We start from the raw sequence: 57,671 nt of genomic DNA on the forward strand, positions 1-57,671 counted from the left end.
CGTTGCGGAAGAAATTGAAGATATCGTCGGCATTGACGCCGCCGATGCGGTGCGCTGCTCGGCGAAGACCGGCGTAGGCGTTCCGGACGTGCTGGAGCGACTGGTGCGCGACATTCCGCCGCCGGAAGGCGATCCGGACGCCCCGCTGCAGGCGCTGATCATCGACTCCTGGTTCGATAACTATCTCGGCGTTGTCTCGCTGGTGCGTATTAAAAACGGCACCATGCGCAAGGGCGACAAGATTAAGGTCATCAGTACCGGACAGGTTTATAACGCCGATCGCCTCGGTATCTTTACGCCGAAGCAGGTCGACCGTACCGAGCTGAAGTGCGGTGAAGTTGGCTGGCTGGTGTGTGCGATTAAAGACATCCTCGGCGCGCCGGTGGGCGATACCCTGACCACTTCCCGTAACCCGGCTGACAAAGCGCTGCCTGGTTTCAAAAAGGTCAAACCGCAGGTGTACGCCGGCCTGTTCCCGGTGAGCTCTGACGATTACGAAAGCTTCCGCGATGCGCTGGGCAAACTGAGCCTCAACGACGCCTCTCTGTTCTATGAACCAGAAAGCTCGACGGCGCTGGGCTTTGGCTTCCGCTGCGGCTTCCTTGGCCTGCTGCACATGGAGATCATCCAGGAGCGTCTTGAGCGCGAATACGATCTGGATCTGATTACCACGGCGCCAACGGTAGTTTATGAAGTTGAGACGACGTCGAAAGAGGTTATCTACGTCGATAGCCCGTCCAAGCTGCCGCCGCTGAATAACATTTACGAGCTGCGCGAGCCTATTGCCGAGTGCCATATGCTGCTGCCGCAGGAGTTCCTCGGCAACGTCATCACCCTTTGCATCGAGAAGCGTGGCGTGCAGACCAACATGGTTTACCACGGTAAACAGGTTGCGTTGACCTATGAGATCCCGATGGCAGAAGTGGTCCTCGACTTCTTCGATCGCCTGAAGTCAACCTCTCGCGGCTACGCGTCGCTGGACTATAACTTCAAGCGCTTCCAGGCCTCCAACATGGTGCGCGTCGATGTGCTGATCAACAGCGAGCGCGTTGATGCGCTGGCGCTGATTACCCACAACGATAACGCTCCGTACCGCGGCCGCGAGCTGGTAGAGAAGATGAAAGAGCTGATCCCGCGTCAGCAGTTCGATATCGCGATTCAGGCGGCAATCGGCAACCACATCATCGCCCGTGCTACCGTTAAGCAGCTGCGTAAAAACGTCCTCGCGAAATGCTATGGCGGCGACGTGAGCCGTAAGAAGAAGCTGCTGCAGAAGCAGAAAGACGGTAAGAAGCGCATGAAGCAAGTAGGTAACGTTGAGCTGCCGCAGGAAGCGTTCCTCGCCATTCTGCACGTGGGTAAAGACGGAAAATAACCATTAAGGAGTTGGCATGGCGAACATGTTTGCCCTGATCCTGGTGATCGCAACCCTGGTAACGGGGCTTTTATGGTGTCTGGATAAGTTTATCTTCGCACCGAAGCGTCGCGCAGGTCAGGCCGCAGCCCAGGAAGCGACCGGTGAAGGTCTGGATAAAACAACGCTGAAGAAGGTCGGCCCGAAACCGGGCTGGCTGGAAACGGGGGCCTCGGTGTTCCCGGTGCTGGCGATCGTGCTGGTGGTGCGTTCATTTATTTACGAACCCTTCCAGATCCCGTCAGGCTCAATGATGCCGACGCTGCTGATTGGCGATTTTATTCTGGTAGAGAAGTTTGCTTACGGGATTAAAGATCCTATCTATCAGAAAACGCTGATCGAAACCGGGCATCCGAAGCGCGGCGATATCGTGGTGTTTAAATACCCGGAAGATCCGCGCCTCGACTACATCAAGCGCGCGGTGGGTTTACCGGGTGATAAAGTCACCTACGATCCGTTGGCCAAGCAGGTCACTATCCAGCCGGGATGCAGTTCCGGACAGGCGTGCGGCAACGCGCTGCCGGTCACTTACTCTAACGTTGAGCCGAGCGATTTCGTCCAGACCTTCTCTCGCAGCAACGGCGGCGAAGCGACCAGCGGATTCTGGCAGCTGCCGAAGGGCGAGAGCAAGGCGGACGGTATCCGTCTGACCGAGCGCAAAGAGACGCTGGGTGACGTTACCCACCGTATTCTGACCGTGCCGATTGCCCAGGATCAGGTGGGGATGTACTACCATCAGTCCGGTCTGCCGCTGGCGACCTGGATTGTGCCGCCGGGCCACTATTTCATGATGGGCGACAACCGCGATAATAGCGCGGATAGCCGCTACTGGGGCTTTGTGCCGGAAGCCAACCTGGTGGGTAAAGCCACGGCTATCTGGATGAGCTTCGAAAAACAGGAAGGCGAGTGGCCAACCGGCGTGCGTTTATCGCGCATCGGCAGCATCCACTAATTTCCCTGTTCGATTCACGCTGCCGCTGCAATATCGGCAGCGTGAATTATTTAATATTTAAATCCATCCAAACTAACGACATCCCTTGTCGTTGCGTATAGAATATCCCCCCGAAGTTTTGGTTGTCTCTCGTAAGAGTGACACTGCACACGAAACCGCGTTGGTTGTTTATTCTCTCAATAATTTGGGTTGCAGAAAGGCGACAAGCAAGCGCGCATGCAACGTGAAGTTGGCGAGAATGCTCAGGTCGGTTTCGTGTGCTGCATTTTTGACGCATTCATCTATTGGTAACGCATGAACCCCATCGTAATTAATCGGCTTCAACGGAAGCTGGGCTACACTTTTAATCATCAGGAGCTGTTGCAACAGGCATTAACTCACCGCAGTGCCAGCAGCAAACACAATGAGCGCCTGGAATTCTTAGGCGACTCTATTTTGAGTTTTGTGATCGCGAATGCGCTCTACCATCGTTTCCCTCGGGTTGACGAAGGCGATATGAGCCGCATGCGCGCGACGCTGGTACGAGGCAACACGCTGGCGGAAATCGCTCGCGAGTTCGAGCTGGGTGAATGTCTGCGTCTGGGGCCGGGTGAATTGAAAAGCGGTGGCTTCCGTCGTGAATCGATTCTGGCAGATACCGTCGAAGCGTTAATTGGCGGAGTCTTCCTCGACAGCGATATTCAGAATATCGAACGTCTGATCCTCTCCTGGTACCAAACTCGTCTGGACGAAATTAGCCCGGGCGATAAGCAAAAAGATCCGAAGACCCGACTGCAGGAGTATCTGCAGGGTCGCCATCTGCCGCTGCCATCTTATTTGGTAGTTCAGGTGCGCGGGGAAGCACACGATCAGGAATTTACTATCCACTGCCAGGTTAGCGGCCTGAGTGAACCGGTGGTCGGCACGGGTTCCAGCCGTCGCAAGGCGGAGCAGGCTGCCGCCGAACAGGCGCTGAAAAAGCTGGAGCTGGAATGAGCGAAGAAAAAAATTATTGCGGGTTTGTTGCCATCGTTGGCCGCCCGAACGTGGGTAAATCCACGCTGTTGAACAAGCTGCTTGGGCAGAAGATTTCGATTACTTCTCGTAAAGCGCAGACCACCCGTCACCGCATCGTCGGCATCCATACCGAAGGGCCGTATCAGGCAATCTACGTTGATACCCCGGGCCTGCATATGGAAGAGAAGCGGGCGATCAACCGCCTGATGAACAAAGCGGCGAGCAGCTCGATTGGCGACGTTGAGCTGGTGATCTTCGTTGTTGAAGGCACCCGCTGGACCGCGGACGACGAAATGGTGCTGGGCAAGCTGCGCGACGCCAGGGCGCCGGTTATTCTGGCGGTGAACAAAGTCGATAACGTGCAGGAGAAGGCCGATCTGCTGCCGCACCTGCAGTTCCTGGCAAGCCAGATGAACTTCCTCGATATCGTGCCGATTTCCGCGGAAACCGGGACTAACGTCGATACCATCGCCGGGATTGTGCGTAAACATCTGCCGGAAGCGATTCATCACTTCCCGGAAGATTACATTACCGATCGCTCCCAGCGCTTTATGGCTTCTGAAATCATCCGTGAGAAGCTGATGCGCTTCCTCGGGGCCGAGCTGCCGTACTCCGTAACGGTAGAGATCGAGCGTTTCCAGACCAACGAACGCGGCGGTTATGATATTAACGGCCTGATCCTGGTTGAGCGCGAAGGTCAGAAGAAGATGGTTATTGGCAACAAAGGCGCCAAAATCAAAACCATCGGTATTGAAGCGCGTAAAGACATGCAGGATATGTTCGAAGCACCGGTTCACCTCGAACTGTGGGTGAAGGTCAAATCCGGCTGGGCCGACGACGAGCGCGCGTTGCGCAGCCTCGGTTACGTTGACGATCTCTGAGTTTGCTACTCCATGGCTTTCGAGGTGCAGGCAGGCGGCAAGACCGCGAGTCTCCGGGAGCTTACTGTCGTAAGCGACCGGGGTGACTGTACGCAGCCGGCGCGCCTGCAACCTGAAAGACGACGAGTATGATGGAAGGCTGGCAGCGCGCTTTCGTCCTGCATAGCCGCCCGTGGAGCGAAACCAGCCTGATGCTGGACGTCTTCACGGAAGAGTCGGGCCGCGTGCGTCTTGTTGCCAAAGGCGCGCGTTCCAAACGCTCCAGTCTGAAAGGCGCTCTCCAGCCATTTACCCCCTTACTGCTCCGCTTTGGCGGCCGTGGCGAAGTCAAAACGCTGCGCAGCGCCGAGGCCGTTTCGCTGGCGCTACCGCTCAGCGGGATTACGCTCTATAGCGGCCTCTACGTCAATGAGCTGCTCTCCCGGGTGCTCGAACACGAAACCCGCTTCTCTGAACTCTTTTTCGACTACCTGCACTGCCTTCAGGCGCTCGCCGGCGCGAGCGGTACGCCGGAGCCGGCTTTACGCCGCTTCGAGCTGGCCCTGCTCGGGCATCTGGGCTACGGCGTCGATTTCCTGCACTGCGCCGGCAGCGGCGAAGCGGTCTCCGATACCATGACCTATCGCTACCGTGAAGAAAAAGGCTTTATCGCCAGCCTGGTTATTGATAACAACAGCTTTACCGGGCACCATTTGAAGGCGCTGGCTAACCGTGAGTTCCCGGATAGCGATGCCTTACGTGCTGCCAAACGCTTTACCCGTATCGCCCTGAAGCCGTATCTTGGCGGCAAGCCGCTAAAGAGCCGGGAGCTGTTTCGCCAGTTTATTCCCGCCAGAGCGGCGCGAGCAGATAAAACAAATAATGAACAATGAGGATTGTCATGGCTGAATTACTGTTAGGGGTCAACATTGACCATATCGCTACGCTACGTAACGCTCGCGGCACCGCATACCCGGACCCGGTACAGGCAGCATTTATCGCCGAGCAGGCCGGCGCCGACGGTATCACCGTGCATCTGCGTGAAGACCGCCGCCATATCACCGACCGCGACGTGCGCGTCCTGCGCCAGACGCTGGATACCCGCATGAACCTCGAAATGGCGGTGACCGAAGAGATGCTGGCGATCGCCTGCGAAACCAAACCGCATTTCTGCTGCCTGGTGCCGGAGAAGCGCCAGGAAGTGACCACCGAAGGCGGCCTGGACGTGGCCGGCCAGCGCGAAAAAATGCGCGACGCCTGCCAGCGTCTTGCCGATGCCGGCATTCTGGTTTCGCTGTTCATTGATGCCGATTTTGCGCAAATTAAGGCGGCGGCGGAAGTGGGCGCGCCCTATATCGAAATTCATACCGGCTGCTACGCGGATGCCGAAAGCGACGCGCAGCAGGCCAAAGAGCTCGAGCGCATTGCCAAAGCGGCCACCTACGCCGCCAGCCTTGGCCTGAAGGTCAATGCCGGACACGGTCTGACCTACCACAACGTCAAGGCCATCGCCCGACTGCCGGAAATGCATGAGCTGAATATTGGCCACGCGATTATCGGTCGCGCGGTGATGAGCGGCCTGAAGGAAGCGGTTGCTGAAATGAAGCGCCTGATGCAAGAAGCCCGTCCTTAATGGCTATTCTCGGGCTGGGCACGGATATCGTTGAAATTGCCCGCATTGAAGCGGTGATCGCCCGTAGCGGCGATCGCCTTGCCCGACGCGTATTAAGCGATAGCGAGTGGGCAATCTGGGAGCAGCACCAGCAGCCGGTGCGCTTTCTGGCCAAGCGCTTCGCGGTGAAAGAGGCGGCGGCAAAAGCGCTGGGTACCGGCATTCGTAACGGTTTGGCTTTTAATCAGTTTGAGGTTTATAACGACGAGCTGGGTAAACCGAAGCTGCGCCTGTGGGGCGAGGCCAGGAATCTGGCGGAGCGCCTGGGAGTCAGCGCCGTTCACGTCACGCTGGCCGATGAGCGCCACTACGCCTGCGCAACGGTCATTATCGAAAGCTAGATTTTATCCGCGTGGTGCATCAGCACAAACTTATCCCACAGCTGCTCTTCGTTCTCGGGGTGCGCCGGATCTTTAAGGATCGTATTGGGGATCGGGCACACTTTTTGACAGGTGGGCGTTTCGTAATGACCCACGCATTCCGTGCAGCGATCGCTGTTAATTTCATAAATGCTATCACCCATCGAAATGGCCTCGTTCGGACATTCCGGTTCGCACATATCGCAGTTGATGCATTTTTTGGTAATTAACAGCGCCATCAGGTAATTCTCAGAAACAACACAAACAGGGCGGGCATTATACGCCCATTTTCTGCTCACACCAGCTTTTTCACCAGCGCCTCGCTGTGGCGAATACGCTCCGGCGCATGCTCAAGATCCTGCTGTACCAGCGCCATAAACAGCAGATCCGTCAGCATCATCTGCGCGCTGGTTGAGGAGATTGCCGCGCTGCGCGTCGCCTGCTCTTCGGCAATGGTGTACAGGCACTGGGAGGCCTGCTGCTGCAGCGCGTTGGGGCTGAAGCCGGTGATCGCGAGGATCCGGCAGCCAACGCGCAGGGCTTCCGCCGCCGCCATGTTGATTTCCCGGCGTTCGCCGGAGTAGGAGATGGCGAACAGCAGATCGTCTGGCGACATCGCCTGGACGGTGGCCAGCAGGGCGTGCATATCCTGCTCGGCGACGGCGTTGACGCCAATTTTCATCAGCTTCCAGCTGAAGTTGCGCGCCACCAGGCCCGAGGCGCCGATGCCGGTAATAATGACCCGGCGAGCGGTACGCAGCAGCGCAACGGCCTCCAGCAGCTTCTCTTCGCTGTTAACGTCCAGCGAGGCGTGCATCGCCGCCACGTTATCCTTAATCAGCTTTTCGCCCACCAGACGCAGCGGATCGTCGCCGAGGATCTGGTTATGCACCGGGACCGACTGCGGGTCGGGGGCGCTGGCCAGCGCTTCGCTCAGCGCCAGCTTCAGGGCCGGGAAACCTTTGAAGCCCATCTTCTGGGCGAATTTCACCACGCTCGACTGGCTGACGCCCGCTTCACCCGCCAGCTGCTGCGAGCTGAGGTGCCGGGTCTGGTCCGGCTGGGCGAGGATAAAATCAGCCAGCTTTTTATCGCTTGCCGCCAGCGACGGGTAGCGCTGGCGAATGCGGATTAAACAGTTCATAGGTTTTCCTGAGGACAGCCTTCACCCTCTGCTGAAAGAATTTTGTATTCGATTATAAGAGGATTATGGCGAATTAAAAATTCTGGCGCTGAGATTTATTAATCAACGACCTTAACCTAAATTCAACGCTCGCAGATGTTTTTAATATTAAGGGTGCAAGGCTGGTAAGCTAACGGGCAGCCGGAATGACCAAAAGAAGAGGTTGAGTTTGAATAGCGCTATGCGTCGGGTGGTCTTTTTTGATCTTGATGGAACCCTGCACCAGCAGGATATGTTTGGCAGCTTCATACGCTACGTCCTGCGTCATCAGCCCCTGAATCTGCTGCCGGTACTGCTTTTGCTGCCGGTTATCCTCGGCGGGCTGCTGGTCAACGGCAGGGCGGCGCGCTGGCCGATGAGCCTGCTGCTGTGGGCCTCCACCTGCGGGCGCTGCGAGGCGAAGCTCAAGCGTCTTGAGGCGAACTTTGTCCGCTGGTTTCGCCAGCACGTGACGGCGTTCCCGGTGGTGCATGCCCGGCTAACGGGCTATTTGACCAGCACCGATGCCGACGTCTGGCTGATCACCGGTTCACCGCAGTCGCTGGTGGAGCAGGTCTATTTTGATACGCCCTGGCTACCGAGAGTGAACCTCATCGCCAGCAGAATGGCGCGTCGCTACGGCGGCTGGGTCCTGACTCTGCGCTGCCTGGGGCATGAAAAAGTGGTGCAGCTGGAGCAAAAAATTGGCGCGCCGCTGCGGCTGTATAGCGGCTACAGCGACAGCGAGCAGGATAATCCGCTGCTCTGCTTTTGCCAGCATCGCTGGCGGGTGACGCCGCAGGGCGATCTGCATCAGCTAGAGTGATAGTGTCTAATGCGCGGCCGCCATGTATAATGCGCCCCGCTTTTGCACAGGAGTCCCGCTTTGTCTGACCATGAACGCAATGATGAATACTGGATGCGTCACGCTTTGACGCTGGCTAAACGCGCCTGGGAAGAGGGCGAGGTGCCGGTGGGTGCCGTGCTGGTACACAATAACCAGGTCATCGGCGAGGGCTGGAATCGGCCGATCGGCCGCCACGATCCGACCGCGCACGCCGAGATCATGGCCATACGCCAGGGTGGGCTGGTGCTGCAAAACTACCGCCTGATTGACGCCACGCTGTACGTGACCCTCGAGCCGTGCGTGATGTGCGCCGGGGCGATGGTGCATAGCCGCATCTCGCGGCTGGTATTTGGCGCCCGGGATGCGAAAACCGGCGCCGCCGGATCGCTTATCGACGTGCTGCACCATCCGGGGATGAACCATCGGGTTGAGATCGCTGAAGGCGTTCTCGCCGAGTCGTGTTCGGCCATGCTGAGCGATTTTTTCCGCTGGCGGCGGGAAGAGAAAAAGGCGCTGAAAAAGGCGCGCCAGGCGGACGAGAGCTAGTGGTTCAGCCCGGGGATTTTGAACCTGGCGTTATCGACCAGCGCTTCGGTGCGGAATTTGAAAAACGGTAGCGTCTGCTCTTCCTTTTTATCTACCTCATCCGGCATAACCGCCGGATAGTCACCGGCCATCGCCAGCGCCTGCTGGTCCTTCCTCTCCTTCTCGGACAGATAGCCGACCAGGCTAATGTGGTATTTGCGAATGTTCTCGACGTAAGCGTACGCTTCATGGCCCCGCGCGTAGCCGTATTTCAGCCTGCTGTAGTAGGATTTTTGGCTGAGAAGCGGCAGGCGCTGCTTCACGTCCGCCCAGCTGTTGGGATTCCCTTGCTGTTTTTTCGTCAGGGCGATGGCGTCGAGAATATGCGCGTAGCCCATATTGTACGCCGCCAGCGCAAACCAGATCCGCTCATCTTTGGGGACCGAATCCGGAACCTTGTTCATCATATCCTGCAGATAGCGCATGCCGCCGTTGACGCTCTGCTCGGCATCGGTGCGGTCGGTTAATCCCAGGCTCTGAGCGGTGTTTCTGGTGAGCATCATCATCCCGCGAACCCCGGTCGGTGAGGTCGCCTGCGGATCCCAGTGCGACTCCTGCCAGGCAATCGCCGCCAGCAGGCGCCAGTCGATCTGACGGGCGTACTTTTCAAACATCGGCTGCAGGTCCGGCAGGACATTCTCTACCGCCCGCAGGAAGGTGCGCGTATCGACATAATCGAAATCGTTGCCGTGCCCGAGATACTTCTCTTCCAGCCGCGCCAGGGTGCCGTCTTCATTAATGTTGTTGAAGAAATCGAGCATCGCCGCCGAGAGCGAGTTGTCTTCGCCCTTGATGCTAAACCAGGTCACCGGCTGCTCATCGCTGATATCCAGCGCGACCGCCAGCTCAGGATGCACGCGCTGAAACAGGCTGACCGCCACGGAATCGGCGATGGTGTAGCTCAGATCGCCATCGATCACCGCCTGCATTAGCGCCGTGGTGCCGCGCTTTTCATCGACGCGCCAGCTGAGATCGGGGTATTTGCTCTCCTTCAGGCTCTGCAGGTCGTTAATGGCGACGTGGCCCGGCGCGATAGCCAGCTGGTCGGCATTGAGGCCAGCAAGGGTGCGCGGGCGGGGGCTGCCGACCCGGTAGACCAGCTGCTGCGATACGGAGTAGTAGCTCGGTCCCGGCTGATAGTTCTTCACCCGCTCGGAGTTATAGACCAGCCCGGCGCCGAGCATGTCGGCCTTCCCGTTGTCCAGATCGTCAAACAGCTGGCTGATATTCTGCCGAACGGTGATCTTCAGCTTTACGCCGAGGTAGTCGGCGAACTGCTGCGCCAGCTCGTAATCAAGACCGTAGGTTTTGTCATTGATGGTCGCAAAGGTCATCGGCGAATTGATGGTGCTGATGCGCAGCTCCCCGCGCGACATAATTCCCGCCACGCGGTTCTCTGGTTTGCCCGACCACGGGATCGACGGCCACAGGGCAGCCGCCAGCAATAAGGTAACAATGCCGATGAGCAGATAATTAATCTTTAGTTTTTTCAGATAGTTAATCTTCTGCAGCTCTATGTTCCTCAGCAGACTATGACCGGAAAAAGTAAAAGGTTGTCGTTGAATGAGCGGCATTTTGCTTAAGAATGCGCCAGTTGGCAACTTATTCGCGATAGAGGTCACATTTAATGATAAACGCGACGAATGATTTTATTTCCACGCAAACGGTTTCGTCAGGGCGCAGGATTCACTATAATAGCGCCCGTTTCCCCCCTGGCTCATATTGAAAGCTTCGAAGACGAGAGACTTATGATGGAAATTTTGCGTGGTTCACCTGCACTGTCGGCATTTCGTATCAATAAACTGCTGGCACGTTTCCAGGCGGCCAACATACCGGTAAGCACAATATATGCAGAGTATGTTCATTTTGCCGACCTGAACGCCCCGCTCGGCGGTGAGGATCGCGAGAGGCTGGCACGACTGCTCAAGTATGGCCCAAGCTTAAGTAGCCATACCCCAACCGGTAAATTACTGCTCGTCACCCCCCGCCCTGGCACCATCTCCCCCTGGTCTTCTAAAGCTACCGATATCGCCCATAACTGCGGCCTGGCACAGGTTGTGCGCCTTGAGCGCGGCGTAGCGTACTACGTTGAAGCCAGCACGCTGAGCGCAGAGCAGTGGGCCGTTGTTGCAGATGAGCTGCACGACCGAATGATGGAAAGCGTATTCGACGCGCTGGAAGAGGGCGCGAAGCTGTTCGCTCAGCATCAGCCTAAGCCTGTCACCAGCGTCGATCTGCTGGGCCAGGGCCGTCAGGCGCTAATTGACGCTAACCTCCGTCTGGGGCTGGCGCTGGCGGATGACGAAATCGACTACCTGCAGGATGCTTTCAAAACGCTGGGCCGTAACCCGAACGATATCGAACTGTATATGTTCGCGCAGGCCAACTCCGAGCACTGCCGCCACAAGATTTTTAACGCCGATTGGGTCATCGACGGCGAACAGCAGCCGAAGTCGCTGTTTAAGATGATCAAAAATACCTTTGAGAAGACCCCGGACTACGTTCTGTCCGCTTACAAAGACAACGCCGCGGTCATGGAAGGTTCTGAGGTCGGGCGCTTCTTCGCCAGCCATCAGGACGGGATTTATGACTACCATCAGGAAGCGGCGCATATCCTGATGAAGGTAGAAACGCACAACCACCCGACGGCGATTTCTCCGTGGCCGGGCGCAGCGACCGGTTCCGGCGGTGAAATCCGCGATGAAGGCGCAACCGGACGCGGGGCGAAACCCAAAGCGGGCCTGGTCGGGTTCTCGGTCTCTAACCTGCGCATCCCGGGCTTTGAACAGCCGTGGGAAGAAGACTTTGGCAAACCGGACCGCATCGTGACCGCGCTGGATATCATGACCGACGGTCCGCTGGGCGGCGCGGCGTTTAACAACGAATTTGGTCGTCCGGCGCTGAACGGCTACTTCCGCACCTATGAAGAAAAGGTGACCAGCCACAACGGTGAAGAGCTGCGCGGCTACCACAAGCCGATCATGCTGGCTGGCGGCATCGGCAACATCCGCGCCGATCATGTCCAGAAAGGCGAAATTATCGTTGGGGCGAAGCTTATCGTGCTCGGCGGCCCGGCGATGAACATTGGCCTCGGCGGCGGTGCGGCCTCGTCTATGGCATCCGGTCAGTCTGATGCGGACCTCGATTTCGCCTCCGTCCAGCGCGACAACCCGGAAATGGAACGTCGCTGCCAGGAGGTCATTGACCGCTGCTGGCAGCTGGGCGACGCCAACCCGATTCTGTTTATCCACGACGTCGGCGCGGGCGGCCTTTCGAACGCCATGCCGGAGCTGGTGAGCGACGGCGGCCGCGGCGGTAAATTCCAGCTGCGCGATATCCTCAGCGACGAGCCGGGCATGAGCCCGCTGGAAATCTGGTGTAACGAATCCCAGGAGCGCTACGTATTAGCAGTGGCGCCGGACCAGCTGCCGCTGTTTGACGAGCTGTGCCGCCGCGAGCGCGCGCCTTACGCCGTGATTGGCGACGCTACCGAAGAGCTGCATCTGAATATGAGCGACAGCCATTTCAACGACCAGCCGATCGATCTGCCGCTGGACGTGCTGTTGGGCAAAACGCCGAAAATGACCCGCGACGTGCAGACCCTGAAGGCCAAAGGCGAAGCGCTGAATCGCCAGGGAATGACCGTTGCCGACGCGGTAAATCGCGTTCTGCACCTGCCGGCGGTGGCGGAGAAAACCTTCCTCGTCACCATCGGCGACCGCACCGTTACCGGTATGGTGGCGCGCGACCAGATGGTTGGCCCGTGGCAGATCCCGGTGGCGAACTGCGCGGTTACCACCGCCAGCCTCGATAGCTACTACGGCGAAGCGATGGCCCTTGGCGAACGTTCGCCGGTGGCATTACTCGATTTCGCCGCCTCCGCCCGCCTGGCGGTCGGAGAAGCGCTGACCAACGTGGCGGCAACGCAAATTGGCGCGCTGAATCGCGTGAAGCTTTCGGCAAACTGGATGGCAGCGGCCGGACACCCGGGCGAAGATGCCGGTCTGTACGAAGCGGTGAAAGCGGTTGGCGAAGAGCTGTGCCCGGCTCTGGGCCTGACTATCCCGGTCGGCAAAGATTCTATGTCGATGAAAACCCGCTGGCAGGAAGGCAGCGAGCAGCGCGAGATGACCTCTCCGCTGTCGCTGGTGATCACCGCCTTTGCCCGCGTGGAAGACGTGCGTCGCACCGTGACGCCGCAGCTCTTGACCGAAGACAACGCCCTGCTGCTGATTGATTTAGGCAACGGCCACAACGCGCTGGGCGCGACCGCGCTGGCGCAGGTTTATCGCCAGCTGGGCGATACCCCGGCAGACGTTCGCGACGTCGCGCAGCTGAAAGGCTACTGGGACGCAATGCAGGCGCTGGTGGCTGAACGCAAGCTGCTGGCATACCACGACCGTTCCGACGGCGGCCTGCTGGTGACGCTGGCCGAAATGGCCTTCACCGGCCATTGTGGCGTGGATGTGGATATCGCTGCGCTGGGCGACGATAGCCTGGCGGCGCTGTTCAACGAAGAGCTCGGGGCGGTTATTCAGGTTCGCGCTGCGGATCGCGAGGCGGTTGAAGCGCTGCTGGCCTCCCACGGTCTGGCGGAGTGCACCCACTACCTGGGTCAGGCAACGGCGAGCGATCGCTTCGTCATCACCGCCAACGGCAGCCCGGTATTCAGCGAAAGCCGCTCTACGCTGCGTATGTGGTGGGCAGAAACCACCTGGCAGATGCAGCGTCTGCGCGATAACCCCGAGTGTGCCGATAGCGAGCACGCCGCGAAAAGCAACGACAGCGATCCTGGCCTCAACGTTAAGCTCTCTTTCGATATCAACGAAGATATTGCCGCGCCGTACATTGCGACCGGCGCGCGTCCGAAGGTGGCGGTACTGCGCGAGCAGGGCGTTAACTCGCACGTTGAGATGGCCGCGGCCTTCCATCGCGCGGGCTTTGATGCCGTTGACGTGCACATGAGCGACCTGCTTGCGGGCCGTACCGGCCTTGCCGACTTCCAGGCGCTGGTGGCCTGCGGCGGCTTCTCTTACGGCGACGTGCTGGGCGCGGGCGAAGGCTGGGCGAAATCGATTCTGTTCAACGACCGCGTGCGCGATGAGTTTGCGACCTTCTTCCATCGTCCGCAGACCCTGGCGCTGGGCGTGTGTAACGGCTGTCAGATGATGTCCAACCTGCGGGAGCTGATCCCGGGAAGCGACCTGTGGCCGCGCTTCGTACGTAACTACTCTGACCGCTTTGAGGCGCGCTTCAGCCTGGTTGAAGTGACGCAAAGCCCGTCTCTGCTGCTGCAGGGGATGGTCGGCTCAATGATGCCTATCGCCGTGTCTCACGGTGAAGGGCAGGTGGAGGTTCGCGACGGCGCGCATCTGGCGCAGCTTGAGAGCAAAGGCCTGGTCGCGCTGCGTTTCGTCGATAACTTCGGTAAAGTGACCGAAAGCTACCCGGCGAACCCGAACGGCTCGCCGAACGGGATTACCGCCGTTACCAGCGAAAGCGGTCGCGCCACCATTATGATGCCGCACCCTGAGCGCGTCTTCCGCAGCGTGGCCAACTCCTGGCACCCGGAAAACTGGGGCGAAGACAGCCCGTGGATGCGTATTTTCCGCAACGCGCGTAAGCAGCTGGGCTAAACCGAACCCTGGCTGATGCTCTAAAAGGCCTCCCGCGAAAGCGGGGGGCCTTTTTGTTTGTGATGGCTATCGCTGCAGGGTGTCGGGATTTACCGACAAACGCCGGGGAGGAGTGTCTCTAAAAGGAGACATTTAACCCATTGATTTTAAACAGGGTTGCTAAGTCAGCGTTTAAGTGTCGCTAAATGGCGACGGAGTGGCTAAAAAACAGACATCGCCGTCAAGGGTGTAAAATATAGAAAACCATTTACATTTCATTGTGTTAATAAAATGTTTTGTAATGTGGCATAGAACATGCATAATAATAGGCAGTGGCTCATTCACCTTCTTATGTCAGCCCCTTCGGGACGCGCTACATAAACTTCGAATGACGCACAACAAGGTGCCTGCCGTCCAACTCCTGATAATAGCTCTGCTTTATCAGCCATCGGGCGAAACGTCGAGTTAGGCACCGCCTTATTTCTTAATAAAGCCAGGCAAATGCCTGGCTTTATTATGTCCGCCGTATGGCAAGCCGTCGGCGCGCGGGGATGATGACCCGCGCCGTTGACGTGAAATGCCCCGACCCGTCTCCCTTCCTGCGACAGAACTGCGGATTGCACCTGTTACTCTGCGGCGTCCTCGGTTAGCATCGTCTTAAGCGAATGTTTGAGGCTATATACTTGAAGCGACTCTCCCTTTTCCCCCGCTCGTTGCGCCAGCTGGTGACGCTCTCTTTTGTGCTGATCCTGCTACCGCTGCTGGTTCTGGCCTGGCAGGCGTGGCAGAGCCTGAACGCTCTCAGCGCCCAGGCCGCGCACATCAACCGCACCACCCTGGTTGACGCCCGGCGCAGCGAGGCGATGGTTAACGCTTCGCTGGAAATGGAGCGCAGCTACCGCCAGTACTGCGTGCTGGACGATCCGACGCTGGCGAAGGTTTATCAAAATCAGCGCAAGCGCTACAGCGAAATGCTGGACGCCCACGCCGGCGTGCTGCCGGATGAGAAAATTTGGCAGGCCCTGAGCCAGGATTTGAGCGACCTGGCGCAGCTGAGGTGCAAAAACAGCAGCCCCGACGCGAAGTCAGCAGAGAGTCTGGAAGCCTTCGCCACGGCCAACAGCGTCATGGTGCAGGCCACCCGAACGGTCGTCTATTCGCGCGGCCAGCAGCTGCAGCAGGAGATCGCCGAACGCGGGCAGTTCTTCGGCTGGCAGGCGCTGGTGCTGTTCCTGCTGAGCCTGGCGCTGGTGCTGCTGTTTACCCGGATGATCATCGGCCCGGTAAAGGGGATTGAGAAGATGATTAACCGGCTGGGAGAAGGGAAGTCGCTGGATAACGCGGCGCTGTTCACCGGGCCGCGCGAGCTACGCTCGGTCGGCGAACGCATTATCTGGCTGAGCGAGCGCCTGGCCTGGCTGGAGTCGCAGCGGCATCAGTTTTTGCGCCATCTCTCCCATGAGCTGAAAACGCCCTTAGCCAGCATGCGCGAAGGTACGGAGCTGCTTGCCGACCGCGTTGCCGGACCTTTGACCGCCGAGCAGCAGGAGATTGTTGAGATCCTCGACGCCAGCAGCCGCAACCTGCAAAAGCTGATTGAACAGCTGCTTGATTACAACCGTAAACAGGCCGACGGCCCGGTGTCGCGCGAAACGGTTAACCTTGCGGAACTGGTCGAAAGCGTGGTCTCTGCCCACAGCCTGCCGGCAAGAGCTAAACTGATGCGCACGGAACTCAGCCTGGAGGCCCGGTTCTGCCAGGCGGAGCCGGCTTTGCTGGCGAGCGTGCTGGACAATCTCTACTCCAATGCGGTGCACTATGGTGCTGAATCCGGTAACATTCATATTCATAGCTACCGGCACGGCGAGCAGGTGCGCATCGACGTAAGCAACAGCGGCGAGCCGATACCGCCAGTGGAAAGAAAAATGATATTTGAGCCCTTTTATCAGGGAAGTCACCAGCGTAAAGGGGCGGTAAAAGGCAGCGGCCTCGGGCTAAGCATTGCGCGGGACTGCGTTCGACAAATGCAGGGCGAGCTAAGCCTGGTCGACGATCTACCCGGGCTTATCTGTTTTCGCATCACGCTACCCGCCGCCGAGCCGGGAAAAATCAACACATGAATCAACAATGGGTGACTATGTCCCACTTTTTCGCATGGGTTCGTCCCGTCAAGGTCTGGCTGCTGACCGGCGTTTCCTGCCTGGCGCTGGCCGGATGTTCCACGGCTTTATCACCGCACACGGCAAGCGACAAAGCGCAGCCCGAGCTGCCGCAGCATCAGGTGGCGGATTTCCTCTCGGTTGAGTGCGCGGATATCTGGTCCCTGAACGGGGATATCAGCGACAAAAATCCGCTCTACTGGCTACGCGGAATTGACTGCGCCGATCGCCTTTCTCCGGTGCAGGCGCGGGCGGAAGCCCGGCTGCACGGTGACGACCGCTGGCAGGATGCGTTTAAGCGCGGCATTTTGCTGGCGGACGCCAAAATTACCCCCGACGAGCGGCGCGAGCTGGTTTCTCGCCTGGACACCTTCAGCTCGCAAATAGCCGTGCAGGTGCGCCCGCTTTACCAGCTCTGGCGCGACGGCCAGAGCCGACAGCTGCAGCTGGTGGACGAGCGCTCCCGCTACGCGAAGCTACAGCAGACCAGCGATGCCGAGCTCGACGCGCTGCGCCAGCAGGAGCAGCAGCTGCGCGGCGAGCTGGAACTCACCACGCGTAAGCTGGAAAACCTCACCGATATCGAGCGTCAGCTCTCCACCCGCAAGCCGGGCGGAAATTTTAATTCTGACGTCGGGCACGGCGGCGAAAAAATCCCGGAGGCCACGCATGACGAGCCGTAAACCCGCGCGCCTGCTGCTGGTGGACGATGACCCAGGGCTGCTGAAGCTGCTGGGGATGCGTCTTGTCAGCGAAGGCTACAGCGTGACCACTGCCGAAAGCGGGCCCGAAGCGCTGCGCGTGCTGGGGCGCGATAAGGTCGACCTGGTGGTCAGCGATTTGCGTATGGATGAAATGGACGGCCTGCAGCTATTTGCCGAAATCCAGAAGGTGCAGCCGGGAATGCCGGTGATTATTCTCACCGCCCACGGCTCGATTCCTGATGCGGTGGCGGCGACCCAGCAGGGCGTGTTCAGCTTCCTGACCAAGCCGGTAGACAAGGACGCGCTGTACAAAGCCATTGATGACGCGCTGGAGCACAGCGCGCCGACGACGGATGAGCGCTGGCGTCAGGCGATTGTGACCCGTAGCCCGCTGATGCAGCGCCTGCTGGAGCAGGCGGGCATGGTGGCGCAGTCGGACGTCAGCGTGCTGATTAACGGCCAGAGCGGCACCGGCAAAGAGATCGTCGCCCAGGCGATCCATAACGCCAGCCCGCGCCACGCCAAGCCCTTTGTCGCCATTAACTGCGGCGCCCTGCCGGAGCAGCTGCTGGAGTCGGAGCTGTTTGGCCACGCTCGCGGCGCCTTTACCGGCGCGGTCAGCAATCGGGAAGGGCTGTTTCAGGCCGCCGAAGGGGGCACGCTGTTTCTCGATGAGATCGGCGATATGCCGGTGGCTCTGCAGGTCAAACTGCTGCGCGTTCTGCAGGAGCGCAAGGTTCGCCCGTTGGGCAGCAACCGCGACATCGACATCGACGTGCGCATCGTCTCCGCCACCCACCGCGACCTGCCTAAGGCGATGGCGCGCGGCGAGTTCCGCGAAGATCTGTTTTATCGCCTGAACGTGGTGAACCTCAAGATCCCGCCTCTCGCCGATCGCACCGAGGATATTCCGCTTCTTGCCAACCATCTGCTGCGCCAGTCGGCCGACCGGCATAAGCCGTTTGTTCGCGCCTTCTCGACCGACGCGATGAAGCGGCTGATGGCCGCCAAATGGCCGGGCAACGTGCGCCAGCTGGTGAACGTGATTGAGCAGTGCGTGGCGCTGACCTCCTCGCCGGTGATCAGCGATGCGCTGGTGGAGCAGGCGCTGGAAGGCGAAAATACCGCGCTGCCGACCTTCGTTGAGGCGCGTAATCAGTTTGAGCTGAACTACCTGCGCAAGCTGCTGCAAATTACCAAAGGTAACGTGACGCACGCGGCCAGAATGGCCGGGCGCAATCGCACCGAATTTTATAAACTGCTGTCGCGCCACGAGCTCGACGCCAACGACTTTAAAGAGTAGCTCCGCGCCATAGCGCAAGTTATGATACGGTAAGCAACCGGTTACGCGAATAAGAGCCTATCCCAGTAGGCGTTATTGTCGCAGGCAGTTTGAGCACTGCCCAGGTTCAAAATGGCAAGTAAAATAGCCTTAGTGGGATAGGCTCTAAGACAGGAAAACCATGAAAAAGATTGATGCGATTATTAAACCTTTCAAGCTGGATGACGTGCGTGAAGCGCTGGCGGAAGTCGGCATCACCGGGATGACGGTAACGGAAGTGAAGGGCTTTGGCCGCCAGAAGGGCCATACCGAGCTGTACCGCGGTGCGGAGTACATGGTGGATTTTCTGCCAAAAGTGAAAATCGAAATCGTGGTCACGGATGATATCGTCGATACCTGCGTCGATACCATTATCCGCACGGCGCAGACCGGTAAAATCGGCGATGGTAAAATCTTTGTCTTTGACGTGGCGCGCGTGATCCGTATCCGTACCGGCGAAGAAGACGACGAAGCGATTTAAGTTTTAACCCTCTCCCCGGCGGGGAGAGGGTCATCAATTACAGTACCTTGTGCGGGCCGAAGCATTCGTAATGAATGCGCTCGCTATTGACGCCAAGCGCCACCAGCTGCTTTGCCGCATGCTGCATAAAGGCCACAGGGCCGCAGAGGTAGTACTGCATCAGCGGGTCGCGCAGGCTCTCTGCCTGAGCGGTCAAATCCATCAAACCTTCGCTATTAAAACGCGCCGCCTGACGGTCCTCTTCGCCTGGGCTGCGATACCAGACGTGAGACGCAAACTTAGGCAGGGCCGCGCCCAGCGCGCTGACCTCATCGGCAAAGGCGTGAACCTCGCCGTTTTCCGCCGCGTGGAACCAGTTAACCTGCGCCGGATGCCGCGCTTTTGCCAGTGAATCCAGCATTGCCAGCATTGGCGTCTGGCCGACGCCGCCGGAGAGCAGCGTTACCGGGGTTTCGGCGTCAACGGTCAGGAAGAAGTCGCCCGCCGGCGCCGCCAGGTGGACAACGTCCCCTTCGCTTGACGCATTGTGCAGCCAGTTCGAAACCTGGCCGCCGCTCTCGCGTTTCACGGCAATGCGATAGCCTTTACCATCCGCCTTACGCGTCAGGGAGTACTGGCGAATCTCCTGATATTCAAACCCTTCTGGCTTCAGCCAGACGGCCAGATACTGGCCCGGCTGATAGTCGGCAACCGGCTGGCCGTCAACCGGCTCCATCTCGAAGCTGGTGATCAGCGCGCTGCGCGGGGTTTTCTTCACGATGCGGAACGCGCGGGTGCCTTCCCAGCCGCCGGTCTTGCTGGCGCTATCCTGATAGATTTCGGCTTCGCGATTGATAAAGACGTTAGCCAGCACGCCGTAGGCTTTGCCCCACGCATCAAGGACTTCCTGGCCCGGGCTGAACATTTCATCCAGCGTCGCCAGCAGGTGGCCGCCGACGATATTGTACTGCTCCGGACGGATCTGGAAGCTGGTGTGCTTCTGCGCGATTTTCTCTACCGCCGGCAGCAGGGCCGCCAGGTTATCGATATTGCTCGCGTAGGCAGCAATAGCGTTAAACAGCGCTTCACGCTGATCGCCGTTGCGCTGGTTGCTCATATTGAAGATTTCTTTGAGTTCGGGGTTATGAGCAAACATGCGATCGTAGAAGTGGGCGGTCAGCTTAGGACCCGTTTCGACCAGCAGGGGAATGGTGGCTTTGACCGTAGCGATGGTTTGAGCGTCGAGCATAGCAGCTTCCTTTAGTATTATCTTAATGATGCATTTCAAATGCATCTTATATAAATAACCCTGTAATGTAAATGGTTCTTTAACACACTGCATTAAAACAGTTACAACGTGAAGAATTTGCATCACAAACCTGAAAAGAAATCCGTTGATAATCGGAGAGGCGTTATTGCTCAAAGCCTTGTGTCATGCGGAGCCAAACGTTTGCGTAAAATCGTTTGTCAAGACCTGTTATCACAGAACGATTCAGTTATACTGTGGCCCGTCGCCCAAAAAGGCCCCCATTTAGAGCTGTAATCTATTGTTAGCTGAGCAGGAGATGCGGATGTTAAAGCGTGAAATGAACATTGCCGATTATGATGCCGAACTGTGGCAGGCTATGGAGCAGGAAAAAGTACGTCAGGAAGAGCACATCGAACTGATCGCCTCCGAGAACTACACCAGCCCGCGCGTTATGCAGGCTCAGGGTTCTCAGCTGACCAACAAATATGCCGAAGGCTATCCGGGCAAGCGCTACTACGGCGGCTGCGAATACGTTGATATCGTCGAGCAGCTGGCTATCGACCGTGCAAAAGAGCTGTTTGGCGCCGACTACGCCAACGTGCAGCCGCACTCCGGTTCTCAGGCTAACTTCGCGGTTTACACCGCTCTGCTGCAGCCGGGCGATACCGTTCTCGGTATGAACCTCGCGCAGGGCGGCCACCTGACTCACGGCTCCCCGGTTAACTTCTCCGGCAAGCTGTACAACATCATCCCTTACGGTATTGATGAGTCCGGTAAAATTGACTACGAAGACATGGCGAAGCAGGCGCAGACCCACAAGCCGAAGATGATCATCGGCGGCTTCTCTGCCTATTCCGGCGTCGTTGACTGGGCAAAAATGCGTGAAATCGCCGACAGCATCGGCGCTTACCTGTTCGTTGATATGGCCCACGTTGCCGGCCTGATCGCCGCTGACGTCTATCCGAACCCGGTTCCGCACGCTCACGTTGTGACCACCACGACCCATAAAACCCTGGCGGGTCCGCGCGGCGGCCTGATCCTGGCGAAAGGCGGTAGCGAAGAGCTGTACAAAAAGCTGAACTCTGCCGTATTCCCAAGCGCCCAGGGCGGCCCGCTGATGCACGTTATCGCTGCGAAAGCCGTGGCGCTGAAAGAAGCGATGGAGCCTGAGTTCAAGGTCTACCAGCAGCAGGTCGCTAAGAATGCCAAAGCGATGGTGGAAGTGTTCCTGAACCGCGGCTACAAAGTGGTCTCCGGCGGTACTGAAAACCACCTGTTCCTGCTGGATCTGGTTGATAAGAACCTGACCGGTAAAGAAGCTGACGCCGCCCTGGGCCGCGCCAACATCACCGTGAACAAAAACAGCGTGCCTAACGATCCGAAGAGCCCGTTTGTGACTTCCGGTATCCGTATCGGTTCTCCGGCGGTGACTCGCCGCGGCTTCAAAGAAGCTGAAGTGAAAGAGCTGGCCGGCTGGATGTGTGACATTCTGGACAATATCAATGACGAAGCGGTAACCGAGCGCGTTAAAGGTAAAGTTCTGGATATCTGCGCCCGCTTCCCGGTTTACGCATAACGCTTAGCTGTTGAAAGCGAATAAAAGGCCGCGAATGCGGCCTTTTTTACGTCCGATGACCGATGATTAACGGCGGTCGAGGGAGATGGCGCCCGGGCCGACTATCGCCAGCAGCAGGAAGGCGCCGGCAATGCTGACGTTTTTATAGAAGTTAATCATATTCGGCAGCACCGCATCGCCGGACATATCCCAATAGTGGTGGCCAATAACCGCCGTACCCAGCGTATAAAAAATAAAAATGACCGCCAGCGGACGCGTGAAGAAGCCGAGAATAATCAGGATCGCCGCCGGAACCTCCATCACGATAGCGATAATCGCCGCCAGCGTCGGCAGCGGCGCGCCGGATGACGCCATATACTGCACGGTGCCGCTAAACCCCATCAGCTTGGGGTAGCCAAAGATGATAAACAGCAGCACGACGGCAATTCGCGCAATCAGGAGCAGGACGTGGCGTGAGGAACCAAAATCAAAATAGCGTAATGCGTTCATAACCAGCACCTTATGAAAGACGTGTTCTTTAAACGTAATACACAATTTTGCTCCCCGCCACGAATTGAGACCGGCACCTAAATTTTCTCCAGCGCCTCCTCCACGTACAGATAGCCAATGCCCAGCAGCTGCTGCGGGCGCGTGAGCCGACCGAAGCTAATTTGGGTAGCGTGCGCGCGCGGAGCGTCGCCGTGGTCAAAGGGGTTAAAGCTGGTTTGTTTAACAATGGTGTTTAGCCACTGCTCGCCAAAAGCGCAGCTGCGGCCATAGAGCCATATCTGATTAATATTGAGCAGATTGAGGAAGTTATACAGGCTCAGGCCAATGGCGTTGGCGGAGCGTTCAACCCAGGCGCGGATATGCACGTCGCCCTGTTCCCAGGCCGCAATAAGCGACTCGGTGGTGAGTTTTTCAGGGGAGGGCTGCGCCTCCGGCTGGGTTTTTAGCCACACCCGAGCCTGCTTTTTCAACGCGCTGAGCGAGGCGATGGTTTCCAGACAGCCATAGCGCCCGCAGTCGCAGGCTGAGCCATCAGGATTGACGATCGTATGGCCAATCTGGCCGCTACCGTAGAGGCTTCCGCGGTAGATCTGATCGTTAATAACAAACGATGAACCAATACCGTAATCGACGTTGATCACGCAAAAATCCTGCGGCGCGGCGCTGTTCTGCCATTTTTCGGCCAGCGCCAGCATGGCGCAGTCATTATCGACCCTGACCTGAACGCCGAGCTCTTCCTCAAGTAAGTATTTGAGTTCGACAGGCGTTTTCCAGCGCGCCTGCGGCATGGTTTGCGAAACGCCGGTTACCGGATCTACCTGCCCGTGAACACCCAGCGCGATGTTGATTTTATGCTGCGGATAGCGGCGGTGGACGCGGCGCCAGCAGTCGATAATCGCCGCCAGCAAAGCCTGAGGCGTCGGCGCATCGATACGAATATGCTGGTGCGCGTCGACGGCCAGCAGGCGAGCGTCGGCGAGCTGGTACTCAATGCTGGTGGGGGTGATGTTCATGCATAGCGTCCAGGCACCGTGGAGCGGGATCTGAAAACTACCGCTATTGACGCCCCGATTGCTCATTTTTTCCGCGGAGTGGCTGATGAGGCCTTCGCTGAGCAGCTCGTCGAGTATGTTGCTCACCGCCGGAATAGAAAGCCCGCTGAGCTGAGCGAGCTGCGATTTGCTGAGCTGCTTTTCCCGCCACAAACAGGCCAGAAAGATTGATTTGTTGGCCTGCCTGACCCGAACGTTGTTGAACCCGGTTAGCTGCATACACTTAACTCCCTTAACTATATTGCGTGAGCATTGCGCATTTTAACCGCTATTCAAGATTATAAACTCGCCTCCATCAGGTTTTTACTTAATTACTTTTAGTGGAGAGCGCTATGCACGGTTCGGTTAAGGTCTGGCAGGAAACGATTACACTCCCGACGTGGACGACGGGAGCGGAGGATCCTAACCCGATGTTCCTCGAAAAGCGGGTCTATCAGGGTTCCTCCGGCAGCGTGTACCCCTATGGCGTGGTTGATACCTTAACCGGCGAGCGGGAGATGCGCGACTATCGGGCGGTGTGGATGGAGAATGATTTCATTCGCGTCATGCTGCTGCCGGAGCTCGGCGGCCGTATCCATCGCGCCTACGATAAAGTTAAGCAGCGCGATTTCGTCTACTACAACGAAGTGGTGAAACCGGCGCTGGTCGGCCTGCTCGGGCCGTGGATATCCGGCGGGATCGAGTTTAACTGGCCGCAGCACCATCGTCCGACAACCTTTATGCCCGTCGATTTTACCATCCAGCAGGGGGAAGGCGGCGTGCAAACCGTATGGATGGGCGAAGCCGAGCCCATGCGCGGGCTGCAGGTTATGGCCGGCTTTACCCTTTACCCCGACCGCGCGCTGATTGAAATTACCGGCAAGGTCTTTAACGGCAACGCCACGCCGCGCCACTTCTTATGGTGGGCCAACCCGGCGGTGAAGGGCGGAGATGCCCACCAGAGCGTGTTCCCGCCTGACGTTACCGCCGTGTTCGATCACGGCAAGCGCGACGTTTCTGCCTTCCCCATCGCCACCGGCACCTACTATAAAGTGGACTACAGCGCGGGCGTGGATATCTCCCGCTATAAGAATGTCCCGGTGCCGACCTCCTATATGGCAGAGAAATCAGCATATGATTTTGTCGGTGCCTACCATCACGATGAACGAGGCGGACTGCTGCACGTCGCCGATCACCATATCTCGCCGGGTAAAAAGCAGTGGAGCTGGGGTTATGGCGATTTCGGCCAGGCCTGGGATCGCAATCTGACCGACGCGAATGGCCCCTATATCGAGCTGATGACCGGCGTCTTTACCGATAACCAGCCGGATTTCACCTGGCTTGCGCCCTATGAAGAGAAAATTTTTGTCCAAAACTTCCTGCCGTATAGCGAGCTGGGAATGGTGCAAAATGCGAATACCCGCCTGGCGCTAAAGCTGGTTCGTGAAGAGGGACTGCTGAGGCTGGGAGTCTATGCGATTGCGCCGCTGGAAAATATCGTGCTGGAGCTGAGCGCGGATAATCAGCCGCTCTATGAAACCCAGCTAACCCTGCAGCCGGGTGAAAGCTGGCAGCACGCGCTAGCGGAAAACGGCGCTTCGCGCTTGACCCTGCGGGCGAAAAGCGCCGAGGGCCAGCCGCTGCTGCATTATCAGGAGCATCTCGCCCAGCAGACCCCGTTACCGGAGCCGGCAACCGCGCCGGCGCTGCCGGACGACATCGACAACGGCGATGAACTCTATTTCATTGGCCAGCATCTTGAGCAGTATAACCACGCCAGCCGCTACGCCGGAGACTACTACCGTCGGGCTATTGCGATTGATCCCGAGGATTACCGAAATAACGTCGCCCTTGGCACCCTGGCGCTCAACGGCGCCGACTGGACGCTGGCGGAGCAGTGCGCTCGCGCCGCGCTGCAGCGCGCCCATCGGCTGAATAAAAATCCGCGCGACGGCGAGGCCAGCATGCTTCTCGCCAGCGCTCTGGAAAGGCAGGGGGATGAAGCCGGCGCCTGGGATAGCTATTACAAAGCCTCATGGAGCGGCAGCTGCCGCGATGCGGCCTACTGGTCGCTGGCCCGGCTGGCGATGAAGCGCGGCGAGGTTGCCGATGCGCTGGAAAAAGTCGACATCAGCCTGCAATTTAATGCCACCAACCACCTCGCGATGGGCCTGAAGGCGCTGGCGCTGGCGAAATTAGGGCGCGGCGATGAGGCGCAGGATTATATCGTCCGCTGCCTCGGGCAGTATCCGCTGAGCTATCCGCTGCACTGCGTGCGCTGGATGATTGGCCAGGATCATGAATCCCGGGAAAACCTGCTGCGCGTCACCGGCCGCAGAGGTGCCAACGCCAGCCTGCTGGCGGGGTGGCTGCTCTCTATCGGACAGCCGTCGTCTGCACAGGCGCTGCTGGCGCTACTGGATTCTCAGGAGGCGCTGCCTATGCTGTGGCGCGCCGCGCTAAGTGACGACGCCGACGAGCGCCAGCAGTTCATCGCCTCGGCGCAGCGCTGTCACGCCCTGCGGGTCCGCTTCCCCAACACGCTGGATGAAGTCTGGATGCTGCAGCGGCTGGAAGAGAGCGCGTTTGCCCGCTATCTGCTGGGCTGCTTCTGGTATAGCAAGCGCCGCTACGAGGATGCCGTAATCTGCTGGCGTGACGTGCTGGCAAAAGACCCTGACTACGCGCCGGCCCATCGCCTGCTTGGCGTCTACGCGTGGAATAAGCGGCAGGATCTTTCCCTGGCGCTGGCCAGCCTGCAGCGAGCGGTGGACATTGAACCGCAGAATGCGCGCTTTCGCTTCGAGCTCGACTATCTCAACAAGCTGACCGGCGCGCCGGTTGGCGATCGATTACGCGATCTGCAGGCGCATCGCGCCGTGGTGCTGAAGCGGGACGATCTCACCGCCGAGTTGCTCAGCCTGTGGAACAGCAGCGGGCGCTATGCCGAGGCCGCAGATATTCTCCGTACGCGAAAATTCCATCCCTGGGAAGGCGGGGAGGGCAAGGTGACGGGGCAATATCTGCTTAACCAGCTGCACGTTGCCTTACAGGCGATTGAGGGCCGGGCGTACTCTGCGGCAACGCAGCGGCTGGAGGAGGCGCTGCGCTATCCCCTAAACCTCGGAGAGGGAAGGCTTCCGGGGCAGACGGATAACGATATCTGGTATTTGCTGGCCCACTGCGCCGCGCAGGCGGGAGAGACCCAGCGCGCCGCAGCCTGTTACCAGCGCGCGAGCCTGGGAGGTGCGTCGCTGGATGCCGGTCGCTACTACAACGATCAGCCCGCCGATTATCTTTTCTGGCAGGGAATGGCGCTGCGCAAGAGCGGCGACGTGCAGCAGGCGGACCGCCATTTCCACCATTTCATCGACTGGGCCCGACGCCATCGTGACGACGTCCCGGACGCCGATTTCTTCGCCGTCTCGCTGCCTGACCTGGTGGTGCTCGACGTCCCGGCGGCGCAGCAGCACCGGCAGCACTGCCTGTTTATTGAGGCGCTGGGATACCTCGGGCTGGGGAATATGGCTGACTACCGGCAAGCGATTCAGCAGCTGCTGGTCATCAACCCCGCCCACGATAAGGCGCATCTGATCGACCATGCCCTGCAAAGCGGCATTTTTTCCTGAACCTCAACCGGCGGGCTCGCGCCCGCCAACCCTACTGTTCCCTGCGTTTCCCTGAAAGAGGAATCCTTATGAATAACGCGCAGACACATCTGAAAATGGGCTACGTCTGGACGATCTGTCTGGTTGCCGCCTGCGGTGGTTTACTGTTTGGCTATGACTGGGTGGTGATCGGCGGCGCGAAGCCGTTTTATGAAGCCTATTTTTCCATTACCGACCCGGCGCAGTCCGGCTGGGCGATGAGTTCAGCGCTGGTTGGCTGCGTTTTCGGGGCGCTGGCTTCCGGATGGTGCGCGGATAAGTTTGGCCGCAAAATTCCGCTCATCATCGCCGCGGCGCTGTTTACGCTCTCGGCCTGGGGCACGGCGCTCGCCGGCAGTTTCGATCTGTTCGTGGCGTGGCGTATCGTTGGCGGCTTAGGTATCGGGCTGGCTTCTGCGCTAAGCCCGATGTATATCGCCGAGATAAGTCCCGCCGCGCAGCGCGGGCGCTTTGTGGCGGTGAATCAGCTGACGATTGTTATTGGCGTTCTGGCGGCGCAGCTGGTTAACCTGGCGATCGCAAAGCCGGTGGCCAGTAGCGCTACGCTGGCAGAGATCAGCGCCAGCTGGAACGGGCAGGTAGGCTGGCGCTGGATGTTTGGTTCCGGCGTCGTGCCCGCGCTGGCGTTCCTGATCCTGATGTTTTTCGTTCCCGAGTCGCCGCGCTGGCTGGTGCGCGTGGGGAAAAGCCAGCGTGCGCACCAGATGCTGATGCGCATCGGCAATCAGCGCTACGCCGATGAAACCATCAGGGATATCGAGCAAACCCTCAGCAAAGACACGCAAAAAGTCTCCTGGTCCGCGCTGTGGCAGCCCAAAGTTCGCCCGATCATTGTGATGGGTATGGTGCTGGCAATGTTCCAGCAGTGGTGCGGTATTAACGTTATTTTCAACTACGCGCAGGAGATTTTCGCCTCCGCCGGATTTGACATTAACAGCACGCTGAAGTCGATCGTGGCGACCGGGCTTATCAACCTGATCTTTACCATCGCCGCGCTTCCGCTGGTCGACAGGATTGGTCGCCGCAGGCTGATGCTGCTCGGTGCCGCCGGGCTGACCATCATCTATGCGCTGATCGCTGCGGCCTACGGTCTGGGGATCCTGGGATTACCGGTGCTGATTCTGGTGCTGGCGGCGATCGCTATTTACGCGCTGACGCTGGCGCCGGTGACCTGGGTACTGTTATCGGAAATTTTCCCTAACCGCGTGCGCGGGCTGGCGATGTCGCTGGGTACGCTGGCGCTGTGGGTGGCCTGCTTCCTGTTAACCTATACCTTCCCGCTGCTTAATGCCGGGCTGGGCGCATCGGGCAGCTTCCTGCTGTACGGGGTTATATGCGCGGCGGGGTATCTGTACATTCTGCGCAACGTTCCGGAAACCAAAGGCGTTACGCTGGAGGCGCTGGAAGAGCAGCTGGCGCAGCGTCATGCCGGCAGGCAGGCGCTGAAACAGGAGCAGACGCGCTAATGGCGGACAGCTTCATTCTGGAAAACGCGCATCTACGGATGCGCGTCGATCCGCAGGGTGGCAAGGTGCAAAGCCTGTTCTCCCGCCGGCATCAAACCCCGGTGCTGCATGAAAATCCTGCCGGCGGTCTGTTTCCGATGGTGCCGCTGGCAAACCGGGTGGCCGGCAACCGCTTCTCCTTTCGGGGGCGCGAAATCATCCTGCCGAATCATCAGGCGGACGCGCGTTTTTTTCTCCACGGCGACGGCTGGCTCAGCGCGTGGGAGGTCATCGAACGCTGCGCAGAACGCTGTGTGCTGCAGCTGCATAGCCGCCACGCCTGCGGATTCGACTATCGCGCGCAGATCCGCTACGAGCTACGGCAGGGGGAACTTCTCGCCTCCCTGACCGTTACCCACTGTGGCGACGAGCCGATGCTTTACGGCGGCGGCTTTCACCCCTTTTTTACCTTCGACAGGCTAAGCCGGATGCAGTTTCAGGCGAGTGGCCACTGGCCAGAGGGCGAGTTGCACTTGCCGCTTAGCTGGCGCGGCGAGCTGCCGGAGGGCGGCGATTTCACGCAGCCCGCCTGTGGAGAGGATAGCTGGCTGAACGTCTGCTATTCCGGCTGGAACGGCACGGCCGTCATTCAGCGAGAAGTGATGTCTGTCACAATTTCATCGCAAACACCGTGGCTTATGCTGTTCCGTATGTCGGGTGAACCGTTTGTCTGCCTTGAGCCGCAAAGTCATCCTGTAAACGCGCACAACGTGGACGGGCAGCCTGGTCTGGTGGTATTAGGCCCTGGGGATAGGGTTTCATGGTCGCTAAAAATCGCGGTTAAATAGGCCAGATTCAGCGGGTTATACCTAAATCCTCGGCTTGCGCCCGCCGAGGTTTGTCGCCAGACTGTCGCCTCCATTCGGGAGGAAATCATGGTCTTGCACTCCACGCGCTGGCTGGCGCTTAGTTACTTTACCTACTTCTTTAGCTACGGCATCTTTCTGCCGTTCTGGAGCGTCTGGCTGGCAGGCGCGGGGCTGACGCCGGAAACGATCGGTATGCTGCTCGGCGCCGGGCTGGTGGCGCGCTTTCTCGGCAGTCTGCTGATTGCGCCACGGGTGAGCGATCCCTCCCGGCTTATTTCTGCCCTGCGGGTGCTGGCGCTGCTGACCCTGCTGTTTGTCCTTGGCTTTTGGGCCGATAGCCGCGTCGCCTTGCTGATGGCGGTGATGGTCGGCTTCAATCTGTTCTTCTCTCCGCTGGTACCGCTGACCGATGCGCTGGCGAATACCTGGCAAAAGCAGATAACCATGGACTACGGGCGCGTGCGCCTGTGGGGATCGGTGGCGTTTGTGATCGGCTCCGCGCTGACCGGCAAGCTGGTCAGCCTGTTTGATTATCGGGCGATCTTGGTGCTGCTAAGCCTCGGCATCGCTTCCATGCTGCTGGGGATGCTGCTTAAACCCTCGGTGATGCCGCAGGGGGAAGTTCGCCACCAGCAGGCGGCCGGGCTCCCGGCATGGCTGAAGCTGGTGCGCCAAAGCTGGCGCTTTCTCGCCTGCGTCTGCCTGCTGCAGGGCGCCCATGCCGCCTACTATGGCTTCAGCGCGATTTACTGGCAGGAGGCGGGCTATTCCGCTTCGGCGATCGGCTATCTGTGGTCGCTGGGGGTGGTCGCGGAGGTGGTTATCTTTGCGCTGAGCAAAAAAGCCTTTAGCCGCTTCAGCGCGCGGGATCTGCTGCTGCTCTCCGCCGTTTGCGGGCTGGTTCGCTGGACGCTGATGGGCTGGACCACCGAGCTGCCGTGGCTCATTGTCGCGCAGATCCTGCACTGCGGCACCTTTACGGTATGTCACCTTGCGGCGATGCGCTATATTTCGGCACGTCAGGGCGGGGAGGTGATTCGTCTGCAGGCGGTCTACTCCGCGGTGGCGATGGGGGGCAGCATTGCGGTAATGACGGTATTTGCCGGCTTCCTCTACCAGCACCTGCACCAGGGCGTGTTCTGGGTGATGGCGCTGGTTGCCCTGCCGGCGCTGGTGCTGAGGCCGAAGGCGGTATCCTAGTCCTCGAGCATTTGACAAATATGCTGCCGCTGGTGATCGCTGAACATCTCCTCAGCGTGAAACAGCGGCGGTGAAAACAGCGGCAGCGCCGTAGCATAAGGGGTCACCACCAGCGCCACGCCCTTCGGCGCGCCTTCCTTTTGAAAGGCGTGAACGTTCTGATATTTGATATTGAGCGGCAGCAGGGTCAGCTCGCGCAGCTGCAGCTCAAGAGCCTGCTCGAGCTCGGGATTGTCGTGGGTCAGCAGCACCACCTGCTTCTCGTGCAGCTCGCTTTTCTGCATCAGCCATGCGCCAAAAATCACCGCAATCAGCCCCACTTCCTCCTGATTAAAGCGAACCCTGTAGGCGCTCTCAAACTCCTCCAGCGCCGTTTTGGTGGTGCGCATCAGGCGCGGATAGAGGCGGCTCATCTCCTCCGGCAGCGCATTATCGATACCGATCGCGAACACGCTGCGGTTCAGCGCCTGGGAGAGATGAATATAGAGCTGGTCGCTCAGCCCTTGATCGTCGCTAAACGGCCGGCCGGATAAATCCTGGAAACGGTGGATCAGGCCGGAGATGGCCAGGTGCAGGCGGCGGTCCTGCTGGTGGCCATCGCGGATAGGATCGGGCGTTTTGAGCAGCATGAACAGCAGGGTCAGAAACAGCTGCTCGCCGGCGTGCGGCGCGGTGGCGACCCGACGCTGCCAGTGGCGGATAATCTCAGCAGCCAGTATTGACTCCGCCGCCTCCTGGGTCCAGCGCTGCTGATCTTCGGTAAAGGTCGGCGTCTGCCCGAGATGATGCTGAAGCAGGCAGTACTGCAGATAGAGGCGCAGGAAGTGAATATCCCGACAGTCAAACTGGCGGTTAAGCGTCCGGGCGCAGCGGTTGACCAGCGCCTGCAGATTGGTGTCGTCATATAAGGTGCGCGCAACGCCCTGCAGTTTAAGCTGCGTTTTTAATGCCGGGGTAAAATGGTGGCTGATAAAATGCGGACACAGGCGCAGGGCCCGGCGTAAGCCGTGCAGCAGGCACAGGCGTTGATCGATTGCGGCGCCTTCAATCCGATAGCTGCCGTCCACCTGCGACGCGAGGGTCAGCCGGTGGTAACGCTGAATGTCACGTCCCGTCTCCGCGATATCCTGCCGGGCCGTCGCCTCATCAACAGAGTTGATCGCGCTAAGCCGCTCGGGGGTGACCGGCTGCCCGGGCAGATAAAACATCAGCAGGACCTGGTTACGGCGCTGTGGACTGGAAAGCGCAGATGGTGGTTCAATCACGGTCATCATCTGATAAGTTCCAGTTAGGGTTTTCGCTAAGAATAGCCAATGGATGAACAGAGAGCAGGGCAGGCTGGCGTCTTTACGTCAGGATTGCTGGATAAGTTCACAGAATTTTTCACGTGAGGAACGGATGAAGAGAGTGAAACAATGCACCTGTGCGGCATTTTTCATGGTTTTATCATTTAGCGTGCTAGCGCATCCGCATAGCTTTATCAGCCTGCGAACGGAGGTGGTCGCCGATAACGGACAGCTCACCGGTTTCAAAATGCGCTGGACGATGGATGAGATCACCTCCTCAGACCTGCTTTACGATGCCGGCAGCGCGAAGCCGGGAGATGAAGTGTGGAAAAAGCTGGCGGCGGAGGTGATGGCGAACGTCCTTGGGCAGCACTACTTCAGCGAGCTTTGGCATAACGGCCAGCACGTGAAGTTTGATAATCGCCCCGACGGCTACGGTCTGGAGCGCGACGGACACCAGGCGGTGCTGACCTTTACTCTGCCGCTGGCTAAACCGCTGCCCCTCGCGGGACAAACCCTGACGCTTTCGACCTTCGACCCAACCTATTACGTCGATATGTTCTATGACAAGCCGGGCGACGTCACCCTGCCTGCGGCGCTGCGCGCGGGATGCAAGGTGACGGTGGTGACGCCAAAGCCGAATGATAAAATGACGGCTTTTGCGCAGTCGCTCGATAAAGCCGACGCGCCGCCGGAAGATATGGCGCTCGGAACCTATTTTGCTCAGAAGGTGACGCTGACATGTCAGTAGTATTCTCAACCCCTTCCCGGGCTTCCCGCCTGCGCCAGCTGTGGCCGCTGGCGCTGTTTTTAGCGCTGGCAGCGGGCGCCGGCGTCTGGCTCTGGCAGGCCTGGCCGGAGGTGATGCTGCAAAGCGCTATCTGGCAGCGGGCGCTCAATTTTGAGCTCAGCGGCCTGCTGAAAGCGGTGGCCGAAAATCCGCGCGCGGCGGGGCTTTCGCTGCTGGCGTTTAGCTTTATCTACGGCGTCCTGCACGCCCTGGGGCCGGGGCACGGCAAGATTGTGATTACCACCTGGCTGGCGACGCATCCCGCGAAGCTGCGCTCGAGCATTGCGCTGACGCTGGCCGCCTCGCTCCTGCAGGGCGCGGTGGCGATTGTGCTGGTGGTGGTGGTGCTGACCCTGCTGCAGCTGCCCGCAAGGCAGCTTCATCTCAGCAGCTTCTGGCTGGAGAAGGGGAGCTATCTGCTGGTCGGCGCGCTGGGCCTGCTGCTGTGCTGGCGGGCGCTGAAAAAGCTGCGCGGGCAGCTGCGTCGGCCAACGTTTAGCGCCTTTACGCCCCATCATGTTCATCATGCGCACTGCGGCTGCGGGCATCAGCATATGCCGGCGCCGGAACAGCTGCAAAGCGGCGACGACTGGCGCGCGCGGCTGGCCATCGTTCTGTCGATGGGCATGCGACCCTGTTCTGGGGCGATCATGGTCCTGCTGTTTAGTAAGGTAATTGGCGTCTTTGGCTGGGGAATGGCGGCGGCGCTGGCAATGGCGGCGGGAACCTCGCTGACCATTAGCGGGCTGGCGCTGCTGGTGCACGGCTTTCGTCAGCTGGCCGTTAGGCTTAGTGCGAATAAAACGCCGCCTCTTTGGCAGCAGATTGGCTGGTCGACTTTGGCGCTGTCCGGCGGCGTCATTTTAGTGGCGGCGGCGGTGGTGATGTGGAGCAGTGCGGTGCCGGGCGGCGGCGGACTGCGGCCGTTTTGAGTGATACTCTCACCCCGGGCGGGCCGGGGTGAGGTGAGAGAGATTAACGCTTCAGCGCTTCGCTCAGCTCTTCACGCATGTTGGCCAGCATGGCTTTAACGACGCGCGGGTTGCCGGCAACGATGTTGCCGCTGTACAGGTGGTTATGGCCACCGGTGAAGTCGCAAACGATAGCGCCCGCTTCACGAGCGATCAGCTCGCCAGCAGCGAAATCCCACGGCTTCAGCGCGATCTCGAAGTAGCCATCAACGCGGCCAGCGGCAACGTAGGCCAGATCCAGAGCTGCAGAACCGGTGCGGCGGAAGTCAGCGCATTCGGTAAACATTTTGCCCAGAATATTCATATAAGTGGTGGCGTGCTGTTTCGCTTTGAACGGGAAACCGGTAGCGATAATCGTGCCATCCAGATCGCGAGCGGTGCTGCCGCGCAGACGATAGCCGTTCAGCTGAGCGCCCTGGCCGCGGGTTGCGGTGAAGAGTTCGTTGCGCATTGGATCGTAAACCACGGCGACTTCGGTACGGCCTTTAATGCGTACGGCGATGGATACGGAAAAGTGCGGCAGGCGTTTTACGAAGTTGGTGGTGCCATCCAGTGGATCGATAACCCATTGAACATCCTGATCTTCACCTACGTGCTCACCGCTTTCTTCGGTGATAATAGTGTGCTGCGGGTAAGATTTGCGAATCGTTTCAATAATCAGCGCTTCGGCTGCCTTATCGACGTTAGTCACAAAATCATTGCTGCCTTTCTGGCTGGTTTCTACGGAGTCTGGGGTTTCGTAGTGCTTGGCAATTAAATTACCCGCCTTGCGCGCTGCGCGCACGGCGATATTCAGCATCGGATGCATCGGTCTCTCTCACTGGATGTTAAAGAACGGGAAAAAACGGCGCACATAGTAACAGTGAAATCTGCCTATGTCTTCGTTTTATGATAGCATGCGTGAATAATCTTTAGCCGAAGAACTCTAATGCTGCAAAATATTCGAATCGTACTGGTAGAAACATCACACACTGGCAATATGGGCTCCGTGGCCCGGGCAATGAAAACCATGGGCCTGACAAACCTGTGGCTGGTCAATCCGCTGGTTAAGCCTGACTCGCAGGCTATCGCCCTGGCGGCCGGTGCCAGCGACGTTATCGGCAATGCGCATATCGTCGATACGCTGGATGAAGCCCTGGCCGGATGTAGCCTGGTGGTCGGTACCAGCGCCCGTTCGCGTACTTTGCCGTGGCCGATGCTCGACCCGCGCGAGTGTGGCCTGAAGAGCGTTTCAGAAGGCCAGCACGCCCCGGTGGCGCTGGTCTTCGGCCGCGAGCGCGTCGGTTTGACCAACGACGAGCTGCAGAAATGCCATTACCACGTCGCGATTGCCGCCAACCCGGAGTATAGCTCGCTGAACCTGGCGATGGCGGTGCAGGTCATCGCTTATGAAGTGCGGATGGCGTGGCTGGCGACTCAGGATCAGGAGCAGCCGCAGGTCGAACAGCAGGAAGAGACGCCGTATCCGCTGGTGGATGATTTAGAGCGCTTTTACGGCCATCTCGAGCAGACGCTGCTGGCGACCGGCTTTATTCGCGCCAGCCATCCGGGACAGGTGATGAACAAACTGCGTCGTCTGTTTACCCGCGCGCGCCCGGAAAGCCAGGAGCTAAATATCCTGCGCGGAATGCTCGCGTCAATTGAGCAGCAGCACAAGAACAAAGAGTAAACCGGCCTCTTTGCGGCGAATCAAGGCCGCAGACGGGCGCGCCGAGTCGATGTCCGGTCGCCCTGAGAGCCGCAGTACGGCAGGGAATATGGGCTTCAGGACGTAAGGGCACAGATAGCCAAATACCTGACTAAAACAGTCAAGTAAATAGTTGACCAAATTACTCGGGAATGTCAGACTTGGCCCTGCTATGCAATACCCATATTAATAAAAAGCCCGGGCAGGGGCGAGTTTGAGGTTAAGTAAGACATGAGACTGACATCTAAAGGGCGTTATGCTGTGACCGCGATGCTGGACGTCGCGCTCAACTCTGAATCGGGCCCGGTTCCGTTAGCTGATATTTCTGAGCGTCAGGGGATTTCGCTTTCCTATCTGGAACAGCTGTTTTCCCGCCTGCGTAAAAATGGTCTGGTATCGAGCGTTCGCGGTCCAGGCGGCGGTTATTTATTAGGTAAAGAAGCCGGTAGCATCGCCGTTGGCGAAGTTATCAGCGCGGTTGATGAGTCCGTTGACGCCACCCGTTGTCAGGGTAAAGGCGGCTGCCAGGGCGGCGATAAATGCCTGACCCACGCGCTGTGGCGCGACCTGAGCGAGCGCCTGACCAGCTTCCTGAACAACATCACGCTGGGCGAACTGGTGAACAACCAGGAAATCCTCGATGTTTCAGGCCGTCAGCACAGCCATGAATCCCAGCGTAATACCCGCACCCAGGACGCTATCGACGTCAAACTGCGTGCGTAGTACTCGTTCTGTTTCAGCTTGCGGCCCGTTCGCCGCAGGGTGAAACGTTCAGGGTAAAAATTATAAAAGATTTTCGAATCAGGCCGGGATGTTGCGACATCCCGTATACCCGGTCGTACATCAAGCCGGCCGCCTGGTTCCTTGCATTGAGTGATGTACGGAGTTAAAGAGCAATGAAATTACCGATTTATCTCGATTACTCCGCAACAACGCCGGTGGACCCGCGTGTTGCCGAGAAAATGATGCAGTTTCTGACCCTGGACGGGACCTTTGGTAACCCGGCCTCTCGTTCACACCGTTTTGGCTGGCAGGCTGAAGAGGCGGTAGATATCGCCCGTAATCAGATTGCCGAGCTGGTCGGTGCTGACCCGCGCGAAATCGTCTTTACCTCAGGCGCAACGGAATCCGACAACCTGGCGATCAAAGGTGCAGCCAACTTTTATCAGAAAAAAGGCAAGCACATTATCACCAGCAAAACCGAGCACAAAGCCGTGCTGGACACCTGTCGTCAGCTGGAGCGTGAAGGCTTCGAGATAACCTACCTTGCGCCTCAGCGCAACGGTATTATCGATCTGAAAGAGCTGGAAGCGGCCATGCGTGATGACACCATCGTGGTTTCCATCATGCACGTGAACAACGAAATCGGCGTGGTGCAGGACATCGCTACCATCGGCGAAATGTGCCGCGCACGCGGTATCATTTATCACGTTGACGCCACCCAGAGCGTGGGCAAACTGCCTATCGACCTGAGCCAGCTGAAAGTTGACCTGATGTCCTTCTCCGGTCACAAAATTTATGGCCCGAAAGGCATTGGCGCGCTGTACGTCCGTCGCAAACCGCGTATTCGTATTGAAGCGCAGATGCACGGCGGCGGTCACGAGCGCGGCATGCGTTCAGGCACTCTGCCTGTCCACCAGATCGTCGGTATGGGTGAAGCTTACCGTATCGCGAAAGAAGAGATGGAAACCGAGATGGCGCGCCTGCGCGGTCTGCGTAACCGTCTGTGGGAAGGCGTAAAAGATATGGAAGAGGTTTACCTCAACGGTGACCTCGCGCAGGGCGCGCCGAACATTCTCAACGTCAGCTTCAACTATGTTGAAGGCGAATCGCTGATTATGGCACTGAAAGACCTGGCCGTTTCCTCCGGTTCCGCTTGTACCTCAGCGAGCCTCGAGCCATCCTACGTGCTCCGCGCGCTGGGCATGACTGATGAACTGGCACACAGTTCTATCCGTTTCTCTTTAGGTCGTTTTACTACCGAAGAAGAGATTGACTACACCATCAACCTGGTTCGCAACTCCATTGGTCGTCTGCGCGATCTTTCTCCGCTGTGGGAAATGTTCAAGCAGGGCGTGGATCTGAACAGCATTGAATGGTCACATCATTAATCGGTAGGCATTAAGGAGAATTAATCATGGCATACAGCGAAAAAGTTATCGATCATTACGAGAATCCGCGCAACGTTGGCTCTTTTGACAACAGCGACGACTCCGTCGGTAGCGGCATGGTCGGCGCGCCGGCGTGCGGCGACGTTATGAAGCTGCAGATCAAAGTCAACAATGAAGGTATCATTGAAGACGCGCGCTTCAAGACCTACGGCTGCGGTTCCGCTATCGCTTCCAGCTCCCTGGTCACCGAGTGGGTGAAGGGCAAGTCTCTGGACGAAGCTCAGGCTATCAAGAACACCGATATCGCCGATGAACTCGAACTGCCGCCGGTAAAAATCCACTGCTCTATCCTGGCGGAAGACGCGATTAAAGCCGCGATTGCGGATTATAAAAGCAAACGTGAAGCGAAATAATTAAGAGGTTATTGTATGTCGATTACTCTTAGCGACAGCGCAGCGTCGCGAGTGAATACCTTCCTGGCCAACCGCGGCAAAGGCTTTGGCCTGCGCTTAGGTGTTCGCACCTCCGGATGTTCAGGTATGGCCTACGTGCTGGAATTTGTTGACGAGCCGGCGGCAGAAGACACCGTGTTTGAAGATAAAGGCGTCAAGGTAGTGATCGACGGCAAAAGCCTGCAGTTCCTCGACGGCACTCAGCTGGACTTTGTTAAAGAAGGCCTGAATGAAGGGTTTAAGTTTACGAACCCGAACATCAAAGATGAGTGCGGCTGCGGCGAAAGCTTCAACGTGTAATCTGCACTATATCCGCTGAATTTCGGCGCAGCATCGCGGCGGCAGGCGGGCGTTTCCCGATACGCTTACGACAGTAGGCGAACGCCGCCGGTTAAGATGCGACCTGAGAGGCGCGGATATATAACCCCACTGCGGAGTACCGTGCGTGGGGTTTGCTTTATCTCGTTAACCCTGAGGTTACTATGGACTATTTTGCCCTCTTCGGGTTACCGGTCAGTTATACCCTTTCGCAAGAACAGCTGGCTGTCCGGTACCAGGATTTACAGCGCCAGTATCACCCCGACCGGTTCGCCAGCGCCAGCGCCGCCGAACAGCTCGCCTCCGTGCAGCACTCCGCGACGATTAATCAGGCCTGGCAAACGCTGCGTCATCCGCTGACCCGCGCCGAATATATCCTTTCGCTTCACGGCTTCGATTTAGCCAGCGAACAGCACACCGTGCGCGACACCGCGTTCCTGATGGAGCAGCTGGAGCTGCGCGAAGAGCTGGATGAGATCGAAAGATCGCAGGATGAAGCGCGTTTGACCGCGTTTATTCAGCGCGTGAAGGGGATGTACGACGTTCGTCAGCGGCAGGTCGTTGAGCAGTTAGACAGCGAAGCGTGGGAGACAGCGGCGGATACCGTGCGTAAGCTGCGTTTTCTCGATAAACTTCAGAATGTTGCAGAACAACTCGAAGAAAAGTTTTTTTCATTCTAACCTGTTCGGGTCGCCATGCAGCCAACGTAGCTGCAACACAGATTATGACGAGTAAATTAATATTCGGAAGCAATTATGGCCTTATTACAAATTAGTGAGCCTGGCCTGAGTGCCGCGCCGCACCAGCGTCGTCTGGCGGCGGGTATTGACCTGGGTACCACCAATTCACTGGTCGCCACCGTGCGTAGCGGCCAGGCCGAAACTCTGCCCGATCGCCAGGGACGCTACCTGCTGCCTTCGGTGGTGAACTACCAGCCGTCCGGCCTCAGCGTCGGCTATGATGCCCGACAGAATGCCGCGCTGGATCCGGTTAACACCATCAGCTCGGTGAAGCGCATGATGGGGCGCTCGCTGGTCGATATTCAGACCCGCTACCCGCATCTGCCTTATCAGCTGCAGGCCAGCGAAAACGGCCTGCCCATGATTCAAACCGCCGGCGGCCTGCTTAATCCGGTCCGCGTTTCTGCCGATATCCTCAAGGCGCTGGCCGCCCGCGCCACGGAAGCCCTTGCCGGCGACCTCGACGGCGTGGTGATCACCGTCCCGGCCTACTTCGACGATGCGCAGCGCCAGGGCACTAAAGACGCCGCGCGTCTGGCCGGCCTGCACGTGCTGCGCCTGCTGAACGAACCGACGGCGGCGGCGATTGCCTACGGCCTCGACTCCGGTCAGGAAGGGGTTATCGCGGTCTACGATCTCGGCGGCGGCACCTTTGATATTTCCGTACTGCGCCTCAGCCGCGGCGTCTTCGAAGTCCTGGCCACCGGCGGCGACTCGGCGCTCGGCGGCGATGATTTTGACCATCTGCTCGCGGACTATCTGCGCGAGCAGGCGGGCCTCAGCGATCGCAGCGATAACCGCCTGCAGCGCGAGCTGCTGGACGCGGCTATTGCGGCCAAAATTGCCCTCAGCGCAGCGGAAACCGCCCGCGTTGACGTCGGCGGCTGGCAGGGCGAAATCACCCGTAGCCACTTTAATGAGCTGATTGCTCCGCTGGTTAAGCGCACTCTGCTGGCCTGTCGTCGCGCGTTGAAGGACGCCGGCGTAAGCGCGGAAGAGGTGCTGGAAGTGGTGATGGTGGGCGGTTCAACCCGCGTGCCGCTGGTGCGCGAGCGCGTCGGCGAGTTTTTTGGCCGTACCCCGCTGACCACCATCGACCCGGATAAAGTTGTCGCCATCGGCGCCGCCATTCAGGCCGATATTCTGGTCGGCAACAAGCCGGACAGCGAGCTGCTGCTGCTCGACGTTATCCCGCTCTCTCTGGGGCTGGAAACGATGGGCGGCCTGGTGGAGAAAGTGATCCCGCGCAATACCACCATCCCGGTGGCCCGCGCCCAGGAGTTCACCACCTTTAAAGACGGTCAGACGGCGATGTCTATCCACGTCATGCAGGGCGAACGCGAACTGGTGCAGGACTGCCGTTCGCTGGCGCGCTTTGCGCTGCGCGGTATCCCGGCAATGCCGGCGGGCGGGGCGCATATTCGCGTCACCTTCCAGGTCGATGCCGACGGGCTGCTGAGCGTCACCGCTATGGAGAAATCGACCGCGGTCGAAGCCTCTATTCAGGTGAAACCCTCCTACGGCCTGAGCGACAGCGAAATCGCCACCATGATTAAAGATTCGATGAGCCACGCCGAACAGGACGTTAAGGCGCGAATGCTGGCCGAACAAAAAGTCGAAGCCGCACGCGTTCTGGAAAGCCTGGAAAGCGCGCTGGCCACCGATGCCGCGCTGCTAAGCGCCGCAGAACGTCAGGCTATCGATGACGCAACGGCGCAGCTGCGCGCGGTAGCGACAGGCGATGACGCCGATGCAATTAAAGAAGCCATTAAAAATACAGACACACAAACCCAGGAATTTGCCGCACGCCGCATGGACCAGTCGGTCCGTACCGCGCTGAAAGGCCAATCCGTGGACGAGGTTTAATATGCCAAAGATCGTTTTTCTACCCCACCAGGACCTGTGCCCGGATGGCGTAGTTGTGGAAGCTGAGATCGGTGAGACCATTCTTGATGCCGCGCTGCGTAGCGGTATTGAGATTGAACACGCCTGTGAAAAATCCTGTGCCTGCACCACCTGCCACTGCATCGTGCGTGAAGGTTTTGACTCGCTGGCCGAAAGTACCGAAGATGAAGACGATATGCTGGATAAGGCCTGGGGGCTGGAACCCGACAGCCGTCTGAGCTGCCAGGCGCGCGTGACCGCCGACGATCTGGTCGTCGAAATTCCGCGCTACACCATCAACCACGCACGCGAGCATTAATATGGCACTGAAATGGACCGACAGTCGTGAAATTGGCGAAGCGCTGTATGACGCCTTCCCGGATCTCGACCCGAAAACCGTTCGCTTCACCGATTTGCATCAGTGGATTTGCGAGCTGGAAGAGTTTAATGACGATCCAAACGCATCCAATGAAAAAATTCTGGAGGCAATTCTGCTAGTCTGGTTAGACGAAGCAGAATAATTTTCGCGTCATGCTCCACGTTGCAGATGCGTTGGCCGCGTTCGCTCACCCCAGTCGCATAGTTATCTACGCTCCAGGGGATTTGCTTACTTGCCGCCTTCCTGCAACGCGAATCATTTAGCGGAAAATTTTAACGGGCTGCCATAGGGTGGCCCGTTTGCTAATAAGGATGAATAAAATGACCGAAGCTATGAAAATTACGCTTACCGTTCAGCCAGCCGACGCGCGCTGGGGAGAAAAAGCGGCTTACAGCATTAACAACGACGGCATCACCCTGCATCTCAACGGTAAAGACGACCTGGGCCTGATTCAGCGCGCGGCGCGTAAAGTTGACGGCATGGGTATCAGGCACGTTGCGCTCGACGGCGAAGGTTGGAATACCGACCGCGCGTGGGCGTTCTGGGCGGGTTATAAAGGGCCGAAAGGCAGCCGCCAGGTTGAGTGGCCGGCGCTGGACGAAGCGCAAAAGCGCGAACTGGATAGCCGTCTGGCTATTATTGACTGGGTGCGTGACACCATTAACGCCCCGGCGGAAGAGCTCGGCCCGGAGCAGTTGGCCCAGCGCGCGGTCGACCTGTTGTGCGGCGTTGGCTGCGATAACGTCGCTTACCGCATCACCAAAGGCGAAGACCTGCGCGAGCAGAACTACCTTGGCCTGCACACCGTCGGACGCGGCTCCGAGCGCCCGCCGGTTCTGCTGGCGCTGGACTACAACCCAACCGGCGATAAAGACGCGCCGGTCTACGCCTGCCTGGTGGGGAAAGGCATCACCTTCGATTCCGGCGGCTACAGCATCAAGCAGAGCGCGTTTATGGATTCGATGAAGTCCGACATGGGCGGCGCGGCCACGGTGACCGGCGCGCTGGCGTTTGCGATTACCCGCGGCCTGAATAAGCGCGTGAAGCTCTATCTGTGCTGCGCCGACAACCTGATTAGCGGCAACGCCTTCAAGCTGGGCGATATCATTCGCTACCGTAACGGTAAAACCGTAGAAATTATGAACACCGACGCCGAAGGCCGTCTGGTGCTGGCGGATGGCCTGATCGATGCCTCTGCGCAGAAGCCGGAGCTGATTATCGACGCGGCGACGCTGACCGGCGCGGCGAAAACCGCCCTGGGCAACGACTACCACGCGCTGTTCAGCTTCGACGACGCGCTGGCGTCTCGCCTGCTGGCGAGCGCGCAGGCGGAAAACGAAGCCTTCTGGCGCCTGCCGCTGGCAGAATTCCACCGCGGCCAGCTGCCGTCGAATTTCGCCGAGCTGAACAACACCGGCAGCGCCGCCTATCCGGCGGGCGCGAGCACGGCGGCAGGGTTCCTGTCCCATTTCGTTGAGAACTATCATCAGGGCTGGCTGCATATCGACTGCTCCGCAACCTACCGTAAATCCGCCGTTGAGCAGTGGGCGGCCGGCGCGACGGGGCTCGGCGTACGCACGATTGCCAATCTGTTAACCGCAGAGTAAAAAATGGCGGGGCGCTGGCGCCCCGAATTGCCTCACCCCGGCCCGCGGCCGGGGATTGCTGATTCTGATGTTGTGAGAGCCATGTCCGAAACTAAAAATGAATTAGAAACTCTGCTGGAAAAGGCGGCGATTGAGCCCGGCCATCGCCCGGCTTTTTTCCGTACGCTGCTGGAGTCCACCGTCTGGGTGCCCGGCGCGGCGGCGGAAGGTGAACAGGTTGTGGAGGAGAGCGCCGTCGACCTGCAGCACTGGGAAAAAGATGATGGCGCCTCGGTCATTCCCTTTTTTACCTCGCTGGAGGCCCTGCAGCAGGCGGTCGAAGACGAGCAGTCTTTTGTCGCGATGCCGGCGCGTACGCTGATGGCGATGACCCTGGGCGAGACGCTGTTCCTCAACGCCAAACTGCCGGCCGGAAAAGAGTTCACGCCGAACGAAATCAAGCATCTGCTGGGTGAAGAGGGCGGTCCGCTGAGCACGCAAACCGTGCTGGAAGGCGGGGAGTCGCTGCTGCTCTCTGAGGTGGCCGAGCCGCCGGCGCAGATGGTGGATTCGCTGACCACGCTATTTAAATCCCTGAAAACCGTGAAGCGGGCGTTTCTGTGCTCGATCAAAGATAGCGCGGACGCGCCGGCGAACCTGCTGATCGGCATTGAGGCCGAGGGGGATATCGAAGAGATAATCCAGGCGACCGGCAGCGTGGCAACCGACACCCAGCCCGGCGATGAGCCGATCGATATTTGCCAGGTGGTCGAAGGGGAGAAGGGCATCAGCCACTTTATGATTGCCCATATCACGCCATTCTATGAAAAGCGCTGGGGCAGCTTCCTGCGTGATTTCAAGCAAAACCGCATTATCTGATGACGGCGGGGCGCTAACCCCGCCGCTGTTTTAGTGCGCTGGCTCTATCGGCAAATCAGCGCGGGCGCCCCATTCGCTCCACGAACCGTCGTACAGGCTGACGCCGTTAACGCCCAGCGTTGTCAGCGCCAGCACCACCACCGCCGCCGTGACGCCGGATCCGCAGCTGGCGATAATCGGCCGCTCGAAGTCTACGCCCTGGCGCAGGAAAATATCGTTCAGCTCGTCGATAGTTTTCAGCTCGCCGTTAATCACCAGCTCGGTCCACGGAACGTTCAGCGCCCCGGGAATATGCCCCCGGCGCAGGCCAGGACGCGGCTCATCGACGAGACCGTTAAAGCGCCCGGCCGGACGCGCGTCGACGATCTGGGCCGATCCTTCATGGCTCACCAGCAGCACGTCGGTCAGCCGCTTAACCACCAGCGGATCGAAGCGGCCGTCGAATTCACCCTCCGGCAGCTGCGGCTCGTCCTGCTCCAGCGGCAGCTCATCGCGCCGCCAGCCGGCCAGCCCGCCGGCGAGAATAGAGACGTTTTCAACCCCGAAGGTCCGCAGCATCCACCAGGCGCGCGGGGCCGAGAAGAGGTTACCCTCATCGTAAACCACCAGATGCTTATCGCTGCTGACGCCCAGCTCACGCATCGCCACGGCGAAGGCTTCCGCCCGCGGCATCATATGCGGCAGCGGGCTGGTGCGATCGGATAGGGCTTCAATATCGAAAAAGACGGCGTTGGGAATATGGCCCGCGCGATATTCCGCATCCATATCACGCAGGGATTCCTGACCTGCTGGCGCCATTCGGGCATCGATAATCTGGATTTCCGGGTCATCAATATGTTCTGCCAGCCAGTCGGCGGCGACAAAAAACGAAGTGGACATGGCTCTCTCCGTGTCATCAACAATAGATAGATTGTTGATGTTTTTGCCCTTACCGACAAGGCATTTTCACGTAATAGATATCGTAATGTGATATGTCCCCGGCGCACGCCGGGGAGAAACGATCAGAAGCGGTTTTGATGCAGATAGCGCCAGGCGTACTGGGCGTACAGCCCGGCGCCGGTTTTCATCACCTGCTCATCAATATTGAAGCATCCGTGATGGTGGGCGTAGTCGCTCCCTTTCTCTTTATTGCCGGAGCCGAGCAGGGCAAAACAGCCGGGGATGTCCTGCATATAAAAGCTGAAATCCTCTCCGCCGGTCGTTGGCTTTTCGCTGAATAGCGCGTCGTCGCCGAAGGCCTCGCGGATCACCGATTGCGCCAGCCGTGCGCTGCGCTCTTCGTTAATCACCGGTGGCGTGCCGTAGCAGTAGTCGACGGCAACGGTGGCACCATACATCGCCGCGGTATGCTGCGCATAGCGCGCTATTGCGGCCTCCAGGCGCTGGCGGGTTTCGATGCTGAAACAGCGCACGGTGCCGTCAAGAACGGCATTTTCGGCAATCACGTTGAACCGGGTGCCGACATCCATTCGGCCGATAGAGACCACCGCGGATTCCAGCGGCGAAGTTTCACGCGCCACGATAGCCTGCAAATTCATCACGAAGGCGGAGGCGACGACTGCCGCATCGATGCAGGCCTCCGGCATTGAGCCGTGACCGCCGCGGCCGCGAAAAGTGACTTTGAGTAAATCCGCGGAGGCAAACGACGACCCCAGGTTGCAGGAGATTTTACCGGCAGGCGAACCGGACCAGATATGCATGCCAAAAATGTTGTCGACGCTATCGAGCGCGCCCTGGTCGATCATGGCCTTCGCCCCCTCGGCAATCTCCTCGGCGGGCTGAAAAATTAAACGCACGTTACCGGACATCTGCTCGCGAACCTCGTACAGCGCACGGGCGGCGGTGAGCAGCATTGCGGTATGGGAATCATGCCCGCAGGCGTGCATTTTCCCGTCGATTTGCGATTTATAGCTGAGCCGATCGTTGAGCTCCTGCACCGGCAGCGCATCCATATCGGCACGCAGGGCGACCGTCTTGCCCGGCCTGCCGCCGGTGATGTCTGCAATGACGCCGGTCGGAACGGTACGACGGCAGGCGATGCCGATGCTCTCCAGTTCCGCCACGACGCGCTCCGTCGTTCGCCGTTCCTCCCACGGCAGCTCCGGGTGGGCGTGGAGATCGCGGCGAAAGGCGATTGTCGCCTGCTCTTCTCTGGCGACGATGGCGGTAATAGCGGGGTTAATCATAAAACGGACTCCATAGGTACGTAGAAAATGAAAGCGTTCAGCCCACAGCCGGCACCAGATAGCCCACCAGTATTCCGGCGAGGATGACGGAAACAATCGTCACGGAGATAAACCCGCCGACCAGCATTGGCCCCAGCATGTGCTGAGTCAGCATCTGGCGTTCTTTTTCATCCTGGGTGAGGGAGTTAATGGCTTCGTTGGTGATGATGTAATCCGCCGGAAAGCCGTACAGCGCGGTCAGGGAGATGGCGAATGACATGGCGCCGCTGACGCCGAGCGCTTTCCCTATGGCCCAGGAAACGATAAACATGCCGATAACCGCCGTGGCGATGAGCACCGCCATCGGGAAAAGCAGACGCAGCAGCATATCCGGCGTGGCTTTGTTCAAGGTATCAAAGATAAACAGCATCAATGCCATTACGGCAAAGCCGAAGCCGTTCGCTTTTTGCAGCGTATGTTTTTCAAGAAAGCCCAATGAAGTAAAGACCACGCCAAAAAACAGGCACAGTACGAACGGGCTGATGCTGACTATGGGCTTTGCCAGCTCGGAGACAAACCAGGCCAGGCAGCCCACTATCGCCAGGCGCAGGAATTTAAAATAGGTACTGTTGTAGCTTGTGGGGATGCGGCTAAACAACCGCGGCATCATTTCTTCACCGCAGGCGAGGAGGGTCCGTTCATCTTCAGCGCTATCAGGATGATGTTCGCCGCTGCGGTAGCGCGTAAGCAGCGCTTTTCCTTCGCGTTGCAGCATGATGGCGGTGAAGGGATAGCCGGCGAATCCCTGCATCACGTAAATCAGAATCGCCAGCACCGACAGATCCACCAGCCCGGCGTTGCTTGCGCCTTGCGACATAATCAATGATGAAACGATCCCGCCGACCAGCGGCGGGATGGTAACCAGCGCGGTGTTGCGATCAAACAGCAGCAGGCTCACCGCGAAAACGGCCACCGTTATCCCGGCGATACCCGCCAGCGCAACGACCACCGTTTTCCACTGGCGCATGAGCTCCTTCAGCGACAGCAGGGTTCCCATATTGGTAATCAGAAGATACATCAGCATGATGGCGACGGGCGCGGTGATTCCCGCCCGGCTGATAATATCCTCCGGGAAAAAAGTCCAGTACCCGCCCAGAAACAGCGCTGCACAAACAAAGACGGAAGGAACCCAGGCTTTTGTCCGCGTAGAAATAACATCGCCTGTATAAAGAATGAAAAGAATAATTAAAAGAGCGCTCATTTGTGACATAGATAATTCCCATATTATTTATTTTATATGTCAATCCGGAACGGATGACTGTTGTGCCGTTATTGATTCCGCAGAACGGGCGGTCAGTGCTACCACCAGAAGTTTTTTAGCCGACGAGGGCATCAACATATATCGTCAATCATGCGCCTGCCGGGCAGCGGCAATGAAACCATTTCTCCATCTGAAGCTGAGAATGGACGGCCGCCGCGAAGGTAAGGGCGGCATGGCATATCACGGTATAGCGTTCAAGTAAGAGAAAACCAACTGGTTGTCAATTTATAGGTGGGGGCTAATGTTAATTTCAGAATTAAGCCGGGCGGAAGTATGCGTTTTCACATTATAATTAAGCCTGTGTATTTTTAGTCTCTCTTATTTTTAATTGCGCTCTGCGACATATTTTATATTCATCGCGCGAGGTTTGTTGTAATCTTTCGCGCTGCCCGGACGCAAATACGCCCTAGTCATTATTCTCATCTGCCGGGTAAAACGTATCGCTGAAATTATATCATCGGCAAAATCAGGCCGTCGACGCGCTGTGGATATTATAAGCAACTGGTAATTCCGCCATTGACGCATAATAATATGTTCACTACAGATATCAGGCCGTTGGGCCGAGGGGTTAAAGGATGAAACCATTTCGTTTAGCGACGCTGTCGCTGGCGCTGCTTACCGCACTTTCGCTTGCCGGCTGCGACGACAGCGGCAAAACTCAGACCGCCGGGCCAGCCGCCGCCTCTTCCGCGGATAAGCCGAACGCGGCGAAACCGGACGGCGCCCAGCTCGCTAAGCTGGCGGAGAAAAGCAAAGGCAAGGCGCTGACGCTGCTCGACGCCTCGGAGGTCCAGCTGGACGGGGCGGCGACGCTGGTCCTGACCTTCTCCATTCCGCTGCAGCCGGATCAGGATTTCTCCCGCAGCGTGCACCTCGTCGATAAAAAAAGCGGTAAGGTTGACGGCGCCTGGGAGCTGGCGCCGAACCTGAAAGAGCTGCGCCTGCGCCATCTTGAGCCGAAACGCGACCTGATTGTCTCCGTTGACCCTACGCTCACCGCGCTGAATACCGCGACCTTCGGCACTTCTTTTGAAAAAACCATCGCCACCCGCGACGTCGCCCCCAGCATCGGCTTTGCCAGTCGGGGTTCGCTGCTGCCGGGCAAAGTGGTGGCCGGGCTGCCGGTGATGGCCCTGAACGTTGATAACGTCGACGTGAACTTCTTCCGCATCAAGTCCGAATCGCTGTCCGCCTTCGTCAGCCAGTGGGAGTACCGAAATTCGCTAAGCAACTGGGAGTCCGACGAGCTGCTGAAAATGGCCGACCTGGTCTACAGCGGGCGTTTTGACCTCAACCCGGCGCGCAATACGCGGGAAAAGCTGCTGCTGCCGCTGGCGGATATCAAACCGCTGCAGCAGCCGGGCGTCTACGTGGCGGTGATGAACCAGGCGGGCCACTATAGCTACAGCAACGCCGCGACACTGTTTACCCTCAGCGATATCGGCGTCTCGGCGCATCGCTACCACAACCGGCTGGACGTCTTCACCCAAAGTCTCGAAAATGGCGCCGCGCAGTCCGGTATCGAGGTTCAGTTGCTCAACGCCAAAGGGCAGACGCTGGCGCAGGCCAAAAGCGACGGCCAGGGCCACGTGACGCTGCAAACCGATAAAGAGGCCGCGCTGCTGCTGGCACGCAAAGAGGGGCAAACCACTCTGCTGGATCTTAAGCTGCCGGCGCTGGATCTGGCGGAATTCGCCATTGCCGGAGCCCCCGGCTTCAGCAAGCAGTTCTTTATGTTTGGCCCTCGGGATCTCTACCGCCCTGGGGAGACGGTGATCCTCAACGCGCTGCTGCGCGACGGCGACGGCAGGCCGCTGGCCGAGCAGCCGGTGAAGCTCGAGGTGGTTCAGCCGGACGGCCAGGTGATTAGCTCCCGGATGAGCCAGCCTGTGAACGGCCTGTATCAGTTTACCTGGCCGCTCGACGCCGGCGCGCCGACCGGCATGTGGCATATCCGCGCCAGCACCGGCGACAATCAGCCGCGCGAGTGGGACTTCCACGTCGAAGACTTTATGCCCGAGCGTATGGCGCTGAACCTGAGCGGACAAAAGGGCGCCGTGGCGCCGAACGCCGACGTGACCTTTGCCGTCGCCGGGGCCTATCTATACGGCGCGCCTGCCAGCGGCAATCAGCTGCAGGGGAAACTGTTCCTGCGCCCGCTGCGCGATGCGGTTGCCGCGCTGCCGGGCTTCCAGTTTGGCGATATTGCTGAAGAAAACCTCTCCCGCAGCCTCGATGAAGTCCAGATGACGCTGGACGAAAAAGGCCACGGGGAAGTGACGACTGCCAGCCAGTGGCAGGATAGCCATTCGCCGCTGCAGGTGATTTTACAGGCCAGCCTGCTGGAGTCCGGCGGTCGTCCGGTGACCCGCACCGTGCAGCAGGCGATCTGGCCTGCCGAGGCGCTGCCGGGCATCCGTCCTGAATTCGCCCTGAAGGACGTGTACGACTACCGCACCGACAGCACGGTGAAGCAGCCGGTGGTGGATGAAAACAGCAACGCCGGATTTGAGATTGTTTACGCCGACGCGGCCGGAGACAAAAAAGCGGTCTCCGGACTGCAGGTGCGCCTCATTCGCGAACGCCGCGACTACTACTGGAACTGGTCGGATAGCGAAGGCTGGCAGTCGCAGTTCGATCAGAAAGATCTGCAGGAGGGCGAAGAGTCGCTGGATCTGCAGACCGGGCAAACGGCGAAGGTCAGCTTCCCGGTGGAGTGGGGCTCCTACCGGCTGGAGGTGAAGGATCCGGATGGGGCGGTCAGCAGCGTGCGCTTCTGGGCCGGATACAGCTGGCAGGATAACAGCGACGGCGCGGGAGCCGCGCGTCCGGACCGGGTCACCATGAAGCTGGATAAACCGGCCTACAAACCCGGCGACACCATTAAGCTGCATATCGCCGCGCCGGCGGCTGGCAAAGGCTATGCGATGGTCGAGTCCAGCGAAGGCCCGCTGTGGTGGCAGGAAATTGACGTTCCGGCTGCGGGAATGGATCTCTCCATCCCGGTTGATAAAGCCTGGAACCGCCACGACCTCTATCTCAGCACGCTGGTGATCCGCCCCGGCGACAAATCGCGCTCCGCGACGCCGAAACGGGCAGTGGGGCTGCTGCATCTGCCGCTCGGTGATGAAAGCCGCCGCCTGACCCTGGAGCTGGATGCGCCGGAAAAAATGCGTCCCAACCGGCCGCTGACGGTCAAAGTGAAAGCCAGCGTCAAAGAGGGCGAGACGCCGAAGCAGGTGAATGTCCTGCTCTCGGCGGTGGATAGCGGCGTGCTGAACATTACCGACTACGCGACGCCGGATCCGTGGAACGCCTTTTTTGGCCAGAAGCGCTACGGGGCGGATATTTACGATATCTACGGCCAGGTCATTGAGGGGCAGGGACGACTGGTGAGCCTGCGCTTCGGCGGCGACGGCGACGAGCTCAAACGCGGCGGTAAGCCGCCGGTTAACCACGTGACGATTATTGCCCAACAGGCCCAGCCGGTGACGCTCGATGACAAGGGCGAAGGCACCGTGACGCTGCCGATCGGTGATTTTAACGGCGAGCTGCGGGTGATGGCCCAGGCGTGGACCGCCGATGATTTTGGCAGCAGTGAAGACAAAGTGGTGGTCGCCGCGCCGGTGATTGCCGAGCTGAATACGCCACGCTTCCTCGCCAGCGGCGATACCACGCGCCTGGCGCTGGATCTCAGCAACCTGACCGACAGGCCGCAAACCCTGAACGTCGCGCTGAGCGCCGACGGTCTGCTGCAGCTTGCGCAGCCGGAAATCCCGCCGGTTCAGCTGGCGCCGGGCGCACGTCGTACCCTGTTTGTGCCGGTGAGCGCCAAAGAGGGGTTTGGCGACGGTCAGCTCAGTGCGACCATCAGCGGCCTGAATCTGCCGGGTGAGACCTTCGCCCCGATGCAAAAGCAGTGGAAAATTGGCGTCCGTCCGGCCTTCCCGGCGCGGACGGTTAACGCTGGCGCGGTGCTGCAGCCTGGCGAAAGCTGGCAGGTGCCGCCGGAGCAAACCCTCGGCTTCTCGCCGGCGACCCTGCAGGGGCAGCTGGTGTTCAGCGGCAAGCCGCCGCTCAATCTGGCGCGCTATATTCGTGACCTGAAGGCCTATCCTTACGGCTGCCTGGAGCAGACCGCCAGCGGACTGTTCCCGTCGCTCTACACCAGCGCGGCGCAGCTAAAAACGCTGGGCATTACCGGCGACAGCGATGAAAAACGCCGCGCGGCGGTGGATATCGGCATCGCGCGCCTGCTGCAAATGCAGCGCGACGACGGCGGCTTTGCGCTATGGGATAAAAACGGCCCCGAGGAGTACTGGCTCACCGCCTACGCCATGGACTTCCTGGTGCGGGCGGGCGAGCAGGGCTACAGCGTGCCGACCAACGCCATCAATAACGGCAACCAGCGCCTGCTGCGCTATCTGCAGGAGCCTGGGCTGATGACCGTTCGCTACAGCGACGACGCGCCGGCCAGCCGCTTTGCCGCCCAGGCCTACGCCGCTCTGGTACTGGCTCGTCAGCAAAAGGCGCCGCTTGGCGCGCTGCGTGAAATCTGGACCCGCCACGAGCAGGCGCGTTCCGGCCTGCCGCTGCTGCAGCTTGGCATTGCGCTGAAGACAATGGGCGACGCGCCGCGCGGCGAGCAGGCGCTGAAGCTGGCGATGACCACGCCGCGTCAGGACCGGGATCGCTGGCTGGGGGATTACGGCAGCGCGCTGCGCGATGATGCCCTGAAGCTGGCCCTGCTGGAAGAGAATAAGCTGCTGCCGGAGGCGCAAAACGCGCTGCTGAGCAGCCTGGCTGACGAGGCCTACGGTCAGCGCTGGCTCTCTACTCAGGAGACCAACGCCCTGTTCCTTGCCGGCCGCACGCTGCAGGATCTTCCCGGCAGCTGGCAGGCGCAAACCTCGCTGCAGGCGCAGCCGCTGGCGGCGGATAAAGCGCAGACCCGTAACCTGACCGGCGACCAGCTGGCGGCGCTGCAGGTTAGCAATACCGGCAGCCAGCCGCTCTGGCTGCGTCTTGACAGCAGCGGCTATCCGCTTAGCGCCCCGCAGCCTGCGGGCAACGTGCTGGGTATTGAACGGCACGTCTTCGACACCCGCGGCCAGCAAAAATCGCTGACCTCGCTGCGCAGCGGCGAGCTGGTGCTGGTGAAGCTGGAAATTACCGCGACGCGCAACGTGCCGGATGCGCTGGTCGTCGATCTGCTGCCGGCGGGGCTTGAGCTGGAAAACCAGAACCTGGCAAACAGCAGCGCCAGCCTGCAGGAGAACGGTGAGGCCGTGCAGAACCTGCTCAATCAGATGCAGCAGGCGGATATTCAGCATATCGAATTCCGCGACGATCGCTTTGTTGCTGCGGTAGCGGTAAACGAAGGGCAGCCGGTGACGCTGGTCTACCTGGCGCGGGCGGTAACGCCTGGCACCTATCAGGTGCCGCAGCCGCAGGTGGAGTCGATGTACGTTCCGCAGTGGCGGGCAACCGGCACGGCCAGCGGCCCGCTGAACGTTACCCCGTAAATGCGGCGGTTGGTGAAGATAAGGCGCCGCTGGCGATGGCTGGCGGCGACGCCCTTTCTGCTGTGGCTGGCGCTGCTGGCGGCGGATCGCCTGTGGCCCCTGCCGCTGCACGAGGTGGCTCCGGCCCGGGTGGTGGTGGCGCAGGACGGTACGCCGCTATGGCGCTTTGCCGATAAGCAGGGCGTCTGGCGCTATCCGGTGACCCTCGATGACGTGTCGCCGCGCTATCTTCAGGCCCTGATCCAGTATGAAGACCGCTGGTTCTGGGATCACCCCGGCGTAAACCCTCTGGCCATTGCCCGCGCGGCCTGGCAGGACCTCACCTCCGGGCGCGTCATCTCAGGCGGCAGCACGCTGACCATGCAGGTTGCGCGGCTGCTCGACCCTCATCCCCGAACCTTCGGCGGCAAGCTGCGCCAGCTGTGGCGCGCGCTGCAGCTGGAGTGGCATCTGTCGAAAAGCGAGATCCTGACCCTGTACCTCAATCGCGCCCCGTTCGGCGGCACGCTGCAGGGGATCGGCGCCGCCAGCTGGGCGTACCTCGGGAAACCGCCGGCCCGGCTCAGCTACGGCGAAGCGGCCCTGCTGGCGGTGCTGCCGCAGGCGCCGAGCCGCCTGCGTCCTGACCGCTGGCCGCAGCGGGCCCAGGCGGCGCGCGATAAGGTGCTGGCGCGCATGCAAACCCAGGGCGTGTGGTCGGAGAAGACGGTGCGCGAGGCGACGGAAGAGCCGGTATGGCTGTTCCCCCGCCAGATGCCGCAGCTGGCGCCGCTGTTTTCCCGGCGGATGCTGGCCAGCAGCCGCGAAGATAAGGTGGTGACGACCCTCGATGCCGGGCTGCAGCGCCAGCTGGAGGATTTAGCCCTCAACTGGAAATCACGCCTGCCGCCGCGCAGCTCGCTGGCGATCGTCGTCGTCGATCATACCGATATGCGCGTGCGGGGCTGGGTCGGCTCGGCGGATATTAGCGACGACAGCCGTTTCGGGCACATCGATATGGTATCGGCGATCCGCTCTCCGGGTTCCGTACTGAAGCCGTTTGTCTACGGCATGGCGCTGGACGAGGGGCTGATCCATCCGGCCTCTTTACTGCAGGACGTCCCGCGACGGTTTAGCGATTACCGGCCCGGTAACTTCGACAGCGGCTTTCACGGCCCGGTCAGCGCCAGCGACGCGCTGGTGCGCTCTCTGAACCTGCCGGCCGTGCAGGTGCTGGAAGCCTACGGGCCAAAACGGTTTGCCGCTACGCTGCGCAACGCCGGCCTGCCGCTGATGCTGCCGGCGGGTGCCGAGCCCAACCTATCGCTGATCCTGGGCGGCGCCGGCGCCCGGCTGGAGGATATCGTGGCGGCGTATAGCGCGTTTGCCCGTCACGGCAGGGTGGGGCGGCTGCGGATGACGCCGGAAGCCCCGCTGGTGGAACGGCCGCTGCTGTCGCCGGGGGCGGCGTGGATAGTGCGGCGAATTCTGGCCGGTGAATCCCAGCCGGTGCCCGACGACTCGCTGGTTCAGGTGGTGCCGCTGGCGTGGAAAACCGGCACCAGCTACGGCTATCGCGACGCCTGGGCGATTGGCGTTAACGCCCGCTATCTTATCGGGATCTGGACCGGGCGGCCTGACGGTACGCCGGTGGTCGGGCAGTTTGGCTTCGCCAGCGCGGTACCGCTGCTCAATCAGGTCAACAATATGCTGCTGGCGAGGCCGACGACCGGCCGCGACGGGCTGCCCGCCGATCCGCGCCCGCCGTCGGTGAGGGCGGCCACCATCTGCTGGCCCGGCGGGCAGAGCCTGCCGGCGGGAGACGCTAACTGCCGCCGTCGGCTGGCTACCTGGCTGCTCGACGATAGCCAGCCGCCGACGCTGCTGTTGCCGGGTCAGGAGGGCGTGCGCGGGATTCGTTTTCCAATATGGGTAGATAAGCAAGGACTGCGGGTGGCGGCCGATTGTCCGGGCGCGATGGAGAAAAACGTCGACGTCTGGCCGCTGCCGCTGGAGCCATGGCTGCCGGCAAACGAACGCCGTCGGGCGAGGCTGGGGCCGGCATCGGCGCAGTGTCCGCCGCCGCAGGCCGTCGATGCCGCGCCGCTGGTGCTTTCCGGCATCCGCGATGGCGCGGTCATTAAACGTTTACCCGGCGCGGCGCGGGTGGTGGTGCCGCTGCAGACCACCGGCGGCGAAGGGCGACGCTGGTGGTTTCTCAACGGCGAACCGCTGGAGGCGGCGGGGGCCGGCGCGAGCCTGACCCTGGAGCGGCTGGATAGCTATCAGCTGGTGGTGATGGATGAGGCGGGACAGATTGCGGCGGCGAATTTCACTCTGCAATAAAGTCGGGGCGGCAAGGCCCTGCTTTTTGTGTTGCTAAAGCTCGTCTTATTTTAACAAAATGTTACCTTCATCCATAGGCAGCGCCTGAGTTGCTCATTATAATGCGCGCCAGGCCATACGATCGTATGCCCAACAACATAAAATTTTATTAGAGGTAATCATGGCTATTGAACGTACTTTTTCCATCATTAAACCAAACGCGGTGGCAAAAAACGTTATTGGCGGCATCTTTTCTCGCTTCGAAGCTGCAGGGTTCAAAATCGTTGGCACCAAAATGCTGCACCTGACCGTTGAGCAGGCTCGCGGTTTCTACGCTGAGCACGAAGGTCGCCCGTTCTTTGACGGTCTGGTTGAGTTCATGACTTCCGGCCCGATCGTGGTCTCCGTTCTGGAAAGCGAAAATGCCGTGCAGCGTCACCGTGACCTGCTGGGCGCAACTAACCCGGACAACGCGCTGGCCGGCACCCTGCGTGCAGACTACGCTGACAGCTTCACCGAGAACGGCACCCACGGTTCCGACTCCGTTGAATCTGCTGCCCGCGAAATCGCGTTCTTCTTCGCCGAAGGCGAGGTTTGCCCGCGCACCCGCTAATCCTCGTCGTCTTTTCGACCGTCGCGGCGTTGGCTGCGCGCGTTCACCCCGGTCACATAGCTATCTATGCTCCCGGGGATTTACTTGCTTGCCGCCTTGCGACACTCGAAAAGCCATAGAGGACTGAGTACGCAGCAACAGATTTTTTCATCATTGCCGCGTGCAAACGTGGTATTGATACACCAGACTTTGTACAATGCAGCGCCCCTGGACGAGCACTCGTTCATTGGGGCGCTTCTTTTTTTCAACCCACCTGGGGCCATAACGTGTAACAACGAGGCCGGAATAGATTATGTCTGAACATATTGTCACGCCTGATAACGCCGCTCTGACGGTGCCGAACAAAGATGCCAAAATTAACCTGCTGGATCTGAATCGTCAGCAGCTGCGCGAGTTTTTCAAAAACATGGGCGAGAAGCCCTTCCGCGCCGATCAGGTGATGAAATGGATGTATCACTACTGCAGCGATGACTTTGATGATATGACCGATATCAACAAGGTCCTGCGCAATAAGCTGAAGGAAGTCGCGGAAATTCGCGCGCCGGAAGTGGTCGAGGAGCAGCGCTCCAGCGATGGCACCATCAAATGGGCGATTGCCGTCGGCGATCAGCGCGTTGAAACGGTCTATATCCCGGAAGAGGATCGCGCGACTCTGTGCGTTTCGTCTCAGGTTGGCTGTGCGTTAGAGTGTAAATTCTGTTCAACGGCGCAGCAGGGCTTTAACCGCAACCTGCGGGTCTCTGAAATTATCGGCCAGGTTTGGCGCGCGGCGAAAATCGTCGGTGCGGCAAAAATTACCGGCCAGCGTCCGATCACCAACGTGGTGATGATGGGGATGGGCGAGCCGCTGCTGAACCTGACCAACGTCGTGCCGGCGATGGAAATCATGCTCGACGACTTTGGTTTTGGTCTCTCCAAGCGTCGCGTGACGCTCTCCACTTCCGGCGTGGTCCCGGCGCTGGATAAGCTCGGCGATATGATAGACGTCGCGCTGGCCATCTCTCTGCATGCGCCGAACGATACGATTCGCGATGAGATCGTGCCGATCAACAAAAAGTACAACATCGAGACTTTCCTGAACTCGGTGCGCGGCTATATTTCCAAGTCCAACGCCAACCAGGGCCGGGTGACCATCGAATACGTGATGCTCGATCACGTCAACGACGGTACCGAGCATGCGCACGAGCTGGCAGAGCTGCTGAAGGATACGCCGTGCAAGATCAACCTGATCCCATGGAACCCGTTCCCGGGCGCGCCGTATGGCCGCAGCTCCAACAGCCGCATCGACCGTTTCTCCAAGGTGCTGATGGATTATGGCTTCACGACCATCGTGCGTAAAACGCGCGGTGACGATATCGACGCCGCCTGCGGACAGCTTGCCGGTGATGTTATCGACCGTACCAAACGTACGCTGCGCAAGCGTATGCAGGGCGAAACGATTGACGTGAAAGCGATCTGACAAATGCGCAGCGCGCAATATTTCACGCGCGCTGCACAATTATGTTTCCCCGGCAGGCGAACCAGGCTGATTCGGCCAATAATTACGGTGCGTTTTTGTCGACTTTGAGGCAGTATGTAGCGGCACAACAACCGCTTAGCATTCAATATTGATAAGTATCTGTGATAGTTCGCCATACGGACTTATACTGTTTGTTTGACGCTTTGCAGATGTTTCGCGGCGCGGGGTTTACCGGCGCTGAACTTTAAATTTCACGTACCAGTAGTTGTCGAATGAATACTGAAGCCACTCAAGATCATCAAGAAGCAAATACTACGGGCACGCGTCTGCGCAACGCCCGCGAACAACTCGGACTCAGCCAGCAAGCGGTGGCTGAGCGCTTATGCCTGAAGGTTTCCACGGTTCGTGATATCGAAGACGACAAGGCGCCAGCCGACCTCGCTTCAACCTTCCTGCGCGGCTACATCCGCTCCTATGCACGTCTCGTGCGTATTCCGGAAGAAGAGCTGCTGCCGATGATGGCAAAACAGGCGCCTATTCGCGCGGCGAAAGTTGCGCCGATGCAGAG

48 protein-coding genes (2 of these 48 running past the window's edge) are annotated in these 57,671 nt (G+C 59.2%); 37 read left to right on the forward strand and 11 right to left on the reverse strand.

Going from position 1 to position 57,671, the window contains the following annotated elements; genetic code table 11:
- The 7 genes from lepA to acpS all read left to right on the forward strand — a co-directional run.
- Window positions 1–1,375, forward strand: partial view of a translation elongation factor 4 gene (gene lepA / locus HCK03_RS06260; RefSeq protein WP_041146756.1) — the 3' portion only. 425 nt of this gene lie to the left of the window's left edge; 1,375 of the gene's 1,800 nt are visible here — the last part of the coding sequence; its start codon lies off the left edge, out of view; the stop codon is at window positions 1,373–1,375.
- A 16-nt stretch (window positions 1,376–1,391) separates the two neighbouring features.
- On the forward strand, window positions 1,392–2,366 hold the full coding sequence (gene lepB, locus HCK03_RS06265) for a signal peptidase I (protein ID WP_041146755.1): 975 nt from the start codon (window positions 1,392–1,394) through the stop codon (window positions 2,364–2,366).
- 294 nt (window positions 2,367–2,660) lie between these two features.
- The gene (rnc, locus tag HCK03_RS06270; protein ID WP_041146753.1) at window positions 2,661–3,341 is read left to right on the forward strand and encodes a ribonuclease III; all 681 of its coding nucleotides are present in this window, start codon (window positions 2,661–2,663) and stop codon (window positions 3,339–3,341) included.
- On the forward strand, window positions 3,338–4,243 hold the full coding sequence (era, locus tag HCK03_RS06275) for a GTPase Era (protein WP_041146752.1): 906 nt from the start codon (window positions 3,338–3,340) through the stop codon (window positions 4,241–4,243). Before rnc ends, era begins: the two co-directional genes overlap by 4 nt.
- A gap of 131 nt (window positions 4,244–4,374) precedes the next feature.
- Window positions 4,375–5,115 (forward strand): DNA repair protein RecO, encoded by a 741-nt coding sequence (gene recO, locus HCK03_RS06280; RefSeq protein WP_041147718.1) that lies wholly within the window; start codon window positions 4,375–4,377, stop codon window positions 5,113–5,115.
- Between the two features lie 8 nt (window positions 5,116–5,123).
- On the forward strand, window positions 5,124–5,855 hold the full coding sequence (gene pdxJ / locus HCK03_RS06285) for a pyridoxine 5'-phosphate synthase (protein ID WP_045856382.1): 732 nt from the start codon (window positions 5,124–5,126) through the stop codon (window positions 5,853–5,855).
- Window positions 5,855–6,235, forward strand: a complete 381-nt coding sequence (acpS, locus tag HCK03_RS06290) for a holo-ACP synthase (RefSeq protein WP_123710377.1) — start codon at window positions 5,855–5,857, stop codon at window positions 6,233–6,235. The genes pdxJ and acpS overlap by 1 nt, the downstream gene beginning before the upstream one ends.
- Here the strand turns inward: acpS and HCK03_RS06295 are convergent.
- Both HCK03_RS06295 and HCK03_RS06300 read right to left on the reverse strand, forming a co-directional pair.
- A complete protein-coding gene (locus HCK03_RS06295; protein ID WP_041146749.1) occupies window positions 6,232–6,492 on the reverse strand; it encodes a YfhL family 4Fe-4S dicluster ferredoxin in 261 nt (86 codons plus the stop codon). The genes acpS and HCK03_RS06295 overlap by 4 nt on opposite strands.
- Window positions 6,493–6,548: 56 nt before the next feature.
- A complete protein-coding gene (locus HCK03_RS06300; protein ID WP_076947780.1) occupies window positions 6,549–7,397 on the reverse strand; it encodes a MurR/RpiR family transcriptional regulator in 849 nt (282 codons plus the stop codon).
- Between the two features lie 220 nt (window positions 7,398–7,617).
- On the opposite strand from HCK03_RS06300, the gene yfhb reads away from it, so the two are divergent.
- Together yfhb and tadA are read left to right on the forward strand one after the other, a co-directional pair.
- Window positions 7,618–8,241 carry a phosphatidylglycerophosphatase C gene (gene yfhb / locus HCK03_RS06305; protein WP_167692400.1) on the forward strand — a complete coding sequence of 208 codons (624 nt, stop codon included), beginning with the start codon at window positions 7,618–7,620 and terminating at the stop codon, window positions 8,239–8,241.
- A gap of 60 nt (window positions 8,242–8,301) precedes the next feature.
- Entirely contained in the window at window positions 8,302–8,808 is a 507-nt protein-coding gene (gene tadA, locus HCK03_RS06310; RefSeq protein WP_041146746.1) for a tRNA adenosine(34) deaminase TadA, read from the forward strand.
- On the opposite strand, the gene mltF is transcribed toward tadA, so the two are convergent.
- The gene (mltF, locus tag HCK03_RS06315) at window positions 8,805–10,421 is read right to left on the reverse strand and encodes a membrane-bound lytic murein transglycosylase MltF (RefSeq protein ID WP_167691279.1); all 1,617 of its coding nucleotides are present in this window, start codon (window positions 10,419–10,421) and stop codon (window positions 8,805–8,807) included. The genes tadA and mltF overlap by 4 nt on opposite strands.
- 174 nt (window positions 10,422–10,595) lie before the next feature.
- Here mltF and purL point away from each other — a divergent pair, with 174 nt between their 5' ends.
- The 5 genes from purL to glnB all read left to right on the forward strand — a co-directional run bounded on the left by purL (window position 10,596) and on the right by glnB (window position 19,127).
- Window positions 10,596–14,483, forward strand: a complete 3,888-nt coding sequence (purL, locus tag HCK03_RS06320; RefSeq protein ID WP_167691280.1) for a phosphoribosylformylglycinamidine synthase — start codon at window positions 10,596–10,598, stop codon at window positions 14,481–14,483.
- A gap of 662 nt (window positions 14,484–15,145) precedes the next feature.
- Window positions 15,146–16,582 (forward strand): sensor histidine kinase, encoded by a 1,437-nt coding sequence (locus HCK03_RS06325; protein WP_123551840.1) that lies wholly within the window; start codon window positions 15,146–15,148, stop codon window positions 16,580–16,582.
- Between the two features lie 17 nt (window positions 16,583–16,599).
- The gene (gene qseG, locus HCK03_RS06330) at window positions 16,600–17,304 is read left to right on the forward strand and encodes a two-component system QseEF-associated lipoprotein QseG (protein WP_041146742.1); all 705 of its coding nucleotides are present in this window, start codon (window positions 16,600–16,602) and stop codon (window positions 17,302–17,304) included.
- Window positions 17,291–18,628, forward strand: coding sequence for a two-component system response regulator GlrR (glrR, locus tag HCK03_RS06335; RefSeq protein ID WP_041146741.1), 1,338 nt, complete (start codon window positions 17,291–17,293; stop codon window positions 18,626–18,628). The genes qseG and glrR overlap by 14 nt, the downstream gene beginning before the upstream one ends.
- 160 nt (window positions 18,629–18,788) lie before the next feature.
- Complete coding sequence (glnB, locus tag HCK03_RS06340) at window positions 18,789–19,127, forward strand: nitrogen regulatory protein P-II (protein WP_041146740.1); 339 nt, start codon at window positions 18,789–18,791, stop codon at window positions 19,125–19,127.
- A gap of 37 nt (window positions 19,128–19,164) precedes the next feature.
- Here glnB and hmpA read toward each other — a convergent pair whose 3' ends face one another.
- Window positions 19,165–20,355, reverse strand: a complete 1,191-nt coding sequence (hmpA, locus tag HCK03_RS06345) for an NO-inducible flavohemoprotein (RefSeq protein WP_167691281.1) — start codon at window positions 20,353–20,355, stop codon at window positions 19,165–19,167.
- A 322-nt stretch (window positions 20,356–20,677) separates the two neighbouring features.
- Between hmpA and glyA the strand changes: the two genes are divergently transcribed.
- Window positions 20,678–21,931 (forward strand): serine hydroxymethyltransferase, encoded by a 1,254-nt coding sequence (gene glyA, locus HCK03_RS06350; protein ID WP_041146738.1) that lies wholly within the window; start codon window positions 20,678–20,680, stop codon window positions 21,929–21,931.
- 66 nt (window positions 21,932–21,997) lie between these two features.
- On the opposite strand, the gene HCK03_RS06355 is transcribed toward glyA, so the two are convergent.
- Complete coding sequence (locus HCK03_RS06355) at window positions 21,998–22,420, reverse strand: DoxX family protein (protein ID WP_041147717.1); 423 nt, start codon at window positions 22,418–22,420, stop codon at window positions 21,998–22,000.
- 77 nt (window positions 22,421–22,497) lie between these two features.
- Window positions 22,498–23,691: an ROK family transcriptional regulator gene (locus HCK03_RS06360; protein WP_041146737.1), complete on the reverse strand. Its 1,194-nt coding sequence runs from the start codon at window positions 23,689–23,691 to the stop codon at window positions 22,498–22,500.
- A gap of 113 nt (window positions 23,692–23,804) precedes the next feature.
- On the opposite strand from HCK03_RS06360, the gene HCK03_RS06365 reads away from it, so the two are divergent.
- The 4 genes from HCK03_RS06365 to HCK03_RS06380 all read left to right on the forward strand — a co-directional run bounded on the left by HCK03_RS06365 (window position 23,805) and on the right by HCK03_RS06380 (window position 30,633).
- Window positions 23,805–27,080: a DUF5107 domain-containing protein gene (locus HCK03_RS06365; RefSeq protein WP_167691282.1), complete on the forward strand. Its 3,276-nt coding sequence runs from the start codon at window positions 23,805–23,807 to the stop codon at window positions 27,078–27,080.
- A gap of 68 nt (window positions 27,081–27,148) precedes the next feature.
- Complete coding sequence (locus HCK03_RS06370) at window positions 27,149–28,585, forward strand: sugar porter family MFS transporter (protein WP_143966598.1); 1,437 nt, start codon at window positions 27,149–27,151, stop codon at window positions 28,583–28,585.
- Window positions 28,585–29,412 carry an aldose 1-epimerase gene (locus HCK03_RS06375; protein WP_135184148.1) on the forward strand — a complete coding sequence of 276 codons (828 nt, stop codon included), beginning with the start codon at window positions 28,585–28,587 and terminating at the stop codon, window positions 29,410–29,412. Before HCK03_RS06370 ends, HCK03_RS06375 begins: the two co-directional genes overlap by 1 nt.
- An 87-nt stretch (window positions 29,413–29,499) precedes the next feature.
- Entirely contained in the window at window positions 29,500–30,633 is a 1,134-nt protein-coding gene (locus HCK03_RS06380) for a 3-phenylpropionate MFS transporter (protein ID WP_167691283.1), read from the forward strand.
- On the opposite strand, the gene csiE is transcribed toward HCK03_RS06380, so the two are convergent.
- On the reverse strand, window positions 30,630–31,907 hold the full coding sequence (gene csiE / locus HCK03_RS06385) for a stationary phase inducible protein CsiE (RefSeq protein WP_041146732.1): 1,278 nt from the start codon (window positions 31,905–31,907) through the stop codon (window positions 30,630–30,632). The two genes, HCK03_RS06380 and csiE, sit on opposite strands and share 4 nt — an antisense overlap.
- Window positions 31,908–32,031: 124 nt before the next feature.
- Between csiE and HCK03_RS06390 the strand changes: the two genes are divergently transcribed.
- On the forward strand, window positions 32,032–32,670 hold the full coding sequence (locus HCK03_RS06390; protein ID WP_115192117.1) for a DUF1007 family protein: 639 nt from the start codon (window positions 32,032–32,034) through the stop codon (window positions 32,668–32,670).
- On the forward strand, window positions 32,661–33,641 hold the full coding sequence (locus HCK03_RS06395) for a nickel/cobalt transporter (RefSeq protein ID WP_076947799.1): 981 nt from the start codon (window positions 32,661–32,663) through the stop codon (window positions 33,639–33,641). The genes HCK03_RS06390 and HCK03_RS06395 overlap by 10 nt, the downstream gene beginning before the upstream one ends.
- Before the next feature lie 43 nt (window positions 33,642–33,684).
- On the opposite strand, the gene suhB is transcribed toward HCK03_RS06395, so the two are convergent.
- Window positions 33,685–34,488: an inositol-1-monophosphatase gene (suhB, locus tag HCK03_RS06400; protein WP_041146729.1), complete on the reverse strand. Its 804-nt coding sequence runs from the start codon at window positions 34,486–34,488 to the stop codon at window positions 33,685–33,687.
- A 120-nt stretch (window positions 34,489–34,608) separates the two neighbouring features.
- Between suhB and trmJ the strand changes: the two genes are divergently transcribed.
- The 11 genes from trmJ (at window position 34,609) to sseB (ending at window position 43,716) form a co-directional block, all read left to right on the forward strand.
- On the forward strand, window positions 34,609–35,349 hold the full coding sequence (gene trmJ / locus HCK03_RS06405; RefSeq protein ID WP_041146728.1) for a tRNA (cytosine(32)/uridine(32)-2'-O)-methyltransferase TrmJ: 741 nt from the start codon (window positions 34,609–34,611) through the stop codon (window positions 35,347–35,349).
- Window positions 35,350–35,598: 249 nt separating this feature from the next.
- Window positions 35,599–36,090 (forward strand): Fe-S cluster assembly transcriptional regulator IscR, encoded by a 492-nt coding sequence (iscR, locus tag HCK03_RS06410; protein WP_041146727.1) that lies wholly within the window; start codon window positions 35,599–35,601, stop codon window positions 36,088–36,090.
- Between the two features lie 173 nt (window positions 36,091–36,263).
- Window positions 36,264–37,478 (forward strand): cysteine desulfurase, encoded by a 1,215-nt coding sequence (iscS, locus tag HCK03_RS06415; protein WP_041146726.1) that lies wholly within the window; start codon window positions 36,264–36,266, stop codon window positions 37,476–37,478.
- 26 nt (window positions 37,479–37,504) lie between these two features.
- Entirely contained in the window at window positions 37,505–37,891 is a 387-nt protein-coding gene (gene iscU / locus HCK03_RS06420; protein ID WP_004866383.1) for a Fe-S cluster assembly scaffold IscU, read from the forward strand.
- 15 nt (window positions 37,892–37,906) lie between these two features.
- The gene (gene iscA / locus HCK03_RS06425) at window positions 37,907–38,230 is read left to right on the forward strand and encodes an iron-sulfur cluster assembly protein IscA (protein WP_041146725.1); all 324 of its coding nucleotides are present in this window, start codon (window positions 37,907–37,909) and stop codon (window positions 38,228–38,230) included.
- Between the two features lie 182 nt (window positions 38,231–38,412).
- Window positions 38,413–38,928, forward strand: coding sequence for a co-chaperone HscB (hscB, locus tag HCK03_RS06430; protein WP_167691284.1), 516 nt, complete (start codon window positions 38,413–38,415; stop codon window positions 38,926–38,928).
- Window positions 38,929–39,003: 75 nt separating this feature from the next.
- Window positions 39,004–40,854: a Fe-S protein assembly chaperone HscA gene (gene hscA, locus HCK03_RS06435; RefSeq protein ID WP_076947802.1), complete on the forward strand. Its 1,851-nt coding sequence runs from the start codon at window positions 39,004–39,006 to the stop codon at window positions 40,852–40,854.
- A 1-nt stretch (window position 40,855) separates the two neighbouring features.
- The gene (gene fdx, locus HCK03_RS06440) at window positions 40,856–41,191 is read left to right on the forward strand and encodes an ISC system 2Fe-2S type ferredoxin (RefSeq protein WP_041146722.1); all 336 of its coding nucleotides are present in this window, start codon (window positions 40,856–40,858) and stop codon (window positions 41,189–41,191) included.
- A gap of 1 nt (window position 41,192) precedes the next feature.
- Window positions 41,193–41,393, forward strand: a complete 201-nt coding sequence (gene iscX / locus HCK03_RS06445; RefSeq protein ID WP_041146721.1) for a Fe-S cluster assembly protein IscX — start codon at window positions 41,193–41,195, stop codon at window positions 41,391–41,393.
- 178 nt (window positions 41,394–41,571) lie between these two features.
- Window positions 41,572–42,858 carry an aminopeptidase PepB gene (pepB, locus tag HCK03_RS06450; protein ID WP_143717353.1) on the forward strand — a complete coding sequence of 429 codons (1,287 nt, stop codon included), beginning with the start codon at window positions 41,572–41,574 and terminating at the stop codon, window positions 42,856–42,858.
- 81 nt (window positions 42,859–42,939) lie between these two features.
- On the forward strand, window positions 42,940–43,716 hold the full coding sequence (gene sseB / locus HCK03_RS06455) for an enhanced serine sensitivity protein SseB (protein ID WP_041146719.1): 777 nt from the start codon (window positions 42,940–42,942) through the stop codon (window positions 43,714–43,716).
- Window positions 43,717–43,746: 30 nt separating this feature from the next.
- Here the strand turns inward: sseB and sseA are convergent, their stop codons facing one another.
- From sseA to HCK03_RS06470, 3 genes are all read right to left on the reverse strand, one after another.
- Complete coding sequence (gene sseA / locus HCK03_RS06460; RefSeq protein WP_041146718.1) at window positions 43,747–44,595, reverse strand: 3-mercaptopyruvate sulfurtransferase; 849 nt, start codon at window positions 44,593–44,595, stop codon at window positions 43,747–43,749.
- Between the two features lie 122 nt (window positions 44,596–44,717).
- Complete coding sequence (locus HCK03_RS06465) at window positions 44,718–45,902, reverse strand: amidohydrolase (RefSeq protein WP_167691285.1); 1,185 nt, start codon at window positions 45,900–45,902, stop codon at window positions 44,718–44,720.
- 37 nt (window positions 45,903–45,939) lie between these two features.
- Entirely contained in the window at window positions 45,940–47,151 is a 1,212-nt protein-coding gene (locus HCK03_RS06470) for a hypothetical protein (protein WP_167691286.1), read from the reverse strand.
- A gap of 626 nt (window positions 47,152–47,777) precedes the next feature.
- Here HCK03_RS06470 and HCK03_RS06475 point away from each other — a divergent pair.
- The 5 genes from HCK03_RS06475 to rodZ form a co-directional block, all read left to right on the forward strand.
- Complete coding sequence (locus HCK03_RS06475; protein ID WP_167691287.1) at window positions 47,778–52,727, forward strand: alpha-2-macroglobulin family protein; 4,950 nt, start codon at window positions 47,778–47,780, stop codon at window positions 52,725–52,727.
- The gene (gene pbpC, locus HCK03_RS06480) at window positions 52,728–55,052 is read left to right on the forward strand and encodes a peptidoglycan glycosyltransferase PbpC (protein WP_167691288.1); all 2,325 of its coding nucleotides are present in this window, start codon (window positions 52,728–52,730) and stop codon (window positions 55,050–55,052) included.
- Between the two features lie 160 nt (window positions 55,053–55,212).
- On the forward strand, window positions 55,213–55,644 hold the full coding sequence (ndk, locus tag HCK03_RS06485; protein ID WP_041146713.1) for a nucleoside-diphosphate kinase: 432 nt from the start codon (window positions 55,213–55,215) through the stop codon (window positions 55,642–55,644).
- 292 nt (window positions 55,645–55,936) lie between these two features.
- A complete protein-coding gene (locus tag HCK03_RS06490) occupies window positions 55,937–57,103 on the forward strand; it encodes a dual-specificity RNA methyltransferase RlmN (RefSeq protein WP_041146712.1) in 1,167 nt (388 codons plus the stop codon).
- A gap of 272 nt (window positions 57,104–57,375) precedes the next feature.
- Window positions 57,376–57,671: the start of a cytoskeleton protein RodZ gene (gene rodZ / locus HCK03_RS06495; protein WP_115192123.1), read on the forward strand. 682 nt of this gene lie beyond the right edge of the window; 296 of the gene's 978 nt are visible here — the first part of the coding sequence; it begins with the start codon at window positions 57,376–57,378; its stop codon lies off the right edge, out of view.

The sequence above is a fragment of the Klebsiella terrigena genome (assembly GCF_012029655.1).
In the GTDB taxonomy this organism is placed as follows: Bacteria; Pseudomonadota; Gammaproteobacteria; order Enterobacterales; family Enterobacteriaceae; genus Klebsiella; species Klebsiella terrigena.

Bases quoted from the DNA above. Each gene is read 5' to 3' on its own strand.
- lepB (WP_041146755.1), top strand. From the start codon at position 1,392: ATGGCGAACATGTTTGCCCTGATCCTGGTGATCGCAACCCTGGTAACG.
- rnc (WP_041146753.1), top strand. From the start codon at position 2,661: ATGAACCCCATCGTAATTAATCGGCTTCAACGGAAGCTGGGCTACACT.
- era (WP_041146752.1), top strand. From the start codon at position 3,338: ATGAGCGAAGAAAAAAATTATTGCGGGTTTGTTGCCATCGTTGGCCGC.
- recO (WP_041147718.1), top strand. From the start codon at position 4,375: ATGGAAGGCTGGCAGCGCGCTTTCGTCCTGCATAGCCGCCCGTGGAGC.
- pdxJ (WP_045856382.1), top strand. From the start codon at position 5,124: ATGGCTGAATTACTGTTAGGGGTCAACATTGACCATATCGCTACGCTA.
- acpS (WP_123710377.1), top strand. From the start codon at position 5,855: ATGGCTATTCTCGGGCTGGGCACGGATATCGTTGAAATTGCCCGCATT.
- HCK03_RS06295 (WP_041146749.1), bottom strand. From the start codon at position 6,492: ATGGCGCTGTTAATTACCAAAAAATGCATCAACTGCGATATGTGCGAA.
- HCK03_RS06300 (WP_076947780.1), bottom strand. From the start codon at position 7,397: ATGAACTGTTTAATCCGCATTCGCCAGCGCTACCCGTCGCTGGCGGCA.
- yfhb (WP_167692400.1), top strand. From the start codon at position 7,618: ATGCGTCGGGTGGTCTTTTTTGATCTTGATGGAACCCTGCACCAGCAG.
- mltF (WP_167691279.1), bottom strand. From the start codon at position 10,421: ATGCCGCTCATTCAACGACAACCTTTTACTTTTTCCGGTCATAGTCTG.
- purL (WP_167691280.1), top strand. From the start codon at position 10,596: ATGATGGAAATTTTGCGTGGTTCACCTGCACTGTCGGCATTTCGTATC.
- qseG (WP_041146742.1), top strand. From the start codon at position 16,600: ATGTCCCACTTTTTCGCATGGGTTCGTCCCGTCAAGGTCTGGCTGCTG.
- glrR (WP_041146741.1), top strand. From the start codon at position 17,291: ATGACGAGCCGTAAACCCGCGCGCCTGCTGCTGGTGGACGATGACCCA.
- glnB (WP_041146740.1), top strand. From the start codon at position 18,789: ATGAAAAAGATTGATGCGATTATTAAACCTTTCAAGCTGGATGACGTG.
- hmpA (WP_167691281.1), bottom strand. From the start codon at position 20,355: ATGCTCGACGCTCAAACCATCGCTACGGTCAAAGCCACCATTCCCCTG.
- glyA (WP_041146738.1), top strand. From the start codon at position 20,678: ATGTTAAAGCGTGAAATGAACATTGCCGATTATGATGCCGAACTGTGG.
- HCK03_RS06355 (WP_041147717.1), bottom strand. From the start codon at position 22,420: ATGAACGCATTACGCTATTTTGATTTTGGTTCCTCACGCCACGTCCTG.
- HCK03_RS06360 (WP_041146737.1), bottom strand. From the start codon at position 23,691: ATGCAGCTAACCGGGTTCAACAACGTTCGGGTCAGGCAGGCCAACAAA.
- HCK03_RS06365 (WP_167691282.1), top strand. From the start codon at position 23,805: ATGCACGGTTCGGTTAAGGTCTGGCAGGAAACGATTACACTCCCGACG.
- HCK03_RS06370 (WP_143966598.1), top strand. From the start codon at position 27,149: ATGAATAACGCGCAGACACATCTGAAAATGGGCTACGTCTGGACGATC.
- HCK03_RS06375 (WP_135184148.1), top strand. From the start codon at position 28,585: ATGGCGGACAGCTTCATTCTGGAAAACGCGCATCTACGGATGCGCGTC.
- HCK03_RS06380 (WP_167691283.1), top strand. From the start codon at position 29,500: ATGGTCTTGCACTCCACGCGCTGGCTGGCGCTTAGTTACTTTACCTAC.
- csiE (WP_041146732.1), bottom strand. From the start codon at position 31,907: ATGATGACCGTGATTGAACCACCATCTGCGCTTTCCAGTCCACAGCGC.
- HCK03_RS06390 (WP_115192117.1), top strand. From the start codon at position 32,032: ATGAAGAGAGTGAAACAATGCACCTGTGCGGCATTTTTCATGGTTTTA.
- HCK03_RS06395 (WP_076947799.1), top strand. From the start codon at position 32,661: ATGTCAGTAGTATTCTCAACCCCTTCCCGGGCTTCCCGCCTGCGCCAG.
- suhB (WP_041146729.1), bottom strand. From the start codon at position 34,488: ATGCATCCGATGCTGAATATCGCCGTGCGCGCAGCGCGCAAGGCGGGT.
- trmJ (WP_041146728.1), top strand. From the start codon at position 34,609: ATGCTGCAAAATATTCGAATCGTACTGGTAGAAACATCACACACTGGC.
- iscR (WP_041146727.1), top strand. From the start codon at position 35,599: ATGAGACTGACATCTAAAGGGCGTTATGCTGTGACCGCGATGCTGGAC.
- iscS (WP_041146726.1), top strand. From the start codon at position 36,264: ATGAAATTACCGATTTATCTCGATTACTCCGCAACAACGCCGGTGGAC.
- iscU (WP_004866383.1), top strand. From the start codon at position 37,505: ATGGCATACAGCGAAAAAGTTATCGATCATTACGAGAATCCGCGCAAC.
- iscA (WP_041146725.1), top strand. From the start codon at position 37,907: ATGTCGATTACTCTTAGCGACAGCGCAGCGTCGCGAGTGAATACCTTC.
- hscB (WP_167691284.1), top strand. From the start codon at position 38,413: ATGGACTATTTTGCCCTCTTCGGGTTACCGGTCAGTTATACCCTTTCG.
- hscA (WP_076947802.1), top strand. From the start codon at position 39,004: ATGGCCTTATTACAAATTAGTGAGCCTGGCCTGAGTGCCGCGCCGCAC.
- fdx (WP_041146722.1), top strand. From the start codon at position 40,856: ATGCCAAAGATCGTTTTTCTACCCCACCAGGACCTGTGCCCGGATGGC.
- iscX (WP_041146721.1), top strand. From the start codon at position 41,193: ATGGCACTGAAATGGACCGACAGTCGTGAAATTGGCGAAGCGCTGTAT.
- pepB (WP_143717353.1), top strand. From the start codon at position 41,572: ATGACCGAAGCTATGAAAATTACGCTTACCGTTCAGCCAGCCGACGCG.
- sseB (WP_041146719.1), top strand. From the start codon at position 42,940: ATGTCCGAAACTAAAAATGAATTAGAAACTCTGCTGGAAAAGGCGGCG.
- sseA (WP_041146718.1), bottom strand. From the start codon at position 44,595: ATGTCCACTTCGTTTTTTGTCGCCGCCGACTGGCTGGCAGAACATATT.
- HCK03_RS06465 (WP_167691285.1), bottom strand. From the start codon at position 45,902: ATGATTAACCCCGCTATTACCGCCATCGTCGCCAGAGAAGAGCAGGCG.
- HCK03_RS06470 (WP_167691286.1), bottom strand. From the start codon at position 47,151: ATGTCACAAATGAGCGCTCTTTTAATTATTCTTTTCATTCTTTATACA.
- HCK03_RS06475 (WP_167691287.1), top strand. From the start codon at position 47,778: ATGAAACCATTTCGTTTAGCGACGCTGTCGCTGGCGCTGCTTACCGCA.
- pbpC (WP_167691288.1), top strand. From the start codon at position 52,728: ATGCGGCGGTTGGTGAAGATAAGGCGCCGCTGGCGATGGCTGGCGGCG.
- ndk (WP_041146713.1), top strand. From the start codon at position 55,213: ATGGCTATTGAACGTACTTTTTCCATCATTAAACCAAACGCGGTGGCA.
- HCK03_RS06490 (WP_041146712.1), top strand. From the start codon at position 55,937: ATGTCTGAACATATTGTCACGCCTGATAACGCCGCTCTGACGGTGCCG.